The following is a 48,638-nucleotide window of genomic DNA, read 5'->3' as shown; positions in this document are numbered from 1 at the left end:
CTGCTCAGAGCCGCCGGCGGCGCCGAGCGGCGCATCGACCAGCGTGCGTAATGTCTTGTAGCCTTTCTGCGCATATTCGAACGACGGCGCCACGACCGGATCCTGTTCCGCTTCCACCACCAGCCAGCCGCAATAACCGTGCCGCTTCAAGCGCTCGATGATCGCGGGGAAATTCACCGCGCCGTCGCCCGGCACCGTGAAGGCGCCGGCGATGACCGCGTCGAGAAAACTCCAGTTTCGGTTGCGCGCGAGCTTCATCACGGCGGGGCGCACGTCCTTGCAATGCACGTGGCAAACGCGCCCGATATGTTTGTCGAGCACGGCCAATGGATCGCCGCCGGCAAACGTGATGTGTCCCGCGTCGAACAGCAGGCCGACGGCGTCGCTGGTGCGTGCCATCAGTTGATCGACATCGGCTGGCGTCTCGACATAAGCGCCCATGTGATGATGATAGGCGAGCCGCACGCCACGGCTTAACGTATACCGCGCGAATTCGTCGACGCGCGCCGCGTACTCGGCCCATTGTGCGTCGCTGAAAAAACGCGGACGTTGGTAAAGCGGCTGCGACGCGCCCTGAATCGAATCGGCGACCTCGCCATACACCATTGCCGTCGCGCCGTTTTGCGCGAGTAGCTCGAGATGCGGACCGACGGAGGCGATTTCCTCTTCCACGCTGCGTCGCGCGAGGCGTCCGGAATACCAGCCGGAGACCAGCGCGAGATCGTGTTGCGCGAGCAGCGTCTTCAATGCCTGGGGTTCGCGCGGAAACTTGTTGCCGAGTTCGAAGCCTTGATAGCCGATCGCGCGGCCTTCCGTCAGCGCCACCTCGAGTGGCGTCTCGCCGCCGAGCGAAGGCAGATCGTCGTTCATCCACGAGAGCGGATTGATGCCGATACGTACGTCGAAAGCAGTCATGCGGGCGTCCTCATTCGTTGTCGGTGGGGCCGGTGTTTTGCGCGGAACTCGCCGGCTCCGCGCGGGCCGCGAGTTGCGTTTCGTATTTCGCACGCGCGTCGCGCACAGCGGGGCGCGCCGACACTTCCGGCACCGCCACTTCCCACCACCAGCCGCCGTCGTCGGTGGTGCGGGCCGGATCGGTGTCGATGCTGATGACATAGGTACGATCCGCCGCGCGGGCGCGTTCCATTGCGGCTTCGAATTCGGCGATATTCGCCGCGTGTTCGGCTTGCGCGCCGAGAGCGCGCGCATGCGCTGCGAAATCGATCTTCGGCGCGCCGAGCGGTCCTTGCACGCAATTTTCGAGCAGGTTGTTGAATGGCGCACCGCCGCAGGCCTGCTGTAAGCGGTTGATGCAGCCATAGCCGCGATTGTCGAGCACCACGACGATCAGCTTCGCGCCGATCATCACCGAGGTGGCGATCTCGCTGTTCATCATCAGATAGCTGCCGTCGCCGACCATCACGATCACTTCACGCGCGGGCCGGGCGAGCTTCACGCCGAGTCCGCCGGCAATCTCGTAGCCCATGCACGAATAGCCGTACTCGACGTGATACGCACCCGGCTTGCCGGCGCGCCACAGCTTGTGCAACTCGGCGGGCAGCGTGCCGGCCGCGCAAACGACGATATCGTTCGCGGGCGAACTGGCGCTCGAACGTTGCACGGCGCCGATCACATCGCCCTCGTAGGGCAGCACGGTGTCGCGCTGCGGCGCATGCGTGAGCGTGCTCACCGTATCGCGCCAGCTCGCCGCGAGTTTGTGCGCGCGCGCGGTCCATGTGCGGTCCGCATGCCAGCCTTGCAGAGGTTCGGCGAGCGCGTCGAGCGCAAGACGCGCGTCGGCTTCGACTACCTGCGCGCGATGCTTGAGGCCGTCGAACGCATTGGCGTTGATCGCGATCACATCCGCCTGCGTGAACAACGTGTTCGAGCCGGTGGTGAAGTCCTGCAAGCGGGTGCCGATGGCCAGCACGCAATCGGCGTCGTGCGCGAGCGCGTTCGCGGCGGGCGAGCCGGTCACGCCGAGCGCACCCGCGTTCAGCGGATCGTTCCAGGCAAGCGAGCCTTTGCCGGCCTGCGTTTCCGCGACCGGAATACCGTGCGTGGTCGAGAAACGGTGCAGCGCATCGGTGGCGCGGCCGTATAGCACACCGCCGCCCGCGACGATCAACGGCCGCTTCGCATGCCGCAGACGCGCGACCGCAGCCTCGATTTCATCGACGCGCGGCGCGGGCGAATAAAACGTGACGACGCGCGGTTTGAAGAAGTCGACGGGGAAATCCCACGCCTGCGCCTGCACGTCTTGCGGCAACGCGAGCGTGACGGGTCCGCACAGGGCGGCGTCGGTCAGCACACGCACGGCGCGCGGCAGCGCATTCAGCAACTGCGCCGGATGCACGATGCGGTCGAAGTAGCGCGACACCGGCTTGAACGCGTCGTTGGCGGAGACGCCGCCGTCGTGGAAGTCTTCGACCTGCTGCAACACGGGGTCCGGTGCGCGCGAGACGAAGATGTCGCCGGGCAGCAGCAGCACCGGCAAACGGTTCACGTGGGCGAGCGCCGCCGCGGTTACGAGGTTGGTGGCGCCCGGTCCGATCGACGTCGTGACGGCCATCATGCGGCGGCGGAAATGCGCCTTCGCATAGGCGATCGCGCTATGTGCCATTGCCTGTTCGTTGTGGGCGCGCAGCGTCGGCAGTTCGTCGCGATGCTGATACAGCGCCTCGCCGATCCCCGCCACGTTGCCGTGACCGAAGATGGCGAACACGCCGCCGAATAGCGGCTCGGTGCCTTGGCCGTCCTCGGTCGCGACGCGTTGCGCGGCGAGATAGCGGACCAGCGCCTGTGCGGTCGTCAGGCGCACCGTGCCGCCCGAGCCCGCGCGAGCGTGGCTGGCGTCGTTGGCGGACGCCGCGTCGTGATGCAATACGCGCTGATTCATGCGGCTTGCTCCTGATGGACATGGTTCGGCGCGCTGGCCTGCGCGGCACTCGCCCCACGTGTTGCGCGCCACGAAGCGATCAGCGTTTCGAAGGTGCGGCGCACGCGCGCGATCAGTTCGTCGTCGCCGATTTCTCCGGCGAGCCACGCATGGCTCGGCTCGTGGAAGATCGTGCGCCCGACCGTGAAGCCGCGGCACGTCGCCGATTGCGCCGCCGCGCGGAAGCCTTCGTCCAGTTGCTCGACGGCCGCCGACAAACCGAGCAGCACCACGCCCCGGCAATACGGATCGCGCTCGGCGATCAGCGCGTCGACGTTGCGCCATTGCGCGGCGTCCATCGGTTCGAGCTTCCACCACTCGGGATAGATGCCGATGTTGTACAGGCGCTTCAACGCGCGATACACCGTGTCCGGCGCCTGCGGCAGATGCGCGTGTTTCGGCGGAATCACTTCGAGCAGCAATTCGTGGCCGCTTGCTTGCGTCGCGTCATAGAGCGCGCGCAGTTGCGCTTCCTGTTCGAGACGCTGCTCGATGGGTTCGTCGGGATGGAACTGCACGAGGCACTTGACGATATGCTCCTGCGGCCACGGGATCAGCGTGGTCCCGATCGAACGGCCATGATCGAACACGAGCGGCACCGAGCCCGGCAGTTCCACTGGCCGGCCGACCCACCAGCCGCGCCCGGTGGCCGCGTTCAGCGCGTCCTGTCCGTAACGGTCGTCGATCAGCACGCCGATGCGGTTCTGCAAACCCAACGCGCTTTCAGTCTGCGCGACGGCTTCGACGAACAGGCCCTTCAGGCGCGCAATGCGCGCTTCGTCGGCGCCGGTTTGCTGCGCGAGTTCGAAGAACTGGTTGCGATGGTCAAACGCGAAGCCGAGTACTTCATCCCATTGTTTGCGGGCCGGCGAGACGCGATGCAGCCGTGCGAGCGTCGCGTCGCGATCGGGGCGGCGCATGCGCTGCGGATCGGCTTTCGCTTCGCGCAGGAAGTAGTCGAGTTCGGCGGGCGTCGGCATGGCCGGCGCGCAGCCGTGCCGTGAGACGACCAGCGCGCCGCTTGCGTTCGCGGCGCGCGCGCACGCTTCGAGAGGCTGATCGCGCAGCCAGCCGGAGAGAAAGCCCGAGGCGAACGCGTCGCCTGCGCCGAGCACGTTCAGCACTTCGACTTCCACGCCGCCGTGAATCGGCACGTCGTCGAGCGAGGCGGGCACCTGGCCGTCGATGATCTGGCAGCCGAGCGGTCCGCGCTTGAGCACCAGCGTGGCCGGTGTGACGGCGCGTACCATCGCGAGCGCGTCGACCAGTTCGGTCTTGCCGCCGGCAATGCGGAATTCCTCTTCGGTGCCGATCACCAGATCGATCAGCGGCAGAATGCGCTGCAAATGCGCGGTGACGCCTTCGCTCGCGACGAAGCGCGTTTCACCGTCCGCCTTGCCGGTAAGACCCCACAACACCGGGCGATAGTCGATATCGAGCACCGTGCGCACCTGGTTGCGGCGCGCGTAATCCAACGCGCGGCGGCTCGTACGGTTCACCTGTTCGGTGGAAAAGTGCGTGCCGGTGATCAGCAGCGCTTTCGACGACGCAATGAAGGCCTCGTCGAAATCCGCTTCATCGACCGCCATGTCGGCGCAGTTCTCGCGATAGAAGATCAGCGGGAAAGTATCGCGGTCTTTCAGGCCGAGCAGCACGAGCGCGGTCAGACGCTCCTGATCGATGCGCACGTGGCTGACGTCGCAGCCTTCTCTGGTGAGCGTCTCGGTGAGAAAGCGGCCCATATGATCGTTGCCGACGCGCGCCAGCATCGACGACGCGAGGCCGAGCCGCGCACAGCCGAACGCGATATTCGCCGACGACCCGCCGAGATACTTCGCGAAGCTCGACACGTCTTCGAGCCGCGCGCCGACTTGCTGCGCGTACAGATCGACGGCGAGGCGGCCGAGGCAGACGATGTCGCGGCTGCGGCCCGGCGCGAAACGGCTGCCGCTCGCCGGCGCCGAAGCGGACGGGGTCCCGCTGGATGTGCTGGAGTGATTCATGAAGTTTCCTGAATAGCTGGGCGCGGCGGCCGGCGCGGCTGCGCCGAACCGTCGCGCGAATGAATCAGATCGTCGCGCCTTCGAGTTCGCCGATCATCTTCTGCATCTCGGCGCCGCCGGCCATCATGTCGAGCACCTCGTCCTTGCTGATGGTTTCCTTGGTGAACGTGCCGAGCGATTTGCCGCGATTGAGCACCGTGAACGAATCGCCGATCGGATACGCGTGGTGCACGTTGTGCGTGATGAAGATCACCGAGATGCCCTTGGCGCGCGCCTTGTGAATCAGCTTGAGCACGTTGAAGCTTTGCTTTACGCCGAGCGCGGCGGTCGGCTCGTCGAGAATCAGCACGCGCGCGCCGAAGTGAATCGCCCGCGCAATCGCCAGACATTGCTTCTCGCCGCCGGACATGGTGCCGATAGGCTGATGCGCGTCGCGCACGTTGATGCCCATTTCGGCGAGCTTGTCGCGCGCGGTGGTGGCGCTGGTTTCGAGATCCATCACGCTCAGGAAGCCGAACAGTTTCTTCTGCGGCTCGCGTCCCATGAAGAAGTTGCGCGCCACCGAGAGCAGCGGCACCAGCGCGAGATCCTGATACACGGTGGCGATGCCGAGATCGAGTGCGTCTTTCGGCGATTCGAACAGCACCGGTTTGCCATCCACCAGATATTGGCCGGAAGAGGGCTGATGCACGCCTGCGAGGGTCTTGATCAGCGTCGATTTGCCTGCGCCGTTGTCGCCGAGCAGGCAGTGCACTTCGCCGCGTTTCAGGCGCAAGGTCACGCCGCTCAATGCGATTACCTTGCCGAAGTATTTGTTGACGTTCTCGAGAGCGAGGATCACGTCTTCCTGCGGGGCGCTCGCGTTGGTGTTCGAGCCGTCGACGCCATTCGCTGCGGTATTCGTATCTGACATGGTCGTCTCCTCGTTACGATTGCGCGACGCGGCGGCGCACATAGTGATTGAACAGCACGGCGATCAGCAGCATCACGCCGAGGAACACGCGGAACCAGTCGGAACTGACGTTGGTGTAGGTAATGCCGATCTGCACGACACCGAAGATCAACGCCCCGAAACACGCGCCGACCACTGAACCATAACCACCCGTCAGCAAGGTGCCGCCGATCACCGCGGCGATGATCGCTTCGAATTCCTTCTGCAGACCGCGGTCGGCCGCGGCCGAGCCGATGTCGCACACTTGCAGCACCGCGAAAAGGCACGAGCAGAACGCAGTCAGCACGAACAGCGAAATCTTCACGCGACGCACCGGCACGCCGACGTTCTTGGCCGCGTTGGCGTCGCCACCGACGGCGAGAATCCAGTTGCCCGCCCGCGTCTTTGCCAGCACGAACGCGCAGACTGCGGCGAGTCCGAGCCACCACAGAATCACCTTGGGAATGCCCGGCACGAGCGCGTGCCCGTTATCGAGCATGGTGCCGATGCCATGGCGGGCGAGCATCGTGAAGAGACCGTTCAGCGCGACGCCGTGAAACAGCGTATCCGCGAGCCAGTCCTGCTGCGCAAGGTCGCCGACGCCGGAGACGATCGTGCGGTCCGCGAACATGATCGAGAGCGCGAGCGTGAGGCCGCGCAAGATGAACAGAAACGCGAGCGTGACGATGAACGAAGGCAGGCGCGTTCGCATCACCAGATAGCCGTTCAGCGCGCCGAGCAGCATGGAGCCGGCGAACGCGAAGAGGATCGCGAGCGAAATCGGCCAGTGAAAATACACCGAGGGAATCGCGACCATCATGCCCGCGAAACCGATCATCGAGCCGATGGACAGATCGAACTCACCGGCGATCATCAACAGGCAGGCGCCCACGGCGAGGATGCCGAGATACGCCGAGACCTGCGACCAGTTCATCACGCCGTCGAGATTGAACATGCCGGAGTTGCCGGCCGTCAGCGCGAAGACGAGAAACACCAGTACCGCGCCGGAAATCGCGGCGAATTCGGGGCGGTTCAGCACATGGCCGAACCTGGATTCCTTGCGCAGCCGTTCATCCGAATCGGGCACCGAGGGCGCTGCCTCGCCGGAATTCGTCTTGACGTGCGGTGGGAAGTGTTTGCCGGCTACACCCATGATGTCTCCTTGGAGCCCGGCCGTGTGCGACTCGCACGCGAGGATGCGCGGCGAGAACAACAGCCGGTGAAATGCGCGGTGGCGGCGGGCGGCCCGCCTGTATCGAAGCGGTGCCCGCCGTGCGCGTGACTAACTAGCGTAAAGAATCAGCGGTACTGACCTGCGTACTTGATAACCTTGTCGAGGTTTTCCTTGGTGATGAAGCCCGGGCCCGAGCGAATGTTCTTCGGCCCATAAGACGGTGCGAGGCCATAGGTTGCGAGCCGTTCCTTGAACTTCGGATTGGCTTCGAGAATCTGGCGGATCTTCGCGGGGTCGGTGGTGTGCTCTTTCTTCACGATCGCCAGCACCGCCACGGGGATGTAGCCCTGCAGGTACGGCTGCTGGTCGATGGCGAACTGGATCGTGCCGTTCTGGATCGCCTTGGCGATGTCGTCGGAGAAGTCGAACGTGCAGAAGTAGATCTTGCCCGCCAGACCCATCTGCGTGACCGCTTTCAGCGTGGCCGAAGCCGGGGTCGGTCCGAGCGTCAGGATCGCACCGGTGTTCGGGTGGTTGCGCAAATACGCGCTGACCTTCGATTGAATCTCGGTCGGATCCTGGCCGGAGTCGATAGTGGAAGCCTTGTAGTCGACGCCGAGCGCTTCGGCGAAACCACGGCAACGGTCGAACGACACCGTATTGGTGGCGATGTGGTTCACGCACAGGAACGACTTCACGCCCGCGGCCTTGGCTTTCTCGCCGGCCGCTCTGCCCGCGACGTATTCGGGTTGACCCACATGCATGATCGCGCCGAGCTGCGCGCTCTGTTCCTCCGTGCCCGAATTGATCGTGACGAGCGGAATCTTCTTCGCGGTCACCTTGTTGATCGAGCTTTTCAGCACGTCGAAATCGGCGATGGTGACGATCACGCCGTCGTAGTTGCGCGCGGCTGCCTGCTCGATCAGACGCGACATGTCGGCGATGTCGCCGTTCGGCGGATTGCGGTAGTCGGTCTCGACGTTGAAGTCCTCGTCGGCCTGTTTGATGGCGTTCTTGATGGTGTTCCACCACGAATCCGAATCCGGCGCGTGGCTGATCAGCACGAAGTGAGCGTCAGCCGCGCGGGCGGCCGAGGCCGCGCCGAATCCCGTCGCCAACGTCAGTGCCGTCACCAGAATCCTGAGCGTAGCCTTGCCCTTGCAAAGTCTCATTGTCTCCACCTTTCTCGGTATGTCGTTTTTGAAGGGAGCGTCTGGCCAACCCGGGTGTTGCCACCAAAGCACCATCGCTCACGACCAAGATTAGGCGATCTTCCAAGTCGTTGCAATGAAAATTTCATTACAAATAAAAATAGAAAATACGTTCCATTTGACGGGGCGCCTGCCTATAATCGGCAGCGTCAGGAGGCCGTGCGGCGGGCGTTCGGAGCGTCTGCGGCACTGCAATAAAGCACCCGAGAGAGAGCCATGGCGGAAGAGAGCACCGAGGAATTGCCTAGCGTCGAAGAATTGATGCAGCGCATCGCGGAAAACTACGACGCGTTGCCGCGTCAGTTGAAGAATGTCGCGACCTATATCGAGCAGCATCGCTCCAGCGTGATGGTGGATCGCACCAGCGACATCGCCGCGAGTTGCGGCGTGCATCCGTCCGCCGTGGTGCGTTTTGCGCAGCGCTTCGGTTTTTCCGGTTTCTCCGATCTGCAGGCGGTGTTTCGGCAGGCTTACACGGGTCAGGGCAGTTCGTCGCCGAGTTATCAGCAGCGCATTCGCAAGCTGATCGACGAGAAGCCGGGCGCGCTGTCCGGCGGTTCGGTGGCGCGCGAGTTCATCGCGGCCTCGCGCGGCGGTCTCGAAGAACTGGAGGCAGGGCTCGACGACAAGGAGTTCGACGCCGCCGTGAAGATGCTGCAGCAGGCCGACAACATCTATGTGATCGGCGTGCGGCGCTCGTTTCCGGTGGCGAGCTATATCGTCTACGCGCTGCAGCACACGCCTAAGCGCGTGCACCTGGTGTCCGGTTTCGGCGGCATGTACCGCGAGCAGATTCGCAGTGTGAAAAAGGGCGACGTGGTGATTGCGATCAGCTTCGCGCCCTATGGCAAGGAGACGCAATATTGCTTGCGGGTCGCGCATCATCACCAGGCCAGGACGCTGGTTATTACGGATAGCCAACTATCTCCGCTCGCGCGTTATGCAACCACGCAACTGTATGTGAAAGAGGGCAGCGCGTTCGCGTTCCGCTCGCTGACCAGCACAATCTGTTTGTGCCAGGCGTTGTTCATCGCGCTCGCGTACAAGCTCGAATTGAATGTTGAAGAATCCAAAGACACTGGAGGATACGATGACTGATGGGGCAAATCAGGCGGCAAAGACGATCGACGTGGCGGTGTTCGGCGCGGGGCGCATCGGCAAGATTCATGCGGCGAATCTTGCGCGGCAGCCGGGCGTGCGGCTCAAGTACGTGGTCGACGTGAATCGTGAGGCCGCCGCGGCGCTCGCCGCCGAGCACGGCGCGCAGGTCGCGGATATCGACGGCGCGATGGGCGATGCGTCGATCGGCGCAACGGTGATCTGTTCGAGCACCGACACCCATGCCGATCTGATCATGCAATCCGCCGCGCAAAAGAAGCATGTGTTCTGCGAGAAGCCGGTCGATCTGGCGCTGGAGCGCGCGCGCGCTTGCGCGGCAGCGGTGGAGCGCGCCGGCGTGGTGTGCATGATCGGTTTTCAGCGGCGCTTCGATCCGACGTTCTCCGCGTTGAAAGCGCGGCTCGACGCCGGCGAGATCGGCACGCCGGAAATGCTGGTGGTGACGAGCCGCGATCCGGGGGCGCCGCCGGTCGAGTACATCAAGCATTCCGGCGGGATTTTCAAGGACATGCTGATTCACGATTTCGACATCTTCCGCTGGATTCTCGACGACGAGGCCGACACGCTGCACGCCACCGGCAGTTGTCTGAGCGACCCGGCGATCGCCGACGCGGGCGATATCGATTCGACCGCGGTGACGATCCGCACTAAGCGCGGCCGCCTGTGCCAGATCAATACCGCGCGCCGCGCCGCGTACGGTTACGACCAGCGCTTCGAAGTGCTGGGCAGCACCGGCATGTTGCAGGCGGGCAATGTGCGGCCCACGGAAGTCACGGCGTATTCGAAAACCGAGGTGTCGAGCGACGTGCCGGAAGCGTTTTTCCTCGAACGTTACCGCGCGGCTTACGCGCATGAAATTGCGCATTTCTTCGATGCGGTGACACATGGCAAACCGGTGCGCACGACCGTCGCCGACGGCTTGAAAGCGCTTGAACTCGCCGAAGCGGCGACGCGCTCGTGGCGCGAGGGCCGCGCGATCAAACTCGGCGAGGCATCGTGATGGCGGCCGCCGCGGCGCGGGTTCGTGTGGGCGTAGTCGGCCTCGGGCGGCTCGGCAAGCGGCACGCGGAGAATCTCGCGTATCGCGTGCCGGGTGCGTCGCTCGTGGCGGCTTGCAGTCCGGTGGAGGAGGAGCGGGCGTGGGCGCGGGAAGCGTTGACTGCGCCGCGACTGTACGAGGATTACGCGGAGTTGCTGGCTGATCGCGAGGTGGATGCGGTCTGGCTCGTCACGCCGTCTTCGTTGCACGCGCAGCAGATCGTCGACGCGTTGCGGGCCGGCAAGCATGTGTTCTGCGAGAAGCCTTTGTCGCTGGATCTCGCCGAGTGCGAGAGGGTGCTGGCCGAGGCCGCGCGCTATCCGCATTTGCAGGCGACCATCGGTTTTATGCGGCGCTTCGATCCGAGTTACAAGGACGCGTTCGACAAGATCGAAGCCGGCAAGATCGGCCGGCCGTTTCTTGTGCGCTCGCAGACGGCGGATCAGAACGATAGCGATGGTTTTTTTGTGCGTTTCGCGGCGACGTCTGGCGGGATTTTTCTCGATTGCACCGTGCACGATATCGATGTGGCGCGCTGGCTGCTGGGTAAGCCGCGTGCAAAACGCGTGTTCGCCGCGGGTGTTGCCGCGATGCATGAAGGCTTGCGTGAGTTCGGCGATGTCGATAACGGTGTCGCGATCTGCGAGTTCGAAGACGGCAAGCTGGCCATGTTTTATGCGTCGCGGACGCAGGCGCATGGTAATGACACGCATAGCGAAGTGATCGGCACGGCTGGAGCGCTTGCTATTGGACGTAATCCGCGGGCTAATCGGGTTGAGATTTATGATGCCAGCGGGATTCGGAACGAATGTACGGCGAATTTTTTTGATCGGTTTGAGGAGGCGTTTTTGTTTGAGGCTAGGGCGTTTGTTGCGGCGGTGCAGGGTGGGGCGGTGTCTTCTGCTGCGCGGGCTGGGGCTTCGCTTGCTGATGCGTTGGAGGCTACGCGGATTGGGATGGCGTTGCGGGAGTCTTTGTTGAAGGGGGAGGCGGTTGCGTTGTGAGGTTGGGTTTGGTTTTTTTGGGGTTTTGGCCTTTCCTTGATTTGTTTGTGGTCTATTAGCGTTGCCCCTGTGCGGGGCGGCACTTACTTTTCTTTGCCGGCCGTGTATGGACCGGAGACATGGGTAACAGGTGTGCGGAGACATGGGTAACACATGATCCGCTCATTCCTGCTGGTTCAGGTTGATGGTTCCGAAACGGTGATGCGCAAAAAACAGGTCGTAGCAGTTCTCTTCACCGACGCGCTCGCGGATGGCCACGGGCAGGTTCTGCAATGCCTTCGACACCTTGAATCGCCGGTTCCTGAAGCGTAGTTCACCGTTCCACTTCACGCACTGCACGAGGTCGTTTTCGCCGTACTCGATCGGCGGCAGAATCTCGGGGTAGGCGCGCGGACTGGGGCGATAGCGCGTGACTGGGGTCGCCATGTCCAGCGCCTGATGCGGGCGCTGATGGTTGTAGACCGAGCGCCCTGCATCGAACGCCTGCTGGGCGCTGCTCAGGTCCCTGAAATGGCGCCCGGCGATCACCTCGGCCTTCAGCGTGCGGTGAAACGCTCCTCCTTGCCGTTGGTCTGCGGATGCGCCACGCGGCTGTGCGACAGTCGCACGCCCAGCCGGATGAGCCAGATGGCCAGTTCGGTCAACTGGCCCGGCTGGCTGGGGCTACCCCACGGCGAACCGTTGTCCGCGTTGATGCGCAGCGGCAGCCCGTAGCGGCGGAACGTGCGCTCCAGATGATGCTGCCCGATCCGGGTGTCAGTGCAGATGCAGGCGTCGAGTGTCACGTTGTAGCGCGAATGATCGTCCAGCATGGTCAGTGGCGAACAGTGCCGTCCGTCCTGCAGGTCGAACCAGCCCTTGAAATCCATCTGCCAGAGATCGTTGGGCTGCGCATGCTCGAAGCGCTGCCAAGGCGTGGCGGCGTCGGAAGCAGCCGGGTCGATCAGCCCGTGGCGATGCAGGATGTCCGTCACAGTGCTGGGGGCGGGCTCGTCCGTGTGACCCAGATCACGCAGACGCCGGCTGATCTTGCGTCCACCCCAGGCCGGATGCGCGCCCCGCACAGGGGCAACGCTAATAGACCACCAAGAACTCAAGGAAAGGCCACCCCCAAAAGCCCCATCCACCAAAGCGCCGCAGGCAAAAAGCCACCCGATCAAATCCCCAAAAATCCCCCACCGCCAGGCGCCGCTTATAATCGACCATTCCCAGCATTCACCAGCCGAACCGACACAATGAGCGAGACCCCGAGCGACACCACCTCCACGCTTGCCAAAAGCTTCGAGCCCCACACCATCGAAGCCCACTGGGGCCCCGAATGGGAAAAGCGCGCCTACGCGACGCCCTCCATCGAGGAAAACCGGAAAGATTTCTCGATCCAGCTGCCGCCGCCGAACGTCACGGGCACCCTCCACATGGGCCATGCCTTCAACCAGACGATCATGGACGGCCTCACCCGCTATCACCGCATGCTCGGTGAAAACACCCTGTGGGTGCCGGGCACGGACCACGCGGGCATCGCCACGCAGATCGTCGTCGAGCGCCAACTGGACGCGCAAGGCGTCTCGCGCCATGACCTAGGCCGTGAAAAGTTCGTCGAACGCGTCTGGGAATGGAAGCAGGAATCCGGTTCGACCATCACGAACCAGGTGCGGCGTTTGGGCGCCTCGATCGACTGGTCGCGCGAATACTTCACGATGGACGACAAGATGTCGGCCGCCGTGCGCGATGTCTTCGTACGCCTGTATGAACAGGGCCTGATCTATCGCGGCAAGCGCCTCGTGAACTGGGACCCGGTGCTGCTCACCGCCGTCTCCGACCTCGAAGTGGTCAGCGAAGAAGAAAACGGCTCGCTCTGGCACATCCAGTACCCGCTCACGGACGGCTCGGGCCATCTGACAGTCGCCACCACGCGCCCGGAAACCATGCTCGGCGACACCGCCGTGATGGTCCACCCGGAAGACGAGCGCTACGCGCACCTGATCGGCAAGACGGTCACGCTGCCGCTGTCGGGCCGCGAAGTGCCGATCATCGCTGACGACTACGTCGACCGCGAATTCGGCACCGGCGTCGTCAAAGTCACGCCCGCGCACGATTTCAACGACTATCAGGTCGGTCTGCGGCACAAGCTGCCGCAAATCGAAATCCTCACGCTCGACGCCAAAATCAACGAGAACGCGCCGGAAAAATACCGCGGTCTCGACCGCTTCGCAGCCCGCAAGCAGGTGGTGGCCGACCTCGAAGCGCTCGGCGTGCTCGAATCGGTCAAGCCGCACAAGCTGATGGTGCCGCGCGGCGACCGTACCGGCGTCGTGATCGAGCCGATGCTGACAGACCAATGGTTCGTCGCGATGAGCAAGCCGGCGCCGGAAGGCACCTTCAATCCGGGTAAATCGATCGCCGAAACGGCGCTCGACGTGGTTCGCAGCGGCGAAATCAAGTTCGTGCCGGAAAACTGGACCACCACCTACTACCAGTGGCTCGAGAACATTCAGGACTGGTGCATCTCGCGCCAGCTCTGGTGGGGCCATCAGATCCCGGCGTGGTATGGCGAAAACGGCGAAATCTTCGTGGCGAAGACCGAAGAGGACGCGCGCGCCAAGGCCGCGGCGGCCGGCTACACGGGCGCGCTCAAGCGCGACGAAGACGTGCTCGACACGTGGTTCTCGTCTGCTCTGGTGCCGTTCTCGTCGCTCGGCTGGCCGGATGAAACGCAGGAACTGAAGCACTTCCTGCCGTCGTCGGTGCTGGTCACCGGCTTCGACATCATCTTCTTCTGGGTCGCGCGCATGGTCATGATGACCACGCACTTCACCGGCCAGGTGCCGTTCGACACGGTGTACGTGCACGGACTCGTACGCGACGCCGAAGGCCAGAAGATGTCGAAGAGCAAGGGCAATACGCTCGACCCGATCGATATCGTCGACGGCATCGGCCTCGACGCGCTGGTCGCCAAGCGCACCACCGGCCTGATGAATCCGAAACAGGCCGCGTCGATCGAAAAGAAAACCCGTAAGGAATTCCCCGACGGCATCCCCGCGTTCGGCACCGACGCATTGCGCTTCACGATGGCCTCGATGGCCACGCTCGGACGCAACGTCAACTTCGACCTGGCGCGCTGCGAAGGCTACCGCAACTTCTGCAACAAGCTGTGGAATGCCACGCGTTTCGTGCTGATGAACTGCGAAGGCCACGATTGCGGCTTCGGCAAGCCGGAACAATGTGGCGAATGCGGTCCGGACGGACATCTGCATTTCTCGCAGGCCGACTTCTGGATCGTTTCACGTCTGCAGCGCGTGGAAGCGGAAATCGCCAAGGGTTTCGCCGATTATCGTTTTGACAATGTGGCCAACGCCCTATACAAGTTCGTATGGGACGAATACTGTGACTGGTATCTCGAACTCGCCAAAGTTCAGATCCAGACGGGTCAGCCGAACCAGCAGCGCGCAACACGCCGCACGCTGCTGCGCGTGCTCGAGACGGTGCTGCGACTGGCGCATCCGGTGATTCCGTTCATCACCGAGGCGCTGTGGCAAAAAGTGGCGCCGCTGGCCGGGCGTTATCCCGAGGGCAAAGCCGAGGGCGAAGCGTCCATCATGGTGCAGCCTTACCCCGTTGCCGAGCCGTCGAAAATCGATGAAGACGCGGAGCAGTGGGCAGCCGACCTGAAATCAGTGATCGATGCGTGCCGGAATCTGCGTGGCGAAATGAATCTGTCGCCGGCGGTCAAGGTGCCGTTGCTCGCTACCGGCAATGCGGAGCGCCTGCGCACGTTTGCTCCGTACGCACAGGCGTTGGCCCGTTTGTCCGAAGTTCAGATCATTGCCGACGAGGCAAGCTTGGACGCGCAGGCAGATGGCGCGCCAATTGCTATCGTGGGGAACGACAAGCTCGTGCTGAAGGTCGAAATCGACGTGGCAGTGGAGCGGGAGCGGTTGTCGAAGGAGATTGCACGGTTGAGCACGGAAATCATCAAGTGCAACGGCAAATTGCAGAATGAAAGTTTTGTTGCAAAGGCACCGCCGGCAGTCGTTGAGCAGGAGCAGAAAAGACTGGCAGAATTCGAAGCGACGGTGGGCAAGCTGAAAGCCCAGCTGGCGCGTTTGCCGGTCTGATCATGCTCCGTGTCCGCCCCAAGAGGCGGGCAAGGACCGATAGCTAATCCAGAGGATTCAGGGTAATCACATGCTAAAAGTTACAAAGGCGGTTTTTCCGGTAGCAGGTCTTGGCACCCGGTTCCTCCCTGCCACGAAGGCCAGCCCGAAAGAGATGCTCCCGATTGTCGACAAGCCACTGATCCAGTACGCGGTCGAAGAGGCAATGGCAGCCGGCATCACCGAAATGATCTTCGTCACGGGCCGCAGCAAGCGCGCGATCGAGGACCACTTCGATAAGTCATATGAAATCGAGGCGGAACTCGAGGCGCGCGGCAAGGACAAGCTGCTCGAACTGGTGCGCAGCATCAAGCCGAGCCACGTGGACTGCTTCTACGTGCGTCAGCCGGAAGCGCTGGGTTTGGGCCACGCGGTGATGTGCGCCGAAAAGCTGGTGGGCGACAATCCGTTCGCCGTCATCCTCGCGGACGACTTGCTGTACGGCACGCCGCCCGTCATGACGCAGATGATCGAGGTGTTCGACCACTATCACAGCTCGGTGATCGGCGTCGAAGAGATTCCGGCTCAGGAAACCAAGTCGTACGGCATTGTCGACGGCAAGGAGTGGGAAGACTCGATCATCAAGATGTCGGGCATCGTCGAAAAGCCGGAGCCGAGCTTGGCGCCGTCGAATCTCGGCGTGGTCGGCCGGTATGTGCTGAAGCCGCGCATCTTCGAACATCTGCGCGCGCTGAAGCCGGGCGCGGGCGGCGAATTGCAGCTGACCGACGCGATCCAGTCGCTTCTGGCCGACGAGCAGGTGCTGGCGTACAAGTATCACGGCACGCGTTTCGACTGCGGCAGCAAGCTGGGTTATCTGAAGGCGACGGTCGAGTTCGCCTTGCGTCACCCGGAAGTGGCCGCCGATTTCGAAGAGTATCTGCGTACTCGTTCGCCGGTGCTGGAAGGTTGAGCGGGCTTCGGCAGCTAGGATTCCGGAAGCGTTGAACCGAAGTAAAAGGCGCTGTGCCCGCGAACGCGGGGCACAGCGCCTTTTTTGTTGGAGCGTGATTCAGGACACGGGCTTCAGCGACGCCTCATCAGGAAGGTGAAGACCTTGTCGTGCGCGGAGCTTTCGACGATTTCATTGCCGGTTTGCTTGGCAAACGCGGCGAAATCGCGCTGTGAGCCTGGATCGGTGGCGAGCACCTTGAGAATCTGGCCGCTTTCCATGTCGGCGAGCGCCTTCTTGGCGCGCAAAATGGGCAGCGGGCACATGAGCCCGCGTGCATCGACTTCCTTGTGAATCTGAATTTGCATCGACGACGACCTTCGGGGACTGGGCGTCTGTTTTGACGCCGAAGGGTCAAATTCTACCGCAGGCTTACCGTGGTCGCTCGGGCGGCGGTTATCTTGGGGTGTCGGCCTTTCCTTGAATCGATGATGGTCTATCGGCCCCAAAAAACCCCACCCCCTCCGGGGCATATAATGTCGAACGAACTGCCGCCCCTCCCAAAAAATGCCCGATCTGCTAGCCAATCTAAACCCCGAACAACACGCCGCCGTCACGCTCCCCAACGAGCCCGCGCTCATTCTCGCCGGCGCGGGCAGCGGCAAGACCCGCGTTCTGATCACGCGCATTGCGTGGCTCATCCAGCACGGCCTGGCGTCGCCCGCCACGATTCTGGCGGTGACCTTCACCAACAAAGCGGCCCGCGAAATGATGTCGCGTCTGTCGGCGCTCCTGCCGATCGACACGCGCGGCATGTGGATCGGCACCTTCCACGGTCTGTGTAACCGCATGCTGCGCGCGCATCATCGCGACGCGGGCTTGCCGGCCACCTTCCAGATTCTCGATACCGCCGACCAGCTGTCCGCGATCAAGCGTCTGATGAAGGGCCTCAATATCGACGACGAAAAGTACCCGGCGAAAAATCTCCAGTACTTCATCAACAACGCCAAGGAACAAGGCCTGCGGCCGAAAGACGTCGACGCCACCGACAACTTCAACCGTAAATTCGTCGAACTCTACGAAGCCTACGACCAGCAATGCCAGCGCGAAGGCGTGGTCGACTTTCCGGAACTGCTGCTGCGCTGCTACGAACTGCTCGCGCACAATCCGCCGCTGCGCGCTCACTACCAGGCGCGCTTCAAGCACATTCTGGTCGACGAGTTCCAGGACACCAACAAGCTGCAGTACGCGTGGCTCAAGCTGCTGGCGGGGCAGACCAACTCGATTTTCGCCGTCGGCGACGACGACCAGTCGATCTACGCGTTCCGCGGCGCGAACGTCGGCAATATGCGCGACTTCGAGCACGAGTTCAGCGTCCGCCATCTGATCAAGCTCGAGCAGAATTACCGCTCGCACGGCCATATTCTCGACGCCGCCAATCAGCTCATCGCCAACAACTCGCGCCGTCTGGGCAAGAATCTGCGGACCGACGCGGGTCACGGTGAACCGGTTCGCGTGTATGAATCCGCGACCGATTCGCAGGAAGCCGGCTGGATCGTCGAGGAAATCAAGGCGCTGATCAGCACCGGCACGTCGCGCAGCGAAGTGGCGATTCTCTACCGCAGCAACGCGCAGTCGCGCACGATCGAACACACGCTGGTCAACGCGGGCATCGCGTACCGCGTGTACGGCGGCTTGCGCTTTTTCGAGCGCCAGGAAGTCAAGCACGCGCTCGCCTATCTGCGCCTGATCGACAATCCGAACGACGACACCGCGTTCGCCCGCGTCGTCAATTTCCCGACGCGTGGCATCGGCGCGCGCTCCATCGAGCAACTCGCGGACGCGGCGCGTCTGTACAACTGTTCGATGGCCGCGGCGATTCCGTATGTGGCGGGCAAGGCGGGTTCGAGCCTTGCGGGCTTCGCGAACCTGATCGGCAAGATGCGCGCGGAAACGCAGCAGATGAGCCTGCCGGAAACCGTCGAATACGTGGTTCGCACGAGCGGTCTCGCGGAGTTCTATCAGAACGAACGCGAGGGCCAGGACCGGCTGGAAAACTTGCAGGAGCTGGTCAACGCGGCCGCCGCGTTCGTCAGCGAAGAGGGCTACGGCATGGACACGCCGGCGCGCTCCATTCCACTGCGGCCGGGCGCGACCGCCGCGCCCGAACTGGCCGTCGCCACCGACGATCCGAACACCGTCGTGCTCGACGCGCCCGGCATCGCCGATCCGGCGCAAAACCCGGACACGATGACGCCGCTTGCCGGTTTCCTGTCGCACGCATCGCTCGAAGCGGGCGACAACCAGGCGCAAGCCGGCCAGGAAGCCGTGCAACTAATGACGGTGCACGCCGCCAAGGGCCTTGAGTTCACGGCGGTGTTCATCACCGGTCTGGAAGAGGGGCTGTTCCCGCACGAAAACAGCGCGATGGAGTCGGACGGTCTGGAAGAGGAACGCCGCCTGATGTACGTGGCGATCACGCGGGCCAAGGAGCGGCTGTATCTGTCGTTCGCGCAAAGCCGCATGCTGCACGGCCAGACGCGTTACAACATCCGCTCGCGTTTCTTCGACGAACTGCCGCAGGAAACGCTCAAGTGGCTCACGCCGAAGGTCGAGGCGGGCGCGCGCTGGGGCGGCCGTTCGGACAACGCGGGTTATGGACGCGACTGGTTCGCGCGGCCGGGTTATACGGGGGCCGCGTCGTCGACGCCGGCGCCGTTGCCCGCGTTCGCGAACGAACAGCGTGCGGCGGAAACGGGTTTCCGCGTCGGCCAGCAAGTGTTCCACACCAAGTTCGGCGAAGGCACGATCACCGCGCTCGAAGGCGGCGGCACCGATGCGAAGGCGCAGGTCAAATTCAAGCGGCACGGCGAGAAGTGGCTGGCGTTGGCGGTTGCTAAATTGCAGGCGGTGGAATGAGCGGGGCAAACGCTGCCGTGCCGGTGTCACATCGGCCGCTCGGGATTCTGGCGGCATTGCCGCAAGAACTCGGCGATCTGATCGAAGCGATGCGCGCCGAGTCGGGCGTGCGCACCATCACGCATGGTCAGCGGGACTATCACCTCGGCACCGTCCGCGGCGCGCCGTGCGTCGTGACGCTGGCGCGCGTCGGCAAGGTCGCGGCGGCGGCCACGGTCAGCGCGCTGATCCATGCATTCGACGTGGAAGCGATCGTCTTCACCGGTGTGGCCGGCGGTGTGGGGAGCGAGGTGCGGGTGGGTGACATCGTCGTCGCCGATGCGCTGCTGCAGCACGATCTCGACGCGTCGCCGCTGTTTCCGCGTTTCGAGGTGCCGTTGCTGGGCATCTCGCGATTCGACGCCGATGCGGCGCTCGCCGATCAACTCGCCGCAGCCTGTGAGCGCTTCGTCACGGAGGAGGGCGCGGCTTCGGCGGCGCGTTTCGGCACGCGCGAGCCGCGTGTGCATCGCGGTTTGATCATCAGCGGCGATCAGTTCGTGGCTAGCGCGGCGGGCGTGCAGGCGTTGCGCGACGCGCTGCCAGATGCGCTCGCCGTGGAGATGGAAGGCGCGGCGATCGCGCAGGTCTGCTACGAATACGGCGTGCCGTGCGCGGTCGTGCGTACCGTCTCGGATACCGCCGACGATCACGCGCCCGAGTCTTTCGTGTCGTTTCTCACGGACATCGCCGGGATGTATTCGAACGCGATTCTGACGCGGTTTCTAGAAGCGCGCAGTTCGACGGCCTGACGGCCGGCGTCGAGGGGCGCGTGTCGACGCATTCACTACGACACGCGCTTTAGCCACGCCGCCACTTTGCAAACTACTTCTCCCCGCTGTCACTCAACGCCTCGCGCACCTGCTGCAACGCCGCCGGATCTTCAATGGTCGGCAGATCGCCTGGCTCGCGTCCTTCCGCGAGCGCCGCGATCGCGCGGCGCAGCAGCTTGCCGGAGCGCGTCTTCGGCAGCATCGACACCACCACGACCCGTGACGGCCGCGCAATCGCACCAAGCTGGCGATCCACCGTCGCCGTGAGTTCGGCTTCCAGCTTGCTGCGCTTCTTCTTGTCCGCGTAGGCCTGCGCGTCGCGCAGCACCACGAAGGCCATCGCCACCTGCCCCTTCAACGGATCCGTCACGCCGACCACCGCCACTTCCGCAACGGCTGTGTGGCTCGACAACGCTTCCTCGATCTCGCGCGTGCCGAGCCGGTGTCCGGCGACATTGATCACGTCATCCGTACGGCCGAGGATCGTCACGTAGCCGTCCTCGTCCTGCACGCCCCAGTCGAAGGTCGAATAGACCTGCTGGTTCGGAATGCTCGACCAGTACGTGCTGACGAAACGCTTGTCGTCGCCCCATACCGTCGACATGCAGCCCGGCGGCAGCGGATAGTCCAGCGTGAGCACGCCCTTTTCGCCGGGCGGGCAGGGCTCGCCGCTCAGTTCGTTGCGCAAGGTCAGATTGAACCCGGCCGACGGCACGCCCGGCGAGCCGAGCTTGGTGGGCAGCGCCTCGACGCCGCGCGGGATCGCCAGCATCGGCCAGCCGGTCTCGGTCTGCCAGTAGTTGTCGATCACCGGCTTGCCGAGCGCGCCGGCGATCCACGCGGCGGTCGGCTCGTCGAGCGGTTCGCCGGCGAGGAACAGCGCGCGCAGGCTCGACAGATCGGCTTTCTTCAGCAGCGCCGGATCCTGCTTTTTCAGCACGCGTAAGGCGGTCGGCGCGGTGAACATCAGATTGATCCGGTGATGGGCGACGAGGCGCCACCAGATGCCGCCGTCCGGACGGATCGGCGTGCCTTCGTACATGACGGTGGTGAGACCCGCGATCAGCGGCGCGTAGACGATATAGCTGTGGCCGACCACCCAGCCCACGTCCGACGCGGTGAACATCACGTCGCCCGCCTTGCCCTGAAAGATGTGTTCCATCGACGCCGCCAGCGCGACCGCGTAGCCGCCGACGTCGCGTTGCACGCCCTTCGGCTTGCCGGTCGTGCCCGACGTGTACAGCACGTAGGACGGCTCGTTCGATTCGAGCCACTCGCACGGCACGTGGGCGTCGAAGAACTGTTCGCGCAGTGGTTCGTAGGCGACGAGATAACTGGCGTTGAGCCGCTCGGGCGCGAGTTGCCGGTCGATCAGCAAGACGTGCGGCGTTTTGTGCTTCGCGCGGGCGAGCGCTTCGTCCATCAGCGGCGTGTAGTCGATCACCTTGCCGCCGCGCGCGCCGGCGTCGGCGGTGACGATCAGCACGGGCTTCGCGTCGTCGATGCGGGCCGCGAGATTCGGCGCCGCGAAGCCGCCGAACACCACCGAGTGAATCGCGCCGAGGCGCGCGCAGGCGAGCATCGCGAACAGGGCCTCGGGGATCATCGGCAGATAGAGCAGCACCACGTCGCCGCGCTTCACGCCGAGCGAGCGCATGACCGCGGCCATCCGATTGATCTCGCCGTAAAGCTCGGCGTAGGTGTAGCGGCGCTCGATGCCGGTTTCCGTCGAGACATACACCAGCGCGTTCTGCTGCGCGCGCTCAGCCAGATGACGATCCACCGCGTTATGGCACAGGTTCGTGCGGCCGCCGACGAACCAGCGCGCGAACGGCGGATTCGACCGGTCGAGCACGGTGTCGAACGGCGTTTGCCAATGGATGCGCCGCGCCTCGTCGCGCCAGAATGCTTCGGGGTCTTCGATCGAACGGCGGTGGAAGTCGCGATAGCTTGTCATCTGCGGCGATCCTTCTGCTGCGTGAGTGAACGGATGTCGGTTCGTGCGGCCGCGTGGCGCGGCGCGAGAGCAGGGCGTGTGTCCGCACAAGCATAGAGCAGGCGTGGCTCGGCGGACAACGCGGGTTCACCATGAGCAATGCGGGGCGCCGTCCGGCGCGGCGATGAGCCGCGCTCCGCACACGCCGCGCTCGCCAGGTTCGCGCAAAGACAAAGAAAAAGGCGCCGAAGCGCCTTTTTCTCATCAGACCCGCGATCGCACGGCCATCACGCCTTTGCGCGCTTGCCTTCCACATCCGGCAGGAACACCGTCAACACGCCGATCAGCGGCAGGAACGAGCAGACCTTGTACACGTACGTGATGCTGGTGGCATCGGCCAATTGCCCGAGGACCGCCGCGCCGATCCCGCCCAAGCCGAACGCAAAGCCGAAGAAGAGGCCCGCGACCATGCCCACCTTGCCGGGGATCAACTCCTGCGCGTACACGAGGATCGCCGAGAACGCCGAAGCCAGCACCACGCCGATGATCACCGTCAGCACGCCGGTCCAGAACAGGTTGGCGTACGGCAGCAGCAGCGTGAACGGCGCCACGCCGAGAATCGACACCCAGATCACATACTTGCGGCCGATCTTGTCGCCGATCGGGCCGCCGATCATCGTGCCCGCCGCGACGGCCGCCAGGAACACGAACAGATGGACCTGCGCGGCCTGCACGGGCAAATGGAACTTGTCGATCAGATAGAACGTGAAGTAGCTGTTGATGCTGGCGAGATAGAAATACTTCGAGAACACCAGCAGGATCAGCACGCCCATCGCGAACATGACCTTGTTGCGCGACAGCGTGGCGTGACCGGCGACGCTGCGCGCCTTCTTCACCGACGGATGCTGCTTGTACCAGCGGCCGATCTGCGTGAGCACGACGATCGCGACGAGCGCCGCCACCGAGAACCACGCGATGCTGCGCTGGCCGTGCGGAATCACGATCAATGCGGCGAGCAGCGGCCCGAGCGACGAACCCGCATTGCCGCCCACCTGGAACAGCGACTGCGCCAGCCCGTGCCGCCCGCCCGACGCCATGCGCGCAACCCGCGACGATTCCGGATGGAACACCGACGAACCGCAGCCGACCAGCGCCGCCGCCACCAGCAGCACGCCGAAGTTGGGCGCGACCGACATCAGCAGCAGACCCGCGAGCGTGAAGCCCATGCCGACGGGCAGCGAATAGGGCTTCGGATGCTTGTCCGTATAAGTGCCGACGAGCGGCTGCAGCAGCGACGCGGTGATCTGGTAAGTCAGCGTGATCAGGCCGATCTGGCCGAACGACAACGAGAAGTTGTCTTTCAGCATCGGGTAGATCGCCAGGATCAACGACTGGATCATGTCGTTGAGCAGGTGCGAGAAGCTGATCGCACCGAGCACGGAGTACACCGTGCGCTGCACTTTGGCGGCGGGTTGCGCGGCAGTGGCCGCGCCGGTTCCCGTTCCGGCTGGCGCGCCGGCGAGGGCGCTTTTATCGAGGCTCGTTTCCATACGCTAGATGAGAGAGAAGAAAGAGGGATCTGAAGCCGCCGGGCGCTGTTCCAGCAACGTTTTCAGCGCTGCGGCATTTCGACGCGGCATTTTTGCGTCGTCAACTATTTGTCGAAGTTTAATGTGGCCTGACCGAATTGTAAGGACAAGTTTTGTCGCGAATCGGACATGCGCTGCTGATAAGGGCCAGAGACGCTGCGCCGAAACCGGGAACCGCGCGCACCTCGACGGTGCCGGGAGCATGCGTGCTGCCACGGCCACGTGCGGCTGGCAAGTCATCTGATATATCCCGACCGGCGATTTTTGGCCGTGTATAAAACGGTCGCGGGCGCGCGGCTTACAAAGCAGCGCGTCGAGGACCGGGCGACACATGTGGCGAAAGCGGCCGGCATTTCGCGAGCGACGTTAAAGATCGCGGACGTTCTTGCCGTAGACCCGGAGAGATAAGCAGCAATGCCGGAACCGACCTTTCCGGCAGTTCTAAACGTGGGGACGGGGAATATGAAAGCAGTTTCGCTGGGCAGCCAGACGGGCGCGGGATTCGTACCGGAGGGAGAAGCGGCGGGCAAGCCGCCGCGTGGCCAGAGCAGCCGCTCGCGGGCGGTGAGGCTCAAGGGTTTGTCGGTGAAGGCGATGTTGCGCCTCGCGTTTGCCGTGCTGCTGATCGGCACGCTATTGATCGGCGTGTTTTCGCTGACCCAGATCAGCCGTCTGAACGCGTCCACCCAATCCATCTACGATCAGGGGCACGTCGCCAGCCGCGCCGCGGAAGAAGCGCGCGGCCACATGCTGCGCGCGAGCCGCGCGCAAAAAATGCTGCTCACCGCGACCACCGCGAAAGAGCGCGACGAACTCGGCACGGACATCGAGGCGGGCCTGAGCGGTCTCGCCGCGCAACTCGGCACGCTGCAACAGTACGTCGACACGTCCGACGCGAAGGCCGTCGATCAGCAGAAGAAATTCGCCGCTGCCGTGACGGTGTGGAGCGGGCATCTGCGCGACTTCGTGACGCTCGTGAAAGCGCAGCCGCTCGATTTATCGCAAATGAACTGGCAGGTCGGCACGCAGGACGTGTCGATGCTGGTCGAAACCGGCAAGCTGGAAAAAATGGTCGATGAACTCGTCGCGCAGCGCGGCACGGCGGCGAAGGCGACCATCGAGGCGTCGGGCTTCATTTACCACTCGTCGTTCGTGATGATCGCGGTGGCGACGCTCGGGCTGATCGTGCTCGCGTTCGGCATCAGCGAGTGGGTGGTGCGGCGGCTTGCCGGCCAGCTCGGCGGCGAGCCGGCGTATGCGAAGGAAATTGCCAGCCGGATCGCGGCGGGCGATCTGTCGGTCGAGATCGCGCTGGGTCGCAAGGACAAGTCGAGCATGCTGTTCGCGCTGCACGACATGCAAAGCGGGCTCGCGACGACGGTCGCCGATATCGCGTCCAGCGCGGACGCGATTGCGACGGCGTCGGGTGAGATTTCGATGGGCAACCTGGACCTGTCGCAGCGCACCGAGCAGCAGGCGATGGCGCTCGAACGCACGGCTAGCAGCATGGAGCAGTTGACCTCGACGGTTCGCCAGAACGCCGATAACGCGAAGCAGGCGAGCACGCTGGCCAACAACGCGTCGGAGATCGCGGAGAAGGGCGGCGCCGTGGTGAGCCGCGTGGTCGCGACGATGAACGATATCAACGATAGCGCGCGCAGTATCGGCGACATCATTGGCGTGATCGAAGGGATCGCGTTTCAGACCAATATTCTTGCTTTGAATGCGGCGGTTGAGGCGGCGCGGGCTGGTGAGGAAGGGCGTGGTTTTTCAGTCGTGGCCGCTGAGGTGCGCAATCTTGCTCAGCGCAGTGCTGCGGCGGCGAAGGAGATCAAGGGGTTGATCAGCACGTCGGTGGAGCGCGTGAGCAATGGCTCGACCCTGGCTCAGGACGCCGGACAGACTATGGATGAGGTCGTCAAGGCGGTGAAGCGGGTGACCGACATCATGGGCGAGATTTCGGCGGCTTCTTCCGAGCAGAGCGCCGGGATCGAGGAGATCAATCTCGCCGTGACGCAAATGGATTCCGGGACGCAGCAGAATGCGGCGTTGGTGGAGCAGGCGACCGCTGCTGCCAGGTCGTTGGATGATCAGGCGCGGGGTTTGAAGACGATGGTTGGGAAGTTCAGGTTATAAGGGAAGGTCGCGCGCGGCCCTTCGTCGCGCGGCCCACCCTTTTAGACAATCAGAACGTGATCTTGAAAACCTGCGCACCTACGCCACGCGTGCCCACATACAGATTGCCGGCGCTGTCGGTGGTCATGGACGTAATGAAGTCGGTCGAGTTGCTGAATGGGTAGGACACCATGCTGCCGTTGGCCGCAATCCGGTAGATGATTTGCACGCCCGCGGCGTAGACGTTGCCCTGGCTGTCCACCGCAATCGCACTACTGGCATTCGACAGCTTGCTCGCCACGGTCGTCACGGTGCCATCCGGCGCAATCTTGCGGACCGCGTCGAGACTTTTTACATAAAGGTCACCGCTGCTGTCGATCGCAAGATCGGGCGTTCCGTTGAATGAGAATGTCGCCGCGCTACCCACTCCGTCAACGTTGTCACTCGTACCGCTGCCGGCTAGAACCGTCCATGTGTTGCCGGCCAGATTGAACTTCACGATGCGGTTGTTTGCGGCATCGGCAAGAAACAGGTTTCCTTTGTTGTCCGCGACGAGGCCGCCTCCGCCAACGAGGCCGCCTCCGCCAACGAGGCCGGAACTGGCGGTGGCCCAGTTTGCGAATAGTTGCTGGTAGACGCCCGACGCCGTGAGTTCGCTGAGCGATCCGCCCAATGTGAACGGCGATGTGGAAGTAAGCGTGGTGTTGCCTGAACCGTAGATGTTGCCGGCGGCATCGATTGCGACACCGTCCCACTCGGCAGCGGACGATAGTGTGGTGACCACGCCGGACTGCGTGACTCGCCGCAGGGCTAGCCGGTCGGAGAGGACGATGTCGCCGGAAGCGTTCACGGTGAGATGGCCGCCTCCCCAGAGAACCGCGGCTTCGCCGGTTCCATCGACGGGGGACAGGTTTGTTGTGGCGGAGCCGGCCATGCTGACAGCCGTCAAGGCGGAGGTGGTAATGCCGTTACCCGTTGCCTGCGCGGTTGTCACGAGATTGTTTGCCGGACCCGTTGCATTCGCGGGCACAGTGACCTGCGCGCCAGTCTGTGTGTAGATGGTATTCGACGTTCCGCCGATCGTGACTACGTCGCCGTTTGGCGACGAAACAATCGTGCCGGCGGGAACCTGCACCGACATGTTTGCTGTCATGGTCCGGCTGGCGCCCGCCGCCAGCGTGGTCGGCGCTGCATTGGCGCTGCTCTCGGTATTGCCTGAAGAAGTTGTTCCGGCGCTGCCCCCGCAAGCACTTAACACGACGGACAGACCTAGTACGAAAACCCCGCGTGACATTTTCTGCATTTTTATATTGCCCTTTCAAATCGTCGCGGGCCGTCGAGGAGCGGCATTGGCGACAGTCGAACCGTGAGGAGCTCAGTAGCCCAGCCGGTAACAGCACGAACACACGAAGGCATCAGGGCTTATGCACGCGCTTTCGTACGTTTCGCAGCAGTGGCCTAGGGCAAGTCGCCGACGAGACTGAGTTTTCATTTTTATCAAGCCTTCAACGACCTGCCTGGCCCGCGATTGAAGGGCCGGCAATGAGGGCGCGCACATCTTAGCGCCACTGCGACCGGCGGGCCACATTTTCTTGCGCACCGGTCGAGTGTCTTCATTTCAGCCGTAATACGCGTGTCGGCAAGGACATGCCACCATGCCGCAAATCCCGCCGATCATGCGCGCAACGACAAAACCGCTCAGCTCGACTTACCAGCCGATGGCGTCACCACAACCGTACAAGTAATCCCCGCGGCCAACACCACGTCATCCGGCACGGAATCAATCCTCACCCGCACGGGAACGCGCTGCGCGAGACGCACCCAGTTGAAAGTCGGATTCACATCTGCGAGCAGTTCACGACTTTCGGGATTATCCCGATCATAAATACCGCGAGAAATACTTTCGACGTGCCCTTGCAATGTGCCACCGCTCATCAGCCGAACCTCGGCCTTATCACCAATACGCACATGAGGAAGCTTGGTCTCCTCAAAATACCCATAAACCCAGAACGAGTGACTATCGACAATAGCCAGCTTAGCCGCCCCGGCAGTCGCATAATCCCCGCGAAACACGCTGAGGTTAGTGACATACCCATCAACCGGCGACACAACCCGCGTCCTCGAAAGATTCAATTTAGCCGCATCCAGAGCGGCCACAGCCTGCTGATAAGAAGCCTCCGCGGCCGAAGCCGTATGCGTTGCATTCTCACGGCTCTCCTTGGACACAACCAAAGCATCCATATCCGCCCGTCGCTGCGCATCATCGCGCTTCATCTGCAACTCGGCCTTTCGCGCAGCCACCGCAGCCTGCGCCTGCTCGACCGCAATCTCATAGTGCGAGGGATCGATCTGCATCAACAGATCGCCTTTCTTCACCAGTTGATTGTCCTTCACAGGCAGATCGACAACCGCGCCAGAAACATCGGGCGCGACGTTCACGATTTCGGCGCGCACGCGCCCATCGCGCGTCCACGGTTCGTCCATGTAATGAACCCACAACACGCGTCCAATCAAAATCGCGACGATAAAAATAACGGCTGTCGCGACGAAGCCCACAATATTTCGGATGGTCATGTTTCGACTCTGATCAACGATAAACGGCGAGACCCAGCACGCCGCACACACACACGAGCAAGCTGGCCCGGAACAAGGACGGATGCCACACCACGCGATACACGCCCGTATAGGCGATCACGCGGTCCAACACCCAGGTAAGCGCGGCGCCCGCGATGAACAGCAGCACGATGGCCGGCACGTAGGCGTCGAAAACGGCGATATCACGTGGCATGACGAACTCCTTCTGACACGTCGGCACGTCCGCTCATCAGCGGTTCAAGCGGCGATTGCGGATCGAGCAGCGCGGTACGAATGAAATGCAGTTGACTCAAAATGCGTTGCAGTCGATGCCGCTCTTCACGCGGCGGCGTGAAGGTGGCGAGCATCTGCTGAACGGCGGCGATGGCGTCGGTGGTCGCGGCGAGCGCGCGGTCGAAGCGGTCTTCACGCGGCCGCTCGAATAGCGCGGCCAGCGCGTCGCGCATCGCACGTAACGCGACGCGCCACGGCATCGAGTTCGCGTAGCGCGCGTCGGCGGGCAGCGCCGCTATTTCGCGGCGCAAGTCGATCATCGCGTTGCCCACTTCGAGCACCGAGAAGAGCCAGCGCAACGTGTCGCGTTTGAGCTCGGGTTCGTTCTGCGCGAGCGCGTTGATCTGGAACATCAGATCGCGCGCGCCGCTTTCAAAGCGCGAACGCACCCGGCGCATGCCCGCGCGGCTCGCCAGCACGACCTGGCGCCGCAGATCCACCAGTAGGCGGTTACGCAGCCACGGCGTCGAAGGCGGCAGCAACACCGCGAACGCGATCGACGACACCAGGATCGACAGCACGAGCGCCAGCGCATCGTTCATGAAGGCGCTCGGGTCGTAGTGAATCACGTTGTCCGGGCCGGCCAGGAAACAGAAGAAGATGCAGTAGCCGACACCGTAGCCAGCCAGCGCGGGCCGCGTCGTCATGAACACGCCGAGCAGCAGGAACGGCGTGAGCGCGGCGCACAGCAGCGGGAAGCCGTCGATGTGCGGAAACACGCCGTACACCGCGATCATGCCCATCACCGTGGCGACCAGCGTGCCGGCCGCCATCTGGAACGCGGTGCGCTTCGGATTCGGCGACGACGACGCCAGCGCGCAAATGGCCGCGGCATTCAGCGTCAAGGTCGAACCGCTCGGCCACGCGGTCGCGATCCAGAAGGCGCCGAGCGCCATCATCACGATGGCGGCGCGCACACCCGCGACGCCCGCGGCAAGCGCGTTCGTCTTCGGTTCGTAACGTTCGATCCAGCGCTCGCGCTCGTGCGTATCGACCGCGAGCGACGCGTACGTGGCGGCATAAGCATGCAGATCGTCGATGAAGCGGTACAGCAGTTCGGCGCCGGTGTCGAAGTCGAGCAGCGGCGTCTCGGGGTACGCTTCCAGCTGCGCGCGTGTCGCGCGCACGCGTTTGGGCAACTCGGCTTTGTAGGCTTCGAGTTGCGCGGCGGCGTGCGCGGCGTCGGCGGCACTCAGCACGGGTTCGCCGGATTTCGCGAGCAGCGGGGCGATTTCCTTGAAGTACGGCTCGAGTGCGTCGATCGCAGTGGCCGCGCCGCTCGTGTGCGTGTTGCGCAAGCGGTTCATCAACTGATGCAACGCGTGAAAGCGCGTCGACGCGGTCATGAACTCGCTGTTCAGACGCGCGAGACGGCCGCCGCGCATGCGCGAATCGGGGCCTTCGAACACAGCCACGCTGCGGGCCGCTTCGAAACCGACGATGTCGGCGACAAAGCGCGCGTTGGTCGCTTCGATCTGCGCGCGGTCGTTGCGGCCGGCGAGCGACGCCGACACATACTCGACGAACGCCGAGAAACGCGCGCGCACGGTGCTACGCATCTGCAAGCCGGCGAACTGCGGAAACACGAGGCCGCTCACCGCGCCCGCGCAGACGATGCCGACCACCACTTCGGCCACCCGCGTGAGCGCGCTCAGAAACGCGCCGTCCGGATGTTGCGAAGCGGGGATGCCGATCAGCGCGGCGGTGTAGCCGGCCAGCACGAAGCCGTACGACCGGAAATTGCGGTTGCGCGCGGCGCCCGCGGTGCAGATGCCGACCCAGATCGCGGTCGTGACGATAAACAGTTCCGGCTGCTGCGCGAACAGCCCGATCAAGGCGAGCATCACGACGAGACCGACCAGCGTGCCGCAGATCCGGTAGAAGCTCTTCGCGAACACCATGCCGCTTTGCGGCTGCATCACGATGAACACGGTGGTCATCGCGGTGCGCGGCTGCGGCAGGTCGAGCTTCATCGCGACGCCGAGCGCGAGGAAGCAGGCGGCGAGCGCTTTGAAGAGATAGATCCAGGTGAGGCCGTCGTTGCGCGCCCAGTCGGCGGCGGCCGCGTATAGCGCGGCGAACGACGCCGGGCGCGAGGCGGAAGAAGAGGCGGACATGGTCAGCTTCCCGACTTGGCCGACGGGGCAGCGGTGGACGGAACAGAAGTGGCCGCTGCCGCACTCATTCCGCTAGCGTTCGCACCGTTGGCAGCAGCGGGCGACGGTTTCACGACGCTCGGCCCGGCATTCCGTGCGCGGTCCGTGTCAGCGGTGGCCGGTGCGGCTTTCTCCAGGCGGCTAGCCGACTCGGCTTTTGCCGTCGCGTTCGCGGGCACGGCTTTAGCGTTCGAACCCGCCGCTGCAGCTTTGCCCTTGCCATGCGCCGGCAGCGTCTCATTCGCCTGCGGACCGTTAGCCGGATCGTCGAGCCCTCCGCCCAACGCCGTGACCAGCGACGCATGCGCGCCCAGCCGCTCGGCCTGAATCTTCGCGACGCCTTCCTGCGCGCGCAGCAACTGGTTTTGCGCGATCAACACGTTCAGGTAATCGGTCAGCCCGCGCCGGTAACCTTCGCGCGACAGGTCGTAGTTCTTGCGGGCCGCCGCGACCGAACGGTCGGCGTCGTCGGCCTGAGTGGCGAGCGAGCGGATCCGGATCACCTGATCGGAAATATCCTTGAGCGCGCCGACAATCGACTGGTTATAACCATCGACGGCTTCGTCATAGCCCGCCGACGCCGCACCGAGTTGCGAACGCAGCCGTCCGCCGTCGAGGATCGGCAGCGACAGCGCCGGCCCCGCGCTCCAGCTATGCGACGGGTTCTTCAGAAACTGGAACAGCGGCCCCATCGCCGCATAGCCGCCGATCGACGCCAGCAGGTTGATGTCCGGATAGAAGTCCGCCTTGGCGACGTCGATGCCGCGCGCTTGCGCCGCGACCGTCCAGCGCGCCGCGACCACGTCCGGCCGATGGCCGATCAGATCCGCGGGCAAAGCGCTCGGCAGGCCGGCCGGCGCGTTCAGCGAAAGCGTCGGGCGCTGGATCGAATCGCCCGCGCCTGGACCCTTGCCGGCCAGCGCGGCCAGCTGATTGCGGCCGAGCGCGATCTTTTCTTCGATTTCGTCGATCTGGCGTTCGTATTCCGGCAGCGGCGTTTCGGCCTGGCTCACTTCGAGTTGCGTGCCAATGCCGCCTTTCAGACGCCGGTTGGCCAGATCCACGATCTGCTGCTGTTGCTGCAAGGTGGCTTTGGCGATGTCGAGCAGCGCATAGTTCATCGACATCTCGATGTACGTGCGCACCACGTTGCCTTCCAGTTCGAGCTGGGCGGCGCGTGCATCCGCCGCGCTTGCGTGGGCGGCGTCGAGCGCGCGCTCGGCGGCGTTCTTGTCCTTGCCCCAGATGTCGAGGTGATACGACAGGCCGAGCGTGCCGGTGTTGTTCCACGATTGCTCGCCGGCCAGCGGCCCCGGGCCGTAGTAGAGGTTGTCGGCCCACTTCTGGCGCTGGATCGACAGGCTGCCGTTGACTTGCGGCGACAACGCCGAACGGGCGACACCCGCCATCGACATGGCTTCGCGCACGCGCGCCTGGGCAGCCGCGAGGCTTGGATTGCCCGCCTGCGCCTCTTCGATCCACTGGTTCAGTTGCGGATCGTTATAGGCGCGCCACCAGTCGACGGCCGGCCATTGGGCGTCCGCATTGGCGGCGCGAATCGCGTTGCCCGCGTCGAGCGAAGCGGGCTCGATTCCGCTTGCTTGCGGCGCGACGCCTCCGGTACTGGCGCAGCCGGCGATTGTTAATAGGATCGTAAGAACCGCGGCTGCGGCGACCCCTTTCTGTACCGGAGACTGCACGATTTCCTCCAAAAATGATTATAGAAGCATGTGCGCCATTATATTTTTTGATTGATTGGGGAATAACCGGTAAAGATGCAAGGCATTTTTACGGGATATGAGACAATCGCCTTTGCGAATCGTGTAACAATCGCTTCCGATCACAAGGGAAAGTTATGGATACGCTTCAAAACATGCGCGTATTTGTCCGCGTCGTCGAAGCGGGCAGCTTCACGGGCGCCGCGCAGCATCTGAACACGACCACGGCCTACGCGTCGCGCGCGGTGTCTGATCTGGAAGCGCATCTGCGCACGCGCCTCCTGAACCGCACCACGCGCCGCATCGCGCTGACCGAGGCCGGCGAGCGTTATTTGCAGCGCTGCGAGCAGATCCTCGCGTACGTGGATCAGGCGGAGGCCGAGGCGAGCGACGCCCACGCCCGCCCGTCCGGCAAGCTGAAGGTCCACGCCATGACGAGCTTTGGCCAGCACTATGTGGTGCCGGCCGTCGGCCGCTATCAGGACCGCTACCCGGACGTGCATATCGAACTGACGCTCGCGCAGCGCATGCCCGATCTGCTCGACGAAGGTTTCGACGTGTCGCTCACGCTCGCCACCGGTCTGCCGGATTCGGGGCTGGTGTCGCAGCGGTTGGGCAGCGCGTTCAGCATTGCGTGCGCGTCGCCTGCGTATCTGGAGCGGCACGGCGTGCCGCAAACGCCGGCCGACCTCTCGCGCCATGCGTGTCTGCAAATGGTCACGCCGGTGTTCCCGACCGACAAATGGACCTTCGACGGCCCAAACGGCGAGGAAACCATCGCGCTCGGCGCGACCACGTTCCAGGTGAACGTGGCCGAAGCCATGGCGGTGGCGGTGTCGAGCGGCATGGGCGTCGGGCTGATTCCGATCTACTCGGCAATTAGCGGTTTGCGAAGCGGCGAACTGGTGTGGCTGCTGCCGGAATACACGTCGCAGGAAATGAATCTGTACGCCTTGTACCCGTCCCGGCAGTATCTGGACGCCAAGATCCGCACGTGGGTCGAGTTCCTGCGTGAGGAACTACCTGTCACGCTGGCCGCGGATCAGGAGGAACTGCGCGAGTTCGCGCGAACCTGACACCGCGCCGTGCGGGCGTTCCGGCGATGGCCAACGGGCTGCCGCCAGACGGCACGGGCCACTGTTACATAAGTGCCGCGTCGCAACATTTCCTTACTTCTCCCGCGCGGTCGATTTGCTAACGTGTCGTTCATGCGCTGCGGTATTGCACCGGACGCGCGCAGTTCGCCGCCGTTCGGCAAATCGCTACACATCGCAACGACAGAAGGACGAGGGATTCATGGATACGCATCTGATGATCGGCGTGGCCGTCATGTTGGGCTTGATCGGGATCGCCGCATCGCGCGATCTGCTCCGCCGCCTGCGCGAACAGCAGCCGCAACTGGTGCCGGTCAAGGTCGAGCGCCCGGATTTGCAGGGGCAGCGGCGCGATCGCTGAGGCTTGGCGTGGCGCCGCTTTGGCGGGCGGCCTGTTTTCCGTTCTTGGGGCGTAGCGGGTGACGCACGTTCCGGGCGCACATCTGGCGCTCAAATTCAGTTCACTGCTGCAATCAGACCCGGCTCGTCATTGAGCGTGCGGTCCACGTCGTGGCTCACCCGATGCCAGCGAAAGCGCCCGGCGGCCAAGCCCGCGCTGCGCGTCAACTGCTCGAGTTCGTCGAGCGGGAGTTTCGGGTCCAGCCAGCGCCGCGCCGCGTCCGGCGTGAATGCCAGCGGACGGCGGTCGTGCACGTCGACGAGGCCCGCGTCGGCGATGGCCGTCACAATCACCATTCCCATGCCTTCCATTTGCGGCTCGGTGCCGCGCACGCTCGAGAGCGCCGCGAGATACATGGGCGAGTCGCTCTTCAGATGCACGAAGTAGGGCTGGCGAATCGGCGGCTCGTCTAGTCTGTCTTTGCTGTCCGCGATGGTGGTCACGGACGCGGTTTCCATGCGCCACTCGAACCAGCCGTCCGCCGGCACCACTACCCGTCCGGTTTTCCACAGTTCCTTGAAGTAGCGCCCGTTCGGCGCGGCGTCCGCGCGCGCGTTGATCGTCTGCGGCAGATGTTGTTCGCGTGCCCAGTCCGGGCAATAGCCCCAGTGGACCGCGTGTACCGTCTGATCCGGATAGATGGCGAGCGGGTGGGTGCCGGGCGCGAGGTTGTAGCCGGGACGGCGGTCGACGGCGTCGAAGAGCATGAGCGGATCGGCGAGGCCGAGGTGCTCGGCGTAGAGATGCGGATCGCGATACTGGCTGATTCGACCACACATGAGCGACCTCCGGAGGCGACCGGCCTGGGTTTCGACAACCGCGGTTGGATGGCCGCGGTTCGACAACCTCGACAGCGTAGTGCCTGCCGTGCCGGCCCGCTACCCAGATCGGCCCCTAGCCGACCGACCCGGCTGAGCGACCCGCGCCGAAGCCGACTCAAGCCGAAGCCGACCCAACCCACCTCAGTGCCCGCTAGATCTCGACAACCTTATCCCACGCGAAAAGCGGATTTTCCAGCAAGCCGGTGCGTCGGTCGAGATAGCCGCGCGGATTGCAGACCACGCGCGTGCCATTCACGTTGTAGTCGAACGGCGTATGCGTGTGCCCATGAATCCACAGCGCGACAGGCGGGCCCACGAGGTCCGGCAAGTGATTGACGAAGCCCGCCGACACGAGGTCTTCCGCATAACGCTCGGCGAGACTCAGCCGATGCGGCGCGTGATGCGTGACGACGATCGTCTTGCCGCCGAACGGCCTGGCGAGTTCGCCTTCCAGCCAGGCGCGTGCTTGCCGGTGCAGCGCGAGGGAGTCGTCGGGCGTGAAATCGCGCGTGGCGTCGTGGGTGTCGTGCGGCCAGTTCATCTGGATCAGCCCGCGGAAATCGAGCATGACCTTGCGCGACGCCTCGATCGATTCGGCGCGCGTGTCCGGGTCGTTCCCGTACAACGCGAAGTCGGTCCACAAGGTCGTGCCGAGCACGCGCCACCGGCCTTGCGGGTCGACCAGCGCGGCGTTGTTCAGCACGTGCACGTTATCGACCTGCGCGGCCGCGTCGTAGAGCGCGGCGTCAAGCGCGCTGAACTCGCCGTCGTAGTACTCGTGGTTGCCGGGCACGTAAACCACCGGCACGGTGCCGTCGAAAGTCTGCGCGGCCCAGCGCGGTCCGGCCGCGTGATTGTGGATGTCGCCGGCCAGCACGATCAGATCCGCCTGCGCATGCGGGATCAGCTCGGGCTCGTCGTTCTCCAGATGCAGATCGGACAGCACTCGAATCTTCACGACCACAACTCCTGGAAGTGGCTCCGCAAGGGAGCGCGGAGCATCAGACTCTAGCGTAGCACCTTGCCCGGATTCATCAGATTCAGCGGATCGAGCGCGCGTTTGACGGCGCGCATCAATTGCACTTCGACGTCCTGCTTGTAGTGCATCGCCTCGTCGATCTTCAACTGGCCGAGCCCGTGTTCCGCGCTGATGCTGCCGCGATGCCGGTGCACGCTGTCGTAGACGATCTGGTTGATCGGGCTCTGGTATTGCTCGAGGAACGTTTTAGCGTCGCCGCCCTCGGGCGCCTGCACGTTGTAATGCAGATTGCCGTCGCCGAGATGGCCGAACGTCACCATGCGCGCGCCGGGCACGGCCTGCGCGATCGCCGCGTCGGTTTCCTCGATGAAGTGGCCGATGCGCGAGATCGGCACCGCGATATCGTGCTTGATGTTCAGGCCTTCCTCGGCCTGGGCGAGCGGAATGTGTTCGCGCAGATTCCAGAACGCGCGCGACTGGCTGAGATTTTCCGCGACCACCGCGTCTTGCACCAGGCCGTCTTCGAGCGCTGTTTCCATCAGACACTCGAACAGTCCGCGCGCATGCTCCTCGCTTTCGCTGTCCGACAGTTCGAGCAGCACGACTTGCGCGTGCGGCTCGGCGAACGGATAGCACATCTGCTCGAAATGCCGGCCGACGAGGCGCAGGCAGAAATCCGACATCAATTCGAAGCCGGTCAGGAGCGGCCCGGCGATGCGCTGCGTGAGCGACAAAAAGTCGAGCGCGGCGTACGGCGAAGCGAGCGCGGCGAGCGCCGTGACGCGCGCAGCCGGTTGCGGATGCAACTTGAGCACGGCGGCGGTGATGATGCCGAGTGTGCCCTCCGCGCCGATGAACAGGTCGCGCAGATCGTAGCCGGTATTGTCCTTGCGCAGTCCGCGCAGGCCGTCCCACAGTTCGCCTTGCGGCGTGACCACTTCGAGGCCGAGGCACAACTCGCGCGCATTGCCGTAGCGGAGCACGCCGGTGCCGCCCGCGTTGGTGGCGAGATTGCCGCCGATCGTGCAGCTGCCTTCGGCGGCGAGGCTCAAGGGGAAGAGGCGGCCGGCCTCGTCGGCGTGCTTCTGCACTTCGGCGAGCATGACGCCGGCTTCGACCGTGATCGTATTGTTGTGCGGATCGATGTCGCGCACCCGGTTCAGACGCCGCAAGCTGATGACCGCCTGCGTGCCGCTTGCGTCCGGCGTGGCGCCGCCGGCGAGTCCGGTGTTGCCGCCTTGCGGAACCAGCGCGATGCGATGTTCGACGGCGAGCTTCACGAGCGCCGCGACTTCGTCAGGCGTGGCCGGGCAGAGCACCGCGCACGCCGCGCCGGTGTAGCGGCGGCGCCAGTCGGTCAGGTACGGGGCGGTGTCGTGCGGAGCGGTCAGCACCTGTGCGGCGCCGATGGCGTCGCGGCAGGCGGTGAGGAAAGCGATTTGGGTCATGTTGGTCGGTCAGCGTATTCGGGCGGAAATGTCTGGTGAGGCGCAGCGTTTTCGTCAGCCGGTGCTGTTGGGCTGCTTTGCGGGCTGGTTGGCGGCCTGTTTTGCAGACCGCTTCGCCGCGCGTTTGAACGGCGCGACGTAGGCCAGCGTGCAGACGAAAAAGACCACGGAGAGTGCGGCTTCCAGCCAGCCGAGACCGGCGCTCAGCCCGCGGTCGCTCCAGCCGCGCACAATGCCTTCGGCAAAATACAGCAGGATCAGCATCGACGCCCATTGCAGCGTATAAAGCCGGCGCCGCCAGACGCCGGGTAGCGCGAGCAGCAGCGGCACAGCCTTGAGCACGAGCGCCGAACCGCCGGGACGCAGCGGCGCGAGCCACCATTCCCACGCGACGGACAGGGCGATCAGCGCCACCAGGGCAGTGGTGGCGCCGAACGCGGCAGCGCGATTTCGCGGCACGGGCATGGCGGCCGTGGTCACGGGCGCCTGCGCTGCGGTATCGGCGTCAGACGCGGCGGCCGGTTGGGCGTGCGGCTCGCTCACGGCCTTTCGCTCATGGATGCCGCCGTGCGCGCGACGCGTGCACCGAGCGCGATGGCGAGCGTCTTCTCGTCCGCCGAAATGCCTTGTTCGGCGCTGCCCGCGCGCGCGAAATGCGACGCGCCGTACGGAGTGCCACCGGTTTGCGTGGTGCTCAAAGCGCTCTCCGTGTACGGAATGCCGACGATCAGCATGCCGTGATGCAGAAGCGGCAGCATCATGGAAAGCAGCGTCGATTCCTGGCCGCCGTGCAAACTGCCGGTGGACGTGAACACGCAAGCGGGTTTGCCGGAGAGCGCGCCGGAAAGCCACTGCGGCGTGGTGCCGTCGAGAAAGTATTTGAGCGACGCGGCCATGTTGCCGAAGCGGGTAGGCGAACCGAGCGCCAGACCGGCGCATTCCTCGAGGTCGCGCAGTTCGACGTAGGGCGGGCCCTCGGCGGGAATATCGGGCTGGGTCGCTTCGCAGACGGTGGACACGGCCGGCACGGTACGCACGCGCGCCTGCATGCCGGGGACGCTGTCGACGCCGTGCGCGATCGCCAGCGCGAGCTCGCGCGTGGCGCCGTGACGGCTGTAATAGAGCACGAGAATGTCTTTCATAGGCCTCATCGGTGAACGGGTATTATAGGGGCTGGGTCCGCTCTACAGGCCACCCATAGCCGTTCGGCCAGGTCTCGCGCGCGGTCCTGAAACACCGGTACACGAAGCAAGGAGGTGGGGTTTGTTGTCCAGGGTGCGTTTCGATCTCGACACGCTCAAACGGCTCGCGCAATTTGCCGCGCAGCGCAGCAGCGAAGACCGCATTCCGCAGGTGGCCGGCAGCCTCACGTTCACCACCATGCTCTCGCTCGTGCCGCTCGCCACGGTCGCGTTCGCGCTGTTCACCGCGTTTCCGATCTTTGCTTCGTTCCAGATGTCGCTGCAGATATTTCTTGCCGACCATCTGATGCCCGCGCAGCTCAACAGTCAGATCTTCAACTATCTGAACCAGTTTGCTTCGAAGGCGAAGGGCCTCACGACCATCGGTATGATTTTTCTGTTCGTCACCGCCGTGATGACGATGATGACGGTCGAATCCGCCTTCAACGTGATCTGGCGCGTGCGCAAGGCGCGGCCGATCGCGCAGCGCATTCTGGTGTATTGGGCGATCATCACGCTCGGGCCGATTCTGATCGGCGTGAGTTTGTCGATTTCATCGTACCTGTTCACGCAATCCATGACCTTTACGGCGGCGCAACGCATGACGCCGGTCATCGAGTGGGCGCTCACCGGCGCCGCGCTGCCGCTCACGGCGCTCGCCTTCACGATTCTCTACGTCTACCTGCCGAATTGCCGGGTGGAGTGGCGCGACGCGGTGATCGGCGGCGTGACCGCGGCGATCGCCTTCGAACTGGCGAAGCGCGGCTTCGGGTACTACGTACGGCGCATTCCGACCTACACCGCGGTGTACGGCGCATTCGCGGCCGTGCCGCTGTTCCTGGTGTGGATGTACCTGTGCTGGTTCATTACGCTCGCGGGCGCGATGATCGCGTCCGCGTTGCCGGCCATTCGTATCGGCCAGTTTCACCGGCCCACTTTCGAGGGCAGCAATCTGTTCGACTCGCTCGAACTGCTCGCACGGCTCTCGGAAGCGCGTGAAGCAGGCAAGCGCGGCTATACCGTGCCCGAGCTTTCGCGGATGCTTCGTCGCGATATGGACACCACGATCAACCTGCTGCAAAAGCTCGAAGAGATCGAGTGGATCGCGCGCTTGCAGGAGGATGGCATGCGTCCGCATTTCCTCCTGCTGGCGAATCCGGCGCAAATCACGGTGGAGCGCCTGTTCGCGCTGTTCGTGATCGACCGCGCGGAACTCGAGTATCAGCTCCAACTGGCGTCCACCCGCGTGGATGGGCAGATGTTGCTGGCGGCGCTGGAAAACGACAAGCTGAAAGTCACACTCGCCGCGTTGCTGACGGCGCGCGCGGCCGCTCGTGGGGCGCGTGCCGAGCAGAGCGAATCCGGTACGCCTTCCATGCCGCATCAGGCGGCTTGAGCCGCGCGGAGTGCGTACTGGTCGGCGCTGAAGCTACCGCATCGCTACAACGAAATCTTCCCGACGCAGATGTCCTTGAACATCACCCAGTCGCCCATCAGGCTATAAAGCGGATGCCGGAAGGTAGCCGGTCGGTTCTTCTCGAAGAAGAAATGCCCGACCCAGGCAAAGCCGTATCCGCAGATCACGGCAGCGGGCAGCCATAGCCAGTCGCCGGTGGCGAGCGCCATGGCGAGACAGCCGATCACGCCGAGCGATCCCACGAAATGCAGCCGCCGCGAGACCGTGTTGCGATGCTCGCTCAGGTAGTACGGATAGAACTCCGCGAAACTCGCGAAGTGATCGGTGTGCGCGGTTTGAGCCATCACGGCCTCCGGATTGCGACGCTTCTCGATGCTTAAGCGTGCGCGCCAACAGGCCAGACACACGCGCTCGAAGCAGGACAGGCTTGATCCATTGTGCGGCTATCGGGCGACGCGCGCAACCTGGCCGTTCGGCCGATGGCGCGCCGCTTCTCACGCGGCTATCGTGACGACTCGCAACGTTTATCGGATCTCGCGAGGCGCACCGGAAGCGAAGCTGAAGAGGGCGTCGAGCGTGGCGTCCGGTTGCTCGGTCATGAGCGCGTGGCCTGCTTCGAGCGTGACCGTGTCGACCGGCACACCGGCTTGCGCCAAGGCGCCAGCAAGCGCTTTGGCCGCGCGCGGCGGTGTCATCGCATCGCGCCGGCCGACGATCAGGCGTGCCGCACAGCGCAGCTGCGCGGCGCGGGTGAGGCCGTCCGCGTAGCTGTTGCAGGCGGCGAAGTCGGTGTGGAACAGGTTCGGCTCGCCGCTTGCCGAGACACGCTCCATCAAGCGCTGGTTCATGCCGTGCAGCCAGAAGCCGGGGCCGGGGCAGGAGGGTTTGGCTGCGAAGGTCGAATGCGACCACTCGTTGACCATGCCGATCGCTTCGGGTTCACGGTGCAATGCGGCGTCGAGTAAGGCGTCGGAGACGGCCATCGGAATCGCCGTGGCGAGCAGGGCGAGGTGGGTTGCCCGCTCCGGATAGCGGCCAGCGAAGTCGAGCGCGATCAGCGAGCCCATGCTGTGGCCGGCCACGAAAGCGCGTTGCACGCCGGCGGCGTCGAGCAGCGCGGCGAGCCAGTCGGCCATGGCGGGCACCGTGGTCAGAGCCGGGCCCGCGCTGCGGCAGTGGCCGGGCAGATCCACGGCCAGCACGCTAAAGCCGTGATGCGCGAAGTAGCGGGTTTGCAGCGCCCACACGCTGTGATCGTGCTCGGCGCCGTGGATGAAGACAGCGGTCGGCAGGCTCGCATCGAACGGTTTGCCGCCGGTGTAGGCGTAGGCGGGTTTGCCTTGAACAGTGAGGATCATGCGGACTCCGGGCGAGGTTGGGCAGCCGTGCCGGATGCACCGGATACACCGGGTGCGCCGCCGCGCGGCGCGCCCGAACCGCTCGCTTTCTGCGCGGCCTTCAGCGCGCGCTTGAGGTCGTCGATCAGATCGTCGGGATCTTCGAGGCCGATCGAGAGGCGGATCGTGCCTTCCGCAATGCCGGCCGCGGCGAGTGCGGCGGCGTCCATGCGAAAGTGCGTGGTCGATGCGGGATGGATCACCAGCGAGCGCGCGTCGCCCACGTTCGCGAGATGCGAGAACAATGAGAGCGCTTCGATGAAGGCGCGTCCGGCGGCGCGGTCGCCGCGCAGATTGAAGCTGAACACCGCGCCGGCGCCGCGCGGCAGCAAACGTTTCGCGAGCGCGTGGTCCGGGTGCGTCGGCAACTCCGGGTAGGCGACGGATTCGACCGCCGCGTGACCGGCGAGAAATTCGACCACGCGGCGCGTATTGGCGACGTGCCGTTCCATCCGCAAAGGCAGCGTCTCGATGCCTTGCAGCAGTTGCCACGCGGCCTGCGGATGCAGGCATGCGCCGAAGTCGCGCAGGCCTTCGCGGCGCGCTCGCAGGAGGAACGGCGCGACGGTGCTTTCCTCGCTGAACACCATGCCGTGAAAGCCGTCGTAGGGCTCGGTGAATTCGGGGAAGCGCCTGGAGGCTTCGAAGTCGAAGGTGCCGCCGTCCACCAGCACGCCGCCGATCGTCGTGCCGTGGCCGCCGAGAAATTTGGTGGCCGAGTGATAGACGAAGTCCGCGCCGTGTTCGAACGGTTTGAGCAGATAAGGCGTGGTGAAGGTCGAGTCGACTAGCAGAGGCACGCGGTGCTCATGCGCGATCTGCGCCACGGCGGCGATGTCGAGCACGTCGAGGCCCGGATTGCCGAGCGTCTCGCCGAACAGCAGCCGCGTGTTCGGGCGCAGCGCGGCGCGCCACGCGTCGAGGTCGCCTGGCTTGACGAAGGTCGTCTCGATACCGAAGCGCCGCAACGTGTAGTGCAGCAGATTGTGCGAGCCGCCGTACAGCGCGCTGGAGGCAACGATATGCGAGCCCGCACCCATCAGCGTGGCGATGGCCAGATGCAAGGCCGCTTGGCCGCTCGCCGTGCCGATCGCGCCCGCGCCGTTTTCCAGCGCGGCGACGCGTTCCTCGAACACGGCCACGGTCGGGTTCGAGATGCGTGAATAGACGTGACCGGCGCGCTCCATATTGAAGAGCGCCGCGGCGTGGTCCGAGTCGCGGAACGAAAACGAGGTAGTCTGGTAAATCGGCGTGGCGCGCGCGCCGGTTGTCGGGTCGGGAGCAGCGCCGGCGTGCAGCGCAAGCGTGTCGAAACGGTTCGCGGACATGCTGGGCGGCGGGGCCACGGACGGCCTCGCGAAAGGTGAAAGTGGCGGCCATCCTATCACCGGCATGCGGCGCTTCAAGCGCGGTTTTCCCGATGCGCGTACGCTCGGAATTACGGGTTCGAACCTGCGAACGCCCGCTGCGCCTTGGTGGGCGGGCCGCTTTCCTTTTATGGGTCTTTCCGCTAGGATCGAAAAACATCGATGCATTACCAGCTTAGCGGGCATTACGGGAGACAAATCATGCGAGTCAGCGACATCCTCAAAGTCAAAGGCAACACCCTATTCACGGTCACGCCGGATACCACGCTGCACGACGCAGTCAATGCCATGGCCGAGCACGACATCGGCTCGCTGGTGGTGATGGAATACGGCGACCTCGTCGGCATGCTGACGTTTCGCGAAATCATTCTGACGCTGAGCGAGAACGGCGGCAGCGTCGGCACCTCCACGATCCGCAAGGTCATGGACGACCATCCGCTCACCTGCACGCCGGAAACGGATGTCAACGAAGTCCGCCGCATGATGCTCGAACATCACGTGCGTTATCTCCCGGTGATGGAAAGCCGCACGCTGATGGGTGTGATCTCGTTCTACGACGTCGCCAAGGCGGTGGTCGAAGAGCAGGGTTTCGAAAACCGCATGCTCAAGGCATATATCCGCGACTGGCCGGAAGAACAGCAGGACCAGCAGCCGGCGCGTTAATGCGCGGCGATTCACTGCGACGCGCTAGCCGTTGCTGTGAGCGCGAAGAGGCAGTCAAGGCGCGCGCGAAAGCGTGCGCTTTTTTTGTGTCCGGCGCTGGGTTTGGCCTCATGTCCTGCTTTGTATCCAGTTCTTGGGCTGGCTTGATGTCAAAGCCGGTGCGAGCTTGCGTGATCGCTTTGCAGTCCGGCGCCGGGTGCTGCCCGCTGACCCGCCCGCGCGCGAAACCGCGCATGGAGCTTACTTCTTTGTCGTTCTTTTAGCCTGTTCACGGAACTTCATGAGCGATCGTCCGTTACCTGCCGCCCGCCGCGCCGCCCGTCAACAAGAAGCGCACGAATCCCAGTTCCGGCTGCTCGGCCAGCGTCGCTTCGCGCCGTTTTTCTGGACCCAGTTCCTCGGCGCGATGAACGACAACGTGTTCAAGATCGGCTTCACGTCGCTCGTCACGTATCAGGCGGCGCGCTTTTCCGGAGTCGATCCGAAAACGGCAGCGTTCCTGATCTCGGCCATCTTCATTCTGCCGTTTGTGCTGCTGTCGGCCACCTCAGGCCAGATCGCCGACAAGTACGACAAGGCGATGCTCACGCGCTTCGTCAAGAGCTTCGAAATCGTGGTGATGCTGATCGGCGGCGCGGGTTTCTGGCTGCATAGCGCACCGCTTTTGTACCTGTGCACGTTTCTGATGGGCGTCCATTCCACCGTGTTCGGACCGGTCAAATACTCGTACCTGCCGCAGCATCTGTCGAAGGCAGAACTGGTCGGCGGTAACGGCATGGTCGAAATGGGCACCTTCGTGGCGATCCTGATCGGCACGATCGTCGGCGGCGTGGGCGCCGGTTTCGTCGAACACGGCGCAGTGGTGCTCGCCTGCGCGTGCGTCGCGATCGCGGTTGTAGGGCGCGCGGTGTCGAGCTTCGTGCCGCTCACGCCGGCGCCGCAAGCCGATCTGCGCATCAACTGGAATCCGGTCAGCGAAACGTGGCGCAACCTCAAGCTGGCGCACGAAAACCGCACCGTGTTTCTGAGTCTGCTCGGCATTTCCTGGCTGTGGTTCGTCGGCGCGATCTTCCTGTCGTCGTTTTTCAGCTTCGCGAAAAATGTGCTGTCCGCCGATCCGGACGTGGTGACCGTCCTGCTCGGCACCTTCTCGATCGGCATCGGCCTTGGCTCGCTGATGTGCGAAAAGCTCTCGAAGCGGCGCATCGAAATCGGCCTCGTGCCGCTCGGCTCGATCGGCATGAGCGTGTTCGCGATTGATCTGTTTTTCGCGAGCCACGCGCTGCAGCTGCCGGGGCATCTGCTGAGCGTCGGCGAGTTCATCGTGCGGCCGGCCCACTGGCGCGTGCTGGCCGATCTGTTCCTGCTCGCCATGTTCGGCGGCCTCTACAGCGTGCCGTTGTATGCGCTGATCCAGAGCCGCAGCCAGCCGAGCCACCGTGCGCGCATCATCGCGGCGAACAATATTCTGAACTCGCTGTTCATGATCGTTTCGTCGCTGATGGCCGTCGCCCTGACCTCGGCGGGCTTCAGCATTCCGGCGATTTTCCTCGTCACCGCGCTGCTCAATATCGTCGTGGCGACCTACATCTACTCGCTCGTGCCGGAATTTCTGCTGCGCTTCATCGCCTGGGTGCTGGTGCACACGTTCTACCGGATTCGCCTCGTGCATGCCGAGCGGATTCCGGAAGAGGGCGCGGCCGTGCTCGTGTGCAACCACGTGAGTTTCGTGGACGCGATCGTCATCATGGCCGAGAGCCCGCGGCCGATCCGTTTCGTGACGGACCACGAGATCTTCAAGACGCCGTTCGCCGGCTGGGTGTTCCGTCACGCGAAGGCGATTCCGATCGCGCCGGCGCATCAGGATGCGCAGATGCTGACGCGCGCCTATGAGCGCTGCGCGCAGGCGCTTGCCGAAGGCGAACTGGTTTGCATCTTTCCGGAAGGCAAGCTCACCCGAACCGGCGACATGAATCCGTTCCGTCACGGCGTGACCGAGATCATCCGGCGCACGCCGGCGCCGGTCATTCCGATGGCGCTGCGCGGCCTGTGGGGCAGCGTGTTTTCGCGCGCCAACGACGCGCGCTGGCCGCGGCCGATCCATAAGGGCGTCATGAGCCGTCTCACGCTGGCGGTAGGGGAGCCGATCGAGCCGGCGTTGGCGACGCCTGAAAAGCTGCAGGAGATCGTCACCGAGTTGCGCGGGGCGCGGAAGTAGCGCGGCAAGGGTGCTGAAGCTCGGTAGCGGCAGCACGGGAAACGAAAACGTGACCGCACGGGCAGAGAGAGCTTGCAAAAGGTGGCGGCATGACCGCGCGGGCCAGGGCAGGCGGTGCGCAATATCGGCGCGGAAGTTCCCGCCTTGCGATGTTTTGCGCACCCGCTAGCTGCGTGACTGACCAGGCAACAGGCGACGCAAGCGTCTTGGGCGACTATTCCTACCCGGCATAGCGTACGTCCCGACAAGCCAGGTGATCCGGCGGGAAGCGGCCGCGCATGCACACCTTGGCCGATCGGCCAAAACGACCGCGCGGCGCGGTCCAGCCGCCACGAGGCTGGCATAATACTGCTTTCCCCGCATTTCTTTGGACGACGCCCATGTCCGGCAACACGCTCGGTACGCTTTTCACTGTCACGACCTTCGGCGAATCGCACGGCCCCGCTATCGGCTGCGTGATCGACGGCTGCCCGCCGGGCATGGCGCTTAGCGAAGCGGACATCCAGTTCGAACTCGACCGCCGCAAGCCTGGCACGTCGCGCCACGTCACGCAGCGCCAGGAAGACGACAAGGTCGAGATCCTGTCGGGCGTGTTCGAAGGCCTGACCACCGGCGCGCCGATCGCGCTCATGATCCGCAACACGGACCAGCGCAGCAAAGACTACGGCAATATCGCCGACACGTTCCGCCCGGGCCATGCCGACTACACCTACTGGCAGAAATACGGCATCCGCGACTATCGTGGCGGCGGCCGTTCATCGGCACGTCTCACGGCGCCGACGGTGGCCGCGGGCGCAGTCGCCAAGAAGTGGCTGCGCGAGAAGTTCGGCACCGAGATTCGCGGTTATATGGCCGCGCTCGGCGAGATCGACGTGCCGTTCGTCGACTGGGTGCACGTGCGCGAGAACCCGTTTTTTGCGCCCAACGCGGAGATCGTGCCGCAACTCGAAGCGTATATGGACGCGCTGCGCAAGGAAGGCGACTCGATCGGCGCGCGCATCAACGTTGTGGCGTCCGGCGTGCCGGTCGGCCTCGGCGAGCCGCTGTTCGATCGTCTCGACGCGGACATTGCGCACGCCATGATGGGCATCAACGCGGTGAAGGGCGTCGAGATTGGCGCGGGCTTCGCCAGCGTCGCGCAACGCGGTTCGGTGCATGGCGACGAATTGACGCCGGAGGGCTTCGTCGGCAATCACGCGGGCGGTGTGCTCGGCGGTATTTCGACCGGACAGGACGTGACGGTGTCGATCGCGATCAAACCGACTTCGAGCATTCGCACGCCGCGCCGCTCGATCGACAAGGCGGGGCAACCGGTCATCGTCGAAACGTTCGGACGGCATGACCCGTGCGTCGGCATTCGCGCCACGCCGATCGCCGAATCCATGCTCGCGCTGGTGCTGATCGACCATGCGCTGCGCCATCGCGCGCAATGCGGCGACGTCGCCGTCAGCACGCCGAAGATCGCGGCGAGCGCGCCTTAACGGGCCTGTTTCAGGCGTCTCTGTACCTGTTCTGCGTGAGCAGTGCCGTCTCTATGACCGATCTCAATTTCGGGCCGTCAGCGAGCCACCTCGCGGGCCTGCGTGCGCGTGCCGCCGCGCCCGATGCCGCCGCCGGCGATTGCCTGGCGTTCGGTCAGGCGCTGTTGCAACACGCCGGCCGTGACAAGGCGAACCAGCGCGAGGCACTTGCTGCACTGGTGCGCGCCTATCAACTCGATCCTTCCTGCGAACCCACGCTGCTGCATACGATTGCGCAAACGGCCTTCGTGCTACGCGACTGGCCGCTGGTCGACTCGGCCACCAGCCTGCTGCTCTCGCGCGATGCCGAAGACGCCAACGCGCTGATCTGGCGCGCGGCGGCCGTTCAGCAACGCGACGACTTCGCCACGGCCGAGGCGCTGTTGCGTGAAGCGGTGCGTGTCGTTCCCGGCAATCCGGTGGCGCTTCACAAGCTGGCGTTGTGCATCAAGGAGCAGGCGCGGTTCGGCGAGGCCGAGGCGTTGCTGCGGCAAGTCCTGACGCTCTCGCCGGATAATGCCCATGCATTGTTCGATCTGTCGGAACTCGAGATTCGCAGCGGACGCTTTGTCGAAGGCTGGGCGCATTACGAGTCGCGCATCGCGTTTGCCGCAGGCGAACTGAATAACGCGCAGCAGGCGCTCGCGGCGATCAGCGCGCATTGGCAGGGCGAATCGCTTGCGGGCAAAACGTTGGTGGTCTACGGCGAGCAAGGCAATGGCGATTGCCTCTGGGCGGTGCGCTTTCTGCCGCTGCTGGCCGAGCGGGCGCGGCGCGAGGGCGGCCGGGTGATTTTCGGCCATGACGGACCCTTGCGGCATTTATTCGAACGGATGCTGCCCGCCGATTTGCCTCTCGAAACGAGCCTGGAGACACAGCCGGATTTTCACTGCGGGCTGATGAGCCTGCCGCTGCGGCTCGGGATTTTCGGCGCAACGGGATGGGGCGCGCCGTACTTAAGCGCTGATCCAGCGCGTGAGCAGACATGGCGCGAACGAGTCGAAGCGCACACGGCCGGCAGGCAAGGCAATCGCAAGGTCGGGCTGGTGTGGAACGGCAATCCGGACCATGTTCGCGACATGCGGCGTTCGGTGCCCGTCGAGCAAATCGAACCGCTGTTGAACGTGCCTGGCGTGAGTTATTTTGCGTTGTCGCCGGGGCGCGGGGAGACGGTTGCGCAGTGGCGCGCCAAGGGTCTCGACGTCGTGGATCTGACGCATCATTTTCAGTCCGGCTTCGACGATGTCGCGGCGTTGCTGACGAATCTGGATATGGTGGTCACGATCGACAGCGGGCCCGCGCGTCTGGCGGGAGCGCTTGGCGTGCCGACCTGCTTGATGATCGATCACGTGTCCGCCTGGTTTTGGGGCGATGGCTCGCCGGAGACGGCGTGGTACGACTCGGTTGAACTGGTTCGACAGCCGCGCGTCGGCGACTGGGCGCCCGTTGTGGCGAAGGTGCGCGAGCGGATTGAAGCGGTGGGGCGGCGTTGAGTTTTTTGCCTTCACAGCGCGAGCATTCAGAAGCAGGCGCTGCGAAGGCAAGTGAAGCATCG

The 48,638-nt window shown here is 64.2% G+C and carries 37 protein-coding genes and 1 pseudogene; 15 read left to right on the top strand and 23 right to left on the bottom strand.

The window, feature by feature from the left end; translation table 11 throughout:
- The 6 genes from iolE to P0D80_RS41330 form a co-directional block, all read right to left on the bottom strand.
- The coding region (gene iolE / locus P0D80_RS41355) for a myo-inosose-2 dehydratase (RefSeq protein ID WP_408292380.1) at nucleotides 1-915 on the bottom strand (915 nt) is incomplete at its 3' end.
- 10 nt (nucleotides 916-925) lie between these two features.
- Nucleotides 926-2,899, bottom strand: a complete 1,974-nt coding sequence (iolD, locus tag P0D80_RS41350) for a 3D-(3,5/4)-trihydroxycyclohexane-1,2-dione acylhydrolase (decyclizing) (protein ID WP_408292378.1) — start codon at nucleotides 2,897-2,899, stop codon at nucleotides 926-928.
- Complete coding sequence (locus tag P0D80_RS41345; RefSeq protein WP_408292376.1) at nucleotides 2,896-4,941, bottom strand: bifunctional 5-dehydro-2-deoxygluconokinase/5-dehydro-2-deoxyphosphogluconate aldolase; 2,046 nt, start codon at nucleotides 4,939-4,941, stop codon at nucleotides 2,896-2,898. The genes iolD and P0D80_RS41345 overlap by 4 nt, the downstream gene beginning before the upstream one ends.
- A 64-nt stretch (nucleotides 4,942-5,005) precedes the next feature.
- Nucleotides 5,006-5,854 (bottom strand): ATP-binding cassette domain-containing protein, encoded by an 849-nt coding sequence (locus P0D80_RS41340; protein ID WP_243658100.1) that lies wholly within the window; start codon nucleotides 5,852-5,854, stop codon nucleotides 5,006-5,008.
- 13 nt (nucleotides 5,855-5,867) lie between these two features.
- Nucleotides 5,868-7,025: an ABC transporter permease gene (locus P0D80_RS41335; protein ID WP_132373666.1), complete on the bottom strand. Its 1,158-nt coding sequence runs from the start codon at nucleotides 7,023-7,025 to the stop codon at nucleotides 5,868-5,870.
- A 146-nt stretch (nucleotides 7,026-7,171) separates the two neighbouring features.
- On the bottom strand, nucleotides 7,172-8,218 hold the full coding sequence (locus tag P0D80_RS41330; RefSeq protein WP_116117844.1) for a sugar ABC transporter substrate-binding protein: 1,047 nt from the start codon (nucleotides 8,216-8,218) through the stop codon (nucleotides 7,172-7,174).
- Nucleotides 8,219-8,473: 255 nt separating this feature from the next.
- Between P0D80_RS41330 and P0D80_RS41325 the strand changes: the two genes are divergently transcribed.
- The 3 genes from P0D80_RS41325 to P0D80_RS41315 are packed head-to-tail and all read left to right on the top strand — an operon-like array spanning nucleotide 8,474 to nucleotide 11,419.
- Complete coding sequence (locus P0D80_RS41325; protein ID WP_132373667.1) at nucleotides 8,474-9,355, top strand: MurR/RpiR family transcriptional regulator; 882 nt, start codon at nucleotides 8,474-8,476, stop codon at nucleotides 9,353-9,355.
- Nucleotides 9,348-10,376 (top strand): inositol 2-dehydrogenase, encoded by a 1,029-nt coding sequence (gene iolG / locus P0D80_RS41320; protein ID WP_408180626.1) that lies wholly within the window; start codon nucleotides 9,348-9,350, stop codon nucleotides 10,374-10,376. Before P0D80_RS41325 ends, iolG begins: the two co-directional genes overlap by 8 nt.
- Nucleotides 10,376-11,419, top strand: coding sequence for a Gfo/Idh/MocA family oxidoreductase (locus tag P0D80_RS41315; RefSeq protein ID WP_408292382.1), 1,044 nt, complete (start codon nucleotides 10,376-10,378; stop codon nucleotides 11,417-11,419). Before iolG ends, P0D80_RS41315 begins: the two co-directional genes overlap by 1 nt.
- A 162-nt stretch (nucleotides 11,420-11,581) precedes the next feature.
- On the opposite strand, the pseudogene P0D80_RS41310 reads toward P0D80_RS41315, so the two are convergent.
- Nucleotides 11,582-12,492, bottom strand: a pseudogene (locus P0D80_RS41310) (integrase core domain-containing protein); the annotation flags it as partial.
- A 162-nt stretch (nucleotides 12,493-12,654) separates the two neighbouring features.
- Here P0D80_RS41310 and P0D80_RS41305 point away from each other — a divergent pair.
- Together P0D80_RS41305 and galU are read left to right on the top strand one after the other, a co-directional pair.
- Nucleotides 12,655-15,534: a valine--tRNA ligase gene (locus P0D80_RS41305; RefSeq protein WP_408292372.1), complete on the top strand. Its 2,880-nt coding sequence runs from the start codon at nucleotides 12,655-12,657 to the stop codon at nucleotides 15,532-15,534.
- A 70-nt stretch (nucleotides 15,535-15,604) separates the two neighbouring features.
- Nucleotides 15,605-16,486: a UTP--glucose-1-phosphate uridylyltransferase GalU gene (galU, locus tag P0D80_RS41300; protein ID WP_342960359.1), complete on the top strand. Its 882-nt coding sequence runs from the start codon at nucleotides 15,605-15,607 to the stop codon at nucleotides 16,484-16,486.
- A gap of 113 nt (nucleotides 16,487-16,599) precedes the next feature.
- Here galU and P0D80_RS41295 read toward each other — a convergent pair whose 3' ends face one another.
- Nucleotides 16,600-16,827 carry a sulfurtransferase TusA family protein gene (locus P0D80_RS41295; protein ID WP_026225937.1) on the bottom strand — a complete coding sequence of 76 codons (228 nt, stop codon included), beginning with the start codon at nucleotides 16,825-16,827 and terminating at the stop codon, nucleotides 16,600-16,602.
- A gap of 205 nt (nucleotides 16,828-17,032) precedes the next feature.
- On the opposite strand from P0D80_RS41295, the gene P0D80_RS41290 reads away from it, so the two are divergent.
- Entirely contained in the window at nucleotides 17,033-19,384 is a 2,352-nt protein-coding gene (locus P0D80_RS41290; protein WP_132373670.1) for a UvrD-helicase domain-containing protein, read from the top strand.
- Entirely contained in the window at nucleotides 19,381-20,175 is a 795-nt protein-coding gene (locus P0D80_RS41285; RefSeq protein ID WP_408292369.1) for a 5'-methylthioadenosine/adenosylhomocysteine nucleosidase, read from the top strand. Before P0D80_RS41290 ends, P0D80_RS41285 begins: the two co-directional genes overlap by 4 nt.
- A 73-nt stretch (nucleotides 20,176-20,248) precedes the next feature.
- Here the strand turns inward: P0D80_RS41285 and P0D80_RS41280 are convergent, their stop codons facing one another.
- Nucleotides 20,249-22,153: a propionate--CoA ligase gene (locus tag P0D80_RS41280; RefSeq protein WP_408292367.1), complete on the bottom strand. Its 1,905-nt coding sequence runs from the start codon at nucleotides 22,151-22,153 to the stop codon at nucleotides 20,249-20,251.
- Between the two features lie 266 nt (nucleotides 22,154-22,419).
- Nucleotides 22,420-23,682 (bottom strand): MFS transporter, encoded by a 1,263-nt coding sequence (locus P0D80_RS41275; RefSeq protein ID WP_132373673.1) that lies wholly within the window; start codon nucleotides 23,680-23,682, stop codon nucleotides 22,420-22,422.
- A gap of 501 nt (nucleotides 23,683-24,183) precedes the next feature.
- Between P0D80_RS41275 and P0D80_RS41270 the strand changes: the two genes are divergently transcribed.
- Nucleotides 24,184-25,857 carry a methyl-accepting chemotaxis protein gene (locus P0D80_RS41270; RefSeq protein WP_408292365.1) on the top strand — a complete coding sequence of 558 codons (1,674 nt, stop codon included), beginning with the start codon at nucleotides 24,184-24,186 and terminating at the stop codon, nucleotides 25,855-25,857.
- Nucleotides 25,858-25,906: 49 nt separating this feature from the next.
- Here the strand turns inward: P0D80_RS41270 and P0D80_RS41265 are convergent, their stop codons facing one another.
- The 5 genes from P0D80_RS41265 to P0D80_RS41245 form a co-directional block, all read right to left on the bottom strand.
- A complete protein-coding gene (locus P0D80_RS41265; RefSeq protein WP_408292363.1) occupies nucleotides 25,907-26,989 on the bottom strand; it encodes an NHL repeat-containing protein in 1,083 nt (360 codons plus the stop codon).
- Between the two features lie 545 nt (nucleotides 26,990-27,534).
- Nucleotides 27,535-28,410 (bottom strand): efflux RND transporter periplasmic adaptor subunit, encoded by an 876-nt coding sequence (locus P0D80_RS41260; RefSeq protein WP_132373676.1) that lies wholly within the window; start codon nucleotides 28,408-28,410, stop codon nucleotides 27,535-27,537.
- Between the two features lie 13 nt (nucleotides 28,411-28,423).
- Entirely contained in the window at nucleotides 28,424-28,624 is a 201-nt protein-coding gene (locus P0D80_RS41255) for a DUF1656 domain-containing protein (RefSeq protein WP_012433767.1), read from the bottom strand.
- Entirely contained in the window at nucleotides 28,614-30,821 is a 2,208-nt protein-coding gene (locus tag P0D80_RS41250; RefSeq protein ID WP_408292361.1) for an FUSC family protein, read from the bottom strand. Before P0D80_RS41250 ends, P0D80_RS41255 begins: the two co-directional genes overlap by 11 nt.
- Before the next feature lie 2 nt (nucleotides 30,822-30,823).
- Nucleotides 30,824-32,560, bottom strand: a complete 1,737-nt coding sequence (locus P0D80_RS41245) for an efflux transporter outer membrane subunit (RefSeq protein WP_408180618.1) — start codon at nucleotides 32,558-32,560, stop codon at nucleotides 30,824-30,826.
- Nucleotides 32,561-32,715: 155 nt separating this feature from the next.
- Here P0D80_RS41245 and P0D80_RS41240 point away from each other — a divergent pair, with 155 nt between their 5' ends.
- Both P0D80_RS41240 and P0D80_RS41235 read left to right on the top strand, forming a co-directional pair.
- On the top strand, nucleotides 32,716-33,654 hold the full coding sequence (locus P0D80_RS41240; protein WP_132373679.1) for a LysR family transcriptional regulator: 939 nt from the start codon (nucleotides 32,716-32,718) through the stop codon (nucleotides 33,652-33,654).
- Between the two features lie 220 nt (nucleotides 33,655-33,874).
- Complete coding sequence (locus P0D80_RS41235) at nucleotides 33,875-34,033, top strand: hypothetical protein (RefSeq protein WP_165923807.1); 159 nt, start codon at nucleotides 33,875-33,877, stop codon at nucleotides 34,031-34,033.
- Nucleotides 34,034-34,128: 95 nt separating this feature from the next.
- Here P0D80_RS41235 and P0D80_RS41230 read toward each other — a convergent pair whose 3' ends face one another.
- The 5 genes from P0D80_RS41230 to wrbA form a co-directional block, all read right to left on the bottom strand.
- Nucleotides 34,129-34,851 (bottom strand): SOS response-associated peptidase, encoded by a 723-nt coding sequence (locus tag P0D80_RS41230; RefSeq protein WP_408292358.1) that lies wholly within the window; start codon nucleotides 34,849-34,851, stop codon nucleotides 34,129-34,131.
- Nucleotides 34,852-35,044: 193 nt separating this feature from the next.
- Nucleotides 35,045-35,851: a metallophosphoesterase gene (locus tag P0D80_RS41225; protein ID WP_408292356.1), complete on the bottom strand. Its 807-nt coding sequence runs from the start codon at nucleotides 35,849-35,851 to the stop codon at nucleotides 35,045-35,047.
- 50 nt (nucleotides 35,852-35,901) lie between these two features.
- The gene (locus P0D80_RS41220; protein ID WP_408292354.1) at nucleotides 35,902-37,320 is read right to left on the bottom strand and encodes an FAD-binding oxidoreductase; all 1,419 of its coding nucleotides are present in this window, start codon (nucleotides 37,318-37,320) and stop codon (nucleotides 35,902-35,904) included.
- Between the two features lie 54 nt (nucleotides 37,321-37,374).
- Nucleotides 37,375-37,863 (bottom strand): DUF2069 domain-containing protein, encoded by a 489-nt coding sequence (locus P0D80_RS41215; RefSeq protein WP_408292352.1) that lies wholly within the window; start codon nucleotides 37,861-37,863, stop codon nucleotides 37,375-37,377.
- The gene (gene wrbA, locus P0D80_RS41210; RefSeq protein ID WP_132373683.1) at nucleotides 37,860-38,462 is read right to left on the bottom strand and encodes an NAD(P)H:quinone oxidoreductase; all 603 of its coding nucleotides are present in this window, start codon (nucleotides 38,460-38,462) and stop codon (nucleotides 37,860-37,862) included. The genes P0D80_RS41215 and wrbA overlap by 4 nt, the downstream gene beginning before the upstream one ends.
- Nucleotides 38,463-38,583: 121 nt before the next feature.
- On the opposite strand from wrbA, the gene P0D80_RS41205 reads away from it, so the two are divergent.
- Nucleotides 38,584-39,897: a YihY family inner membrane protein gene (locus P0D80_RS41205; RefSeq protein WP_207915612.1), complete on the top strand. Its 1,314-nt coding sequence runs from the start codon at nucleotides 38,584-38,586 to the stop codon at nucleotides 39,895-39,897.
- Between the two features lie 44 nt (nucleotides 39,898-39,941).
- On the opposite strand, the gene P0D80_RS41200 is transcribed toward P0D80_RS41205, so the two are convergent.
- From P0D80_RS41200 to P0D80_RS41190, 3 genes are all read right to left on the bottom strand, one after another.
- Entirely contained in the window at nucleotides 39,942-40,262 is a 321-nt protein-coding gene (locus tag P0D80_RS41200) for an Mpo1-like protein (protein WP_012433756.1), read from the bottom strand.
- 180 nt (nucleotides 40,263-40,442) lie between these two features.
- A complete protein-coding gene (locus tag P0D80_RS41195) occupies nucleotides 40,443-41,276 on the bottom strand; it encodes an alpha/beta fold hydrolase (protein WP_408292349.1) in 834 nt (277 codons plus the stop codon).
- Nucleotides 41,273-42,643: an O-acetylhomoserine aminocarboxypropyltransferase gene (locus P0D80_RS41190; protein WP_408292347.1), complete on the bottom strand. Its 1,371-nt coding sequence runs from the start codon at nucleotides 42,641-42,643 to the stop codon at nucleotides 41,273-41,275. Before P0D80_RS41190 ends, P0D80_RS41195 begins: the two co-directional genes overlap by 4 nt.
- Nucleotides 42,644-42,883: 240 nt before the next feature.
- Between P0D80_RS41190 and P0D80_RS41185 the strand changes: the two genes are divergently transcribed.
- From P0D80_RS41185 to P0D80_RS41170, 4 genes are all read left to right on the top strand, one after another.
- Nucleotides 42,884-43,345 carry a CBS domain-containing protein gene (locus P0D80_RS41185; RefSeq protein ID WP_132373686.1) on the top strand — a complete coding sequence of 154 codons (462 nt, stop codon included), beginning with the start codon at nucleotides 42,884-42,886 and terminating at the stop codon, nucleotides 43,343-43,345.
- A 280-nt stretch (nucleotides 43,346-43,625) separates the two neighbouring features.
- The gene (locus tag P0D80_RS41180) at nucleotides 43,626-45,563 is read left to right on the top strand and encodes an MFS transporter (RefSeq protein ID WP_408292345.1); all 1,938 of its coding nucleotides are present in this window, start codon (nucleotides 43,626-43,628) and stop codon (nucleotides 45,561-45,563) included.
- Nucleotides 45,564-45,943: 380 nt separating this feature from the next.
- Entirely contained in the window at nucleotides 45,944-47,044 is a 1,101-nt protein-coding gene (gene aroC, locus P0D80_RS41175) for a chorismate synthase (protein WP_408292343.1), read from the top strand.
- A gap of 53 nt (nucleotides 47,045-47,097) precedes the next feature.
- Nucleotides 47,098-48,576, top strand: coding sequence for a tetratricopeptide repeat protein (locus P0D80_RS41170; protein WP_408292341.1), 1,479 nt, complete (start codon nucleotides 47,098-47,100; stop codon nucleotides 48,574-48,576).
- The last annotated feature ends 62 nt before the right edge of the window (nucleotides 48,577-48,638 follow it).

The sequence above is a fragment of the Paraburkholderia sp. RL17-373-BIF-A genome, from assembly GCF_046030175.1.
GTDB lineage: Bacteria > Pseudomonadota > Gammaproteobacteria > Burkholderiales > Burkholderiaceae > Paraburkholderia.
The sequence above is the reverse complement of the archived record's forward strand: the minus strand, read 5'-3'. Positions and strand labels throughout refer to the sequence as shown.

Excerpts from the sequence above, each read along its gene's own strand:
- P0D80_RS41315 (WP_408292382.1), top strand. The coding sequence starts at position 10,376 with ATGGCGGCCGCCGCGGCGCGGGTTCGTGTGGGCGTAGTCGGCCTCGGG.
- P0D80_RS41255 (WP_012433767.1), bottom strand. The coding sequence starts at position 28,624 with ATGCCACGTGATATCGCCGTTTTCGACGCCTACGTGCCGGCCATCGTG.
- wrbA (WP_132373683.1), bottom strand. The coding sequence starts at position 38,462 with ATGAAAGACATTCTCGTGCTCTATTACAGCCGTCACGGCGCCACGCGC.
- P0D80_RS41230 (WP_408292358.1), bottom strand. The coding sequence starts at position 34,851 with ATGTGTGGTCGAATCAGCCAGTATCGCGATCCGCATCTCTACGCCGAG.
- P0D80_RS41170 (WP_408292341.1), top strand. The coding sequence starts at position 47,098 with ATGACCGATCTCAATTTCGGGCCGTCAGCGAGCCACCTCGCGGGCCTG.
- P0D80_RS41200 (WP_012433756.1), bottom strand. The coding sequence starts at position 40,262 with ATGGCTCAAACCGCGCACACCGATCACTTCGCGAGTTTCGCGGAGTTC.
- P0D80_RS41235 (WP_165923807.1), top strand. The coding sequence starts at position 33,875 with ATGGATACGCATCTGATGATCGGCGTGGCCGTCATGTTGGGCTTGATC.
- P0D80_RS41290 (WP_132373670.1), top strand. The coding sequence starts at position 17,033 with ATGCCCGATCTGCTAGCCAATCTAAACCCCGAACAACACGCCGCCGTC.
- aroC (WP_408292343.1), top strand. The coding sequence starts at position 45,944 with ATGTCCGGCAACACGCTCGGTACGCTTTTCACTGTCACGACCTTCGGC.
- P0D80_RS41285 (WP_408292369.1), top strand. The coding sequence starts at position 19,381 with ATGAGCGGGGCAAACGCTGCCGTGCCGGTGTCACATCGGCCGCTCGGG.
- iolG (WP_408180626.1), top strand. The coding sequence starts at position 9,348 with ATGACTGATGGGGCAAATCAGGCGGCAAAGACGATCGACGTGGCGGTG.
- P0D80_RS41280 (WP_408292367.1), bottom strand. The coding sequence starts at position 22,153 with ATGACAAGCTATCGCGACTTCCACCGCCGTTCGATCGAAGACCCCGAA.
- P0D80_RS41240 (WP_132373679.1), top strand. The coding sequence starts at position 32,716 with ATGGATACGCTTCAAAACATGCGCGTATTTGTCCGCGTCGTCGAAGCG.
- P0D80_RS41330 (WP_116117844.1), bottom strand. The coding sequence starts at position 8,218 with ATGAGACTTTGCAAGGGCAAGGCTACGCTCAGGATTCTGGTGACGGCA.
- P0D80_RS41305 (WP_408292372.1), top strand. The coding sequence starts at position 12,655 with ATGAGCGAGACCCCGAGCGACACCACCTCCACGCTTGCCAAAAGCTTC.
- P0D80_RS41340 (WP_243658100.1), bottom strand. The coding sequence starts at position 5,854 with ATGTCAGATACGAATACCGCAGCGAATGGCGTCGACGGCTCGAACACC.
- P0D80_RS41250 (WP_408292361.1), bottom strand. The coding sequence starts at position 30,821 with ATGTCCGCCTCTTCTTCCGCCTCGCGCCCGGCGTCGTTCGCCGCGCTA.
- P0D80_RS41345 (WP_408292376.1), bottom strand. The coding sequence starts at position 4,941 with ATGAATCACTCCAGCACATCCAGCGGGACCCCGTCCGCTTCGGCGCCG.
- galU (WP_342960359.1), top strand. The coding sequence starts at position 15,605 with ATGCTAAAAGTTACAAAGGCGGTTTTTCCGGTAGCAGGTCTTGGCACC.
- P0D80_RS41260 (WP_132373676.1), bottom strand. The coding sequence starts at position 28,410 with ATGACCATCCGAAATATTGTGGGCTTCGTCGCGACAGCCGTTATTTTT.
- P0D80_RS41220 (WP_408292354.1), bottom strand. The coding sequence starts at position 37,320 with ATGACCCAAATCGCTTTCCTCACCGCCTGCCGCGACGCCATCGGCGCC.
- iolD (WP_408292378.1), bottom strand. The coding sequence starts at position 2,899 with ATGAATCAGCGCGTATTGCATCACGACGCGGCGTCCGCCAACGACGCC.
- P0D80_RS41275 (WP_132373673.1), bottom strand. The coding sequence starts at position 23,682 with ATGGAAACGAGCCTCGATAAAAGCGCCCTCGCCGGCGCGCCAGCCGGA.
- P0D80_RS41270 (WP_408292365.1), top strand. The coding sequence starts at position 24,184 with ATGAAAGCAGTTTCGCTGGGCAGCCAGACGGGCGCGGGATTCGTACCG.
- P0D80_RS41180 (WP_408292345.1), top strand. The coding sequence starts at position 43,626 with ATGAGCGATCGTCCGTTACCTGCCGCCCGCCGCGCCGCCCGTCAACAA.
- P0D80_RS41190 (WP_408292347.1), bottom strand. The coding sequence starts at position 42,643 with ATGTCCGCGAACCGTTTCGACACGCTTGCGCTGCACGCCGGCGCTGCT.
- P0D80_RS41325 (WP_132373667.1), top strand. The coding sequence starts at position 8,474 with ATGGCGGAAGAGAGCACCGAGGAATTGCCTAGCGTCGAAGAATTGATG.
- P0D80_RS41195 (WP_408292349.1), bottom strand. The coding sequence starts at position 41,276 with ATGATCCTCACTGTTCAAGGCAAACCCGCCTACGCCTACACCGGCGGC.
- P0D80_RS41265 (WP_408292363.1), bottom strand. The coding sequence starts at position 26,989 with ATGACAGCAAACATGTCGGTGCAGGTTCCCGCCGGCACGATTGTTTCG.
- P0D80_RS41335 (WP_132373666.1), bottom strand. The coding sequence starts at position 7,025 with ATGGGTGTAGCCGGCAAACACTTCCCACCGCACGTCAAGACGAATTCC.
- P0D80_RS41185 (WP_132373686.1), top strand. The coding sequence starts at position 42,884 with ATGCGAGTCAGCGACATCCTCAAAGTCAAAGGCAACACCCTATTCACG.